The 57,671-nt window shown below is 50.7% G+C and carries 54 protein-coding genes, 1 other RNA gene and 1 pseudogene (1 of these 56 only partly in view); 43 read left to right on the top strand and 13 right to left on the bottom strand.

All coding sequences use genetic code 11. The features are described 5' to 3' along the window. The 8 genes in view from tssK to ACLBVC_RS18185 are tightly spaced (at most 43 nt apart) and all read left to right on the top strand, a layout consistent with a single transcriptional unit that may run on beyond the window. Window positions 1-651, top strand: the end of a protein-coding gene (tssK, locus tag ACLBVC_RS18220) for a type VI secretion system baseplate subunit TssK (RefSeq protein ID WP_410150782.1). Its footprint begins 693 nt before the window's first position; only the last 651 of its 1,344 coding nucleotides appear in the window; its start codon lies off the left edge, out of view; it ends in the stop codon at window positions 649-651. Window positions 652-655: 4 nt separating this feature from the next. Further along, a complete protein-coding gene (gene icmH / locus ACLBVC_RS18215) occupies window positions 656-1,420 on the top strand; it encodes a type IVB secretion system protein IcmH/DotU (RefSeq protein WP_410150781.1) in 765 nt (254 codons plus the stop codon). 16 nt (window positions 1,421-1,436) lie between these two features. After that, complete coding sequence (gene tssH, locus ACLBVC_RS18210; RefSeq protein WP_410150780.1) at window positions 1,437-4,082, top strand: type VI secretion system ATPase TssH; 2,646 nt, start codon at window positions 1,437-1,439, stop codon at window positions 4,080-4,082. Further along, complete coding sequence (gene vasI, locus ACLBVC_RS18205; RefSeq protein WP_410150779.1) at window positions 4,070-4,777, top strand: type VI secretion system-associated protein VasI; 708 nt, start codon at window positions 4,070-4,072, stop codon at window positions 4,775-4,777. Before tssH ends, vasI begins: the two co-directional genes overlap by 13 nt. A 21-nt stretch (window positions 4,778-4,798) precedes the next feature. Continuing rightward, a complete protein-coding gene (gene tssA / locus ACLBVC_RS18200; RefSeq protein WP_458351917.1) occupies window positions 4,799-6,226 on the top strand; it encodes a type VI secretion system protein TssA in 1,428 nt (475 codons plus the stop codon). 20 nt (window positions 6,227-6,246) lie between these two features. Further along, window positions 6,247-9,789 carry a type VI secretion system membrane subunit TssM gene (gene tssM, locus ACLBVC_RS18195; protein WP_410150777.1) on the top strand — a complete coding sequence of 1,181 codons (3,543 nt, stop codon included), beginning with the start codon at window positions 6,247-6,249 and terminating at the stop codon, window positions 9,787-9,789. Between the two features lie 43 nt (window positions 9,790-9,832). Next, window positions 9,833-11,194, top strand: coding sequence for a VasL domain-containing protein (locus ACLBVC_RS18190; RefSeq protein ID WP_410150776.1), 1,362 nt, complete (start codon window positions 9,833-9,835; stop codon window positions 11,192-11,194). A gap of 17 nt (window positions 11,195-11,211) precedes the next feature. Further along, window positions 11,212-11,691: an Hcp family type VI secretion system effector gene (locus tag ACLBVC_RS18185; protein WP_410150775.1), complete on the top strand. Its 480-nt coding sequence runs from the start codon at window positions 11,212-11,214 to the stop codon at window positions 11,689-11,691. 93 nt (window positions 11,692-11,784) lie between these two features. On the opposite strand, the gene ACLBVC_RS18180 is transcribed toward ACLBVC_RS18185, so the two are convergent. Both ACLBVC_RS18180 and ACLBVC_RS18175 read right to left on the bottom strand, forming a co-directional pair. Further along, window positions 11,785-12,258: a DUF1240 domain-containing protein gene (locus ACLBVC_RS18180; RefSeq protein WP_410150774.1), complete on the bottom strand. Its 474-nt coding sequence runs from the start codon at window positions 12,256-12,258 to the stop codon at window positions 11,785-11,787. A 9-nt stretch (window positions 12,259-12,267) separates the two neighbouring features. Beyond that, window positions 12,268-13,182, bottom strand: coding sequence for a hypothetical protein (locus ACLBVC_RS18175; protein WP_410150773.1), 915 nt, complete (start codon window positions 13,180-13,182; stop codon window positions 12,268-12,270). A gap of 361 nt (window positions 13,183-13,543) precedes the next feature. Between ACLBVC_RS18175 and ACLBVC_RS18170 the strand changes: the two genes are divergently transcribed. From ACLBVC_RS18170 to ACLBVC_RS18145, 6 genes and pseudogenes are all read left to right on the top strand, one after another. Continuing rightward, complete coding sequence (locus ACLBVC_RS18170; RefSeq protein WP_410150772.1) at window positions 13,544-13,972, top strand: VasL domain-containing protein; 429 nt, start codon at window positions 13,544-13,546, stop codon at window positions 13,970-13,972. Between the two features lie 17 nt (window positions 13,973-13,989). After that, a pseudogene (locus ACLBVC_RS18165) lies at window positions 13,990-14,468 on the top strand (Hcp family type VI secretion system effector). Window positions 14,469-14,678: 210 nt separating this feature from the next. Further along, complete coding sequence (locus tag ACLBVC_RS18160) at window positions 14,679-15,413, top strand: hypothetical protein (RefSeq protein WP_410150771.1); 735 nt, start codon at window positions 14,679-14,681, stop codon at window positions 15,411-15,413. Then, window positions 15,377-15,625 (top strand): hypothetical protein, encoded by a 249-nt coding sequence (locus ACLBVC_RS18155; RefSeq protein WP_410150770.1) that lies wholly within the window; start codon window positions 15,377-15,379, stop codon window positions 15,623-15,625. Before ACLBVC_RS18160 ends, ACLBVC_RS18155 begins: the two co-directional genes overlap by 37 nt. Further along, window positions 15,622-16,254 carry a hypothetical protein gene (locus ACLBVC_RS18150; RefSeq protein WP_410150769.1) on the top strand — a complete coding sequence of 211 codons (633 nt, stop codon included), beginning with the start codon at window positions 15,622-15,624 and terminating at the stop codon, window positions 16,252-16,254. The genes ACLBVC_RS18155 and ACLBVC_RS18150 overlap by 4 nt, the downstream gene beginning before the upstream one ends. A 103-nt stretch (window positions 16,255-16,357) precedes the next feature. Beyond that, a complete protein-coding gene (locus ACLBVC_RS18145) occupies window positions 16,358-16,714 on the top strand; it encodes a hypothetical protein (RefSeq protein ID WP_410150768.1) in 357 nt (118 codons plus the stop codon). Window positions 16,715-16,779: 65 nt separating this feature from the next. On the opposite strand, the gene rraB is transcribed toward ACLBVC_RS18145, so the two are convergent. Next, entirely contained in the window at window positions 16,780-17,205 is a 426-nt protein-coding gene (gene rraB / locus ACLBVC_RS18140) for a ribonuclease E inhibitor RraB (RefSeq protein WP_104924309.1), read from the bottom strand. 168 nt (window positions 17,206-17,373) lie between these two features. On the opposite strand from rraB, the gene argF (ACLBVC_RS18135) reads away from it, so the two are divergent. Next, window positions 17,374-18,381 carry an ornithine carbamoyltransferase gene (argF, locus tag ACLBVC_RS18135; RefSeq protein WP_410150767.1) on the top strand — a complete coding sequence of 336 codons (1,008 nt, stop codon included), beginning with the start codon at window positions 17,374-17,376 and terminating at the stop codon, window positions 18,379-18,381. 163 nt (window positions 18,382-18,544) lie between these two features. Continuing rightward, the gene (locus ACLBVC_RS18130) at window positions 18,545-20,317 is read left to right on the top strand and encodes an alpha-amylase family glycosyl hydrolase (protein ID WP_410150766.1); all 1,773 of its coding nucleotides are present in this window, start codon (window positions 18,545-18,547) and stop codon (window positions 20,315-20,317) included. A gap of 12 nt (window positions 20,318-20,329) precedes the next feature. Here ACLBVC_RS18130 and ACLBVC_RS18125 read toward each other — a convergent pair whose 3' ends face one another. Further along, window positions 20,330-20,800, bottom strand: coding sequence for a YhcH/YjgK/YiaL family protein (locus tag ACLBVC_RS18125; protein WP_410150765.1), 471 nt, complete (start codon window positions 20,798-20,800; stop codon window positions 20,330-20,332). A 692-nt stretch (window positions 20,801-21,492) separates the two neighbouring features. Between ACLBVC_RS18125 and arcA the strand changes: the two genes are divergently transcribed. From arcA to ACLBVC_RS18065, 12 genes are all read left to right on the top strand, one after another. Further along, window positions 21,493-22,713: an arginine deiminase gene (gene arcA, locus ACLBVC_RS18120; RefSeq protein WP_410150764.1), complete on the top strand. Its 1,221-nt coding sequence runs from the start codon at window positions 21,493-21,495 to the stop codon at window positions 22,711-22,713. 23 nt (window positions 22,714-22,736) lie between these two features. Next, a complete protein-coding gene (gene arcC, locus ACLBVC_RS18115) occupies window positions 22,737-23,648 on the top strand; it encodes a carbamate kinase (RefSeq protein WP_410150763.1) in 912 nt (303 codons plus the stop codon). 24 nt (window positions 23,649-23,672) lie between these two features. Further along, window positions 23,673-24,680 (top strand): ornithine carbamoyltransferase, encoded by a 1,008-nt coding sequence (gene argF / locus ACLBVC_RS18110; RefSeq protein WP_410150762.1) that lies wholly within the window; start codon window positions 23,673-23,675, stop codon window positions 24,678-24,680. Between the two features lie 54 nt (window positions 24,681-24,734). Beyond that, window positions 24,735-26,138 carry a YfcC family protein gene (locus tag ACLBVC_RS18105; RefSeq protein WP_410150761.1) on the top strand — a complete coding sequence of 468 codons (1,404 nt, stop codon included), beginning with the start codon at window positions 24,735-24,737 and terminating at the stop codon, window positions 26,136-26,138. Window positions 26,139-26,200: 62 nt separating this feature from the next. After that, a complete protein-coding gene (locus ACLBVC_RS18100; RefSeq protein WP_410150760.1) occupies window positions 26,201-26,707 on the top strand; it encodes an arginine repressor in 507 nt (168 codons plus the stop codon). A 276-nt stretch (window positions 26,708-26,983) separates the two neighbouring features. Further along, a complete protein-coding gene (pyrB, locus tag ACLBVC_RS18095; protein WP_410150759.1) occupies window positions 26,984-27,925 on the top strand; it encodes an aspartate carbamoyltransferase in 942 nt (313 codons plus the stop codon). A 13-nt stretch (window positions 27,926-27,938) separates the two neighbouring features. Continuing rightward, window positions 27,939-28,403, top strand: coding sequence for an aspartate carbamoyltransferase regulatory subunit (gene pyrI, locus ACLBVC_RS18090; protein ID WP_101075010.1), 465 nt, complete (start codon window positions 27,939-27,941; stop codon window positions 28,401-28,403). Between the two features lie 53 nt (window positions 28,404-28,456). Beyond that, the gene (gene ridA, locus ACLBVC_RS18085) at window positions 28,457-28,843 is read left to right on the top strand and encodes a 2-iminobutanoate/2-iminopropanoate deaminase (protein ID WP_101075009.1); all 387 of its coding nucleotides are present in this window, start codon (window positions 28,457-28,459) and stop codon (window positions 28,841-28,843) included. 300 nt (window positions 28,844-29,143) lie between these two features. Next, window positions 29,144-30,604 (top strand): circularly permuted type 2 ATP-grasp protein, encoded by a 1,461-nt coding sequence (locus ACLBVC_RS18080; protein WP_410150758.1) that lies wholly within the window; start codon window positions 29,144-29,146, stop codon window positions 30,602-30,604. Then, window positions 30,598-31,539 (top strand): alpha-E domain-containing protein, encoded by a 942-nt coding sequence (locus ACLBVC_RS18075; protein ID WP_410150757.1) that lies wholly within the window; start codon window positions 30,598-30,600, stop codon window positions 31,537-31,539. The genes ACLBVC_RS18080 and ACLBVC_RS18075 overlap by 7 nt, the downstream gene beginning before the upstream one ends. Further along, window positions 31,539-32,333, top strand: coding sequence for a transglutaminase family protein (locus ACLBVC_RS18070; RefSeq protein ID WP_410150756.1), 795 nt, complete (start codon window positions 31,539-31,541; stop codon window positions 32,331-32,333). The genes ACLBVC_RS18075 and ACLBVC_RS18070 overlap by 1 nt, the downstream gene beginning before the upstream one ends. A gap of 30 nt (window positions 32,334-32,363) precedes the next feature. After that, window positions 32,364-33,095, top strand: coding sequence for a peptidase (locus ACLBVC_RS18065; protein ID WP_410150755.1), 732 nt, complete (start codon window positions 32,364-32,366; stop codon window positions 33,093-33,095). Between the two features lie 24 nt (window positions 33,096-33,119). Here ACLBVC_RS18065 and ACLBVC_RS18060 read toward each other — a convergent pair whose 3' ends face one another. From ACLBVC_RS18060 to uxaC, 4 genes are all read right to left on the bottom strand, one after another. After that, window positions 33,120-33,683, bottom strand: coding sequence for a YgjV family protein (locus ACLBVC_RS18060; RefSeq protein ID WP_410150754.1), 564 nt, complete (start codon window positions 33,681-33,683; stop codon window positions 33,120-33,122). A gap of 91 nt (window positions 33,684-33,774) precedes the next feature. Further along, complete coding sequence (locus ACLBVC_RS18055; protein ID WP_410150753.1) at window positions 33,775-35,265, bottom strand: UxaA family hydrolase; 1,491 nt, start codon at window positions 35,263-35,265, stop codon at window positions 33,775-33,777. A 10-nt stretch (window positions 35,266-35,275) separates the two neighbouring features. After that, on the bottom strand, window positions 35,276-36,727 hold the full coding sequence (locus tag ACLBVC_RS18050) for a tagaturonate reductase (RefSeq protein ID WP_410150752.1): 1,452 nt from the start codon (window positions 36,725-36,727) through the stop codon (window positions 35,276-35,278). Window positions 36,728-36,866: 139 nt separating this feature from the next. Further along, window positions 36,867-38,279 carry a glucuronate isomerase gene (gene uxaC, locus ACLBVC_RS18045; RefSeq protein WP_410150751.1) on the bottom strand — a complete coding sequence of 471 codons (1,413 nt, stop codon included), beginning with the start codon at window positions 38,277-38,279 and terminating at the stop codon, window positions 36,867-36,869. Window positions 38,280-39,235: 956 nt separating this feature from the next. On the opposite strand from uxaC, the gene ACLBVC_RS18040 reads away from it, so the two are divergent. From ACLBVC_RS18040 to ACLBVC_RS17995, 10 genes are all read left to right on the top strand, one after another. Then, window positions 39,236-40,528 carry an MFS transporter gene (locus tag ACLBVC_RS18040; RefSeq protein ID WP_410150750.1) on the top strand — a complete coding sequence of 431 codons (1,293 nt, stop codon included), beginning with the start codon at window positions 39,236-39,238 and terminating at the stop codon, window positions 40,526-40,528. A 190-nt stretch (window positions 40,529-40,718) separates the two neighbouring features. Continuing rightward, complete coding sequence (gene exuR, locus ACLBVC_RS18035) at window positions 40,719-41,495, top strand: transcriptional regulator ExuR (protein WP_152327304.1); 777 nt, start codon at window positions 40,719-40,721, stop codon at window positions 41,493-41,495. A 380-nt stretch (window positions 41,496-41,875) separates the two neighbouring features. Further along, window positions 41,876-42,556 carry a DedA family protein gene (locus tag ACLBVC_RS18030; RefSeq protein ID WP_195815567.1) on the top strand — a complete coding sequence of 227 codons (681 nt, stop codon included), beginning with the start codon at window positions 41,876-41,878 and terminating at the stop codon, window positions 42,554-42,556. Further along, the gene (gene mzrA / locus ACLBVC_RS18025) at window positions 42,556-42,939 is read left to right on the top strand and encodes an EnvZ/OmpR regulon moderator MzrA (RefSeq protein WP_410150749.1); all 384 of its coding nucleotides are present in this window, start codon (window positions 42,556-42,558) and stop codon (window positions 42,937-42,939) included. Before ACLBVC_RS18030 ends, mzrA begins: the two co-directional genes overlap by 1 nt. 129 nt (window positions 42,940-43,068) lie before the next feature. Then, window positions 43,069-43,446 (top strand): DUF1090 domain-containing protein, encoded by a 378-nt coding sequence (locus ACLBVC_RS18020; RefSeq protein ID WP_410150748.1) that lies wholly within the window; start codon window positions 43,069-43,071, stop codon window positions 43,444-43,446. Window positions 43,447-43,582: 136 nt separating this feature from the next. Beyond that, window positions 43,583-43,885 (top strand): DUF883 family protein, encoded by a 303-nt coding sequence (locus ACLBVC_RS18015; protein WP_152327308.1) that lies wholly within the window; start codon window positions 43,583-43,585, stop codon window positions 43,883-43,885. Between the two features lie 2 nt (window positions 43,886-43,887). Further along, the gene (locus tag ACLBVC_RS18010; RefSeq protein ID WP_410150747.1) at window positions 43,888-44,295 is read left to right on the top strand and encodes a phage holin family protein; all 408 of its coding nucleotides are present in this window, start codon (window positions 43,888-43,890) and stop codon (window positions 44,293-44,295) included. Then, complete coding sequence (locus ACLBVC_RS18005) at window positions 44,292-44,576, top strand: YqjK-like family protein (protein WP_410150746.1); 285 nt, start codon at window positions 44,292-44,294, stop codon at window positions 44,574-44,576. The genes ACLBVC_RS18010 and ACLBVC_RS18005 overlap by 4 nt, the downstream gene beginning before the upstream one ends. 242 nt (window positions 44,577-44,818) lie before the next feature. Continuing rightward, complete coding sequence (locus ACLBVC_RS18000) at window positions 44,819-45,211, top strand: DoxX family protein (RefSeq protein ID WP_101074992.1); 393 nt, start codon at window positions 44,819-44,821, stop codon at window positions 45,209-45,211. A gap of 136 nt (window positions 45,212-45,347) precedes the next feature. Further along, window positions 45,348-46,334 (top strand): glutathione S-transferase family protein, encoded by a 987-nt coding sequence (locus ACLBVC_RS17995; RefSeq protein ID WP_410150745.1) that lies wholly within the window; start codon window positions 45,348-45,350, stop codon window positions 46,332-46,334. A gap of 58 nt (window positions 46,335-46,392) precedes the next feature. Here ACLBVC_RS17995 and ACLBVC_RS17990 read toward each other — a convergent pair whose 3' ends face one another. After that, window positions 46,393-47,298, bottom strand: coding sequence for a LysR family transcriptional regulator (locus tag ACLBVC_RS17990; RefSeq protein WP_195825202.1), 906 nt, complete (start codon window positions 47,296-47,298; stop codon window positions 46,393-46,395). Between the two features lie 110 nt (window positions 47,299-47,408). On the opposite strand from ACLBVC_RS17990, the gene ACLBVC_RS17985 reads away from it, so the two are divergent. Continuing rightward, window positions 47,409-48,113: a pirin family protein gene (locus ACLBVC_RS17985; RefSeq protein WP_410150744.1), complete on the top strand. Its 705-nt coding sequence runs from the start codon at window positions 47,409-47,411 to the stop codon at window positions 48,111-48,113. A 76-nt stretch (window positions 48,114-48,189) separates the two neighbouring features. Here the strand turns inward: ACLBVC_RS17985 and rnpB are convergent. Further along, window positions 48,190-48,568: RNase P RNA component class A (rnpB, locus tag ACLBVC_RS17980), an RNA gene on the bottom strand. Between the two features lie 25 nt (window positions 48,569-48,593). Beyond that, complete coding sequence (rsmI, locus tag ACLBVC_RS17975; RefSeq protein WP_410150743.1) at window positions 48,594-49,463, bottom strand: 16S rRNA (cytidine(1402)-2'-O)-methyltransferase; 870 nt, start codon at window positions 49,461-49,463, stop codon at window positions 48,594-48,596. A gap of 61 nt (window positions 49,464-49,524) precedes the next feature. Here rsmI and ACLBVC_RS17970 point away from each other — a divergent pair, with 61 nt between their 5' ends. The 4 genes from ACLBVC_RS17970 to dolP all read left to right on the top strand — a co-directional run bounded on the left by ACLBVC_RS17970 (window position 49,525) and on the right by dolP (window position 53,186). Further along, complete coding sequence (locus ACLBVC_RS17970; protein WP_410150742.1) at window positions 49,525-51,546, top strand: penicillin-binding protein activator; 2,022 nt, start codon at window positions 49,525-49,527, stop codon at window positions 51,544-51,546. Window positions 51,547-51,611: 65 nt separating this feature from the next. Further along, window positions 51,612-51,980: a YraN family protein gene (locus ACLBVC_RS17965; RefSeq protein ID WP_410150741.1), complete on the top strand. Its 369-nt coding sequence runs from the start codon at window positions 51,612-51,614 to the stop codon at window positions 51,978-51,980. A gap of 30 nt (window positions 51,981-52,010) precedes the next feature. Continuing rightward, window positions 52,011-52,601, top strand: coding sequence for a DnaA initiator-associating protein DiaA (gene diaA, locus ACLBVC_RS17960; protein ID WP_013577230.1), 591 nt, complete (start codon window positions 52,011-52,013; stop codon window positions 52,599-52,601). A 9-nt stretch (window positions 52,602-52,610) separates the two neighbouring features. Then, window positions 52,611-53,186 (top strand): division/outer membrane stress-associated lipid-binding lipoprotein, encoded by a 576-nt coding sequence (dolP, locus tag ACLBVC_RS17955; RefSeq protein ID WP_410150740.1) that lies wholly within the window; start codon window positions 52,611-52,613, stop codon window positions 53,184-53,186. 65 nt (window positions 53,187-53,251) lie between these two features. On the opposite strand, the gene mtgA is transcribed toward dolP, so the two are convergent. Both mtgA and arcB read right to left on the bottom strand, forming a co-directional pair. Beyond that, window positions 53,252-53,974 (bottom strand): monofunctional biosynthetic peptidoglycan transglycosylase, encoded by a 723-nt coding sequence (mtgA, locus tag ACLBVC_RS17950; RefSeq protein ID WP_410150739.1) that lies wholly within the window; start codon window positions 53,972-53,974, stop codon window positions 53,252-53,254. An 895-nt stretch (window positions 53,975-54,869) separates the two neighbouring features. Further along, the gene (arcB, locus tag ACLBVC_RS17945) at window positions 54,870-57,209 is read right to left on the bottom strand and encodes an aerobic respiration two-component sensor histidine kinase ArcB (protein WP_410150738.1); all 2,340 of its coding nucleotides are present in this window, start codon (window positions 57,207-57,209) and stop codon (window positions 54,870-54,872) included. Window positions 57,210-57,671 lie beyond the last annotated feature (462 nt).

Here is a 57,671-nt window from a genome sequence, read left to right as displayed (position 1 = left end):
GGGATCGCGGATGTCGCTGAATTTATGATGCTGCAAATGTTCAACAGAAATCAGACGAAATTTACTCACAGGGCAGCATTGTCGACACTGCACCCGGAAGCGTTTTATTTGGATCTGATCTCACTGTATGGCGAGTTGGTGACATTTACTGAAGATACCCGTTTGCCCGATAAGCTTGAATCCTACCGCCACGATAACCTGACCGCGACGTTCGACCAGATAATGCCGCGCCTGCGAAAAGCGCTGGGAACCGTTCTTGCACCAAGAGCGATGAACCTGCCATTTAGCTACATGGATGGCATCTATGTGGCTCTTGTGAATGACGCCACGTTACTTCAATCGGCTAACTTTGTCCTGGCGGTCAAATCTCAGTTGCCGCATGAGATATTGCAACGCCAGTTTATTCAGCAATCGAAGATCAGCTCAGTCGAAAAAATACGCAATGTGGTCAGCGTACAGGTTCCTGGCGTACCGTTAGTCATGCTGTCAACGGCTCCCCGGCAGATCCCTTACCACGCCAATTACGTCTATTTCTCTCTGGATAAAAACAGTCCTGCATGGACAGAAATAATGAAACAAAGCGGTATCGCGCTGCACGTATCGGGATCTTTCCCTGAACTGGATCTTCAGCTTTGGGCAATAAGAGGATAACGCAATGAGCGAGATGCCATCTGTTACAGCCATTCCCCCGGATGATGCCAGTGAAGAAGGCCAGCGCCAGTATCGCCTGACATTACGTGGCAACAGCCTGAACACTATGATTGACGCCGCCACCCCGTTGCTCGGGATGGTGCTTCGCCTGAAAACGATGAGTAGCCGTGGGTTGCCTGAGCATCTCTTTGGTCAGGTTGTCACTGACATTCGTGCCATCGAGCAACTTTTGCAAAATTACAGCTACGAGCCGGGCACGATTATCTCTTTCCGTTACGTGCTGTGTACTTTTATTGATGAAACAGCGCTGGGCCAGGGCTGGTCGGCACAGAATGACTGGATAAAACAGTCGCTGCTGGTGCATTTCCACAATGAAACCTGGGGCGGGGAAAAAGTTTTTATTCTGCTGGAAAGGCTGATGGGGGAACCCAAACGTTATCAGGATCTTCTGGAGTTTTTATATCTGTGCTTTTCACTCGGCTTTCGCGGGCGTTACAAAGTCAGCGCTCAAAATAACGATGAATTCGAGCAAATTTTTCATCGCCTTCATCACATCCTGCATCAGCTGAGGGGAGAAAGCGCTTTTCCCCTGCTTCATCAAAACAAGAAAGGGGCAAACAGCGCTTACCGCCTGATTCAGCGGCTGAGTATTAAACACCTTCTGGCGGGTGGCATCGCAATTTTGGCTGTGACCTACCTGTTCTATTTGCTTCGTTTGAACACACAGACTCAGGATATTTTGCTTCAACTGAACAACCTACTGAGATAGGAAAAAGGAGTTTTCTATGATCCAGATAGACTTACCCGTATTAGTCAACCGGCTGAATATTATATCAAAACAGTCATTAGAAATGGCCGCTGCTGAATGTGTGACGCAGCAGGCAATGGAAATTACCGTTGCACAAGTACTGTCACAAATGCTGATGACGCCACGCAGCGATGTACGCGCCATCATCGAACAAACCGACATCGATATCGATGAGTTACATGATGCGCTCAGACTGGCCGGGGAAGATCGGAGTCACGCAACCGACAGTTATCCCAGTTTTTCGCCACTGCTGGTCGAATGGCTGAAAGATGCCTGGCTTCTGGCTTCTGCAGAAATGCAGCTTTCGCAATTACGTGGAGGGGTTCTCCTCCTCGCTTTGCTTCATACCCCGCTCCGTTATGTTCCCGCGGGTGCTGCGCAATTACTGACGCGCATCAATCGCGATTTATTGAAATTAGAATTTGCCAGCTGGACGAAAAACTCTGCGGAATCAGTCATTTTAAATGACGAGATGCAAAGCCGGAGTCTGGTCTCGGGCGAAGAGAGCCTGCTGGCCCGCTATTCCAGTAATGTCACCGATGACGCGCGCAATGGAAAACTCGATCCCGTTCTGTGCCGGGATAATGAAATTAATCTGATGATCGATATTTTATGCCGCCGGCGAAAAAACAATCCGATTGTGGTCGGTGAGGCAGGCGTCGGAAAAAGTGCACTCATTGAAGGATTAGCCCTGCGTATTATTGCCGGGCAAGTTCCTGAAAAGCTGAAAAATTCGGAACTGGTAACGCTTGATTTAGGAGCGCTCCAGGCTGGCGCATCTGTAAAAGGAGAATTCGAAAAACGCTTCAAAGGCATCATGACCGAAATCAGTCAATCCGCGACGCCCGTGATCTTATTCATCGACGAAGCCCATACACTAATCGGCGCAGGCAATCAGCAAGGGGGGCTGGACATTTCCAACCTGCTAAAACCAGCCCTCGCCCGTGGAGAACTGAAAACTATCGCCGCGACGACCTGGAGCGAATACAAAAAATACTTCGAAAAAGACGCCGCACTTTCACGACGTTTCCAGCCCGTAAAAGTCACCGAACCGACCGCCGCTGAGGCCACGATTATTCTGCGCGGGCTGGCATCCGTCTATGAGGAATCACATGGTGTGCTGATTGATGACGAAGCCTTACAGGCAGCGGCAACACTCAGCGAACGCTATCTGTCAGGCCGTCAGCTTCCAGATAAAGCCATTGATGTACTAGACACTGCATGTGCGCGGGTCGCGATTCATCTTTCTTCCCCGCCGAGGCAGATTTCTGCCCTCACGACGTCCACACATCAATATGAAGCTGAAATTCGTCAGCTTGAACGCGAACAACGTATAGGTTTACATCAAAACAACACGCGCCTGAATGAGTTGCATCAGCTTTACGAAGAAACCCAGATTCAGCTGAATGAACTGAATATCGGCTGGCAGCATCAGCGCGATTTGGTGCATCAGATAATCTCACTGCGCCATGAATTATTGAGCCTGACGGATGCTGAATCGGATAACGAAGAAGCGCTGAAAAAACATGAAAAGCTGACGGTATTGATGGCAGAACTGGAGGGTCTGCACCAAACCCGAACGCTGGTCTCACCGCATGTCGATAAAGGGCAGATCGCCTCAGTTATTGCAGAATGGACAGGCGTACCGCTTAACCGTTTATCGCAAAGCGAAATGGCTCTGATCACCGATCTGCCAGTTTGGCTGGGTGAAAAAATCAAAGGTCAGTCACTGGCGATTGCGCATTTACATAAACATCTGCTAACCGCCAGGGCTGATTTGCGCCGCCCCGGCCGCCCGTTAGGCGCGTTTTTACTGGCAGGCCCCAGCGGGGTCGGCAAAACTGAAACCGTGCTGCAACTGGCTGAATTACTGTTCGGCGGTCGCCAGTACCTCACCACCATCAACATGTCCGAATTCCAGGAAAAGCACACCGTTTCGCGCCTGATTGGCTCGCCTCCGGGCTATGTCGGCTACGGTGAAGGGGGTGTTCTGACGGAAGCTATCCGCCAAAAACCTTACTCGGTCGTCCTTCTTGATGAAGTAGAAAAAGCGCATCCCGATGTATTGAATCTTTTCTATCAGGCATTTGATAAAGGCGAGATGGCCGACGGTGAAGGCCGTGTGATTGATTGTAAAAACGTGGTGTTCTTCCTTACCTCAAACCTGGGTTATCAGGTGATTGTTGAACATGCTGGTAATCCGGAGCAACTGCAAGATGAGCTGTATCCGATGCTGGCTGATTTCTTCAAACCCGCCCTGCTGGCACGTATGGAAACCATCCCGTTCCTGCCGTTATCCCGCGAAACATTAATCACGATTATTGCGGCAAAACTGGGAAGGCTGGAAACGCTGCTCAATCAGCGATTTGGCGCAGAAGTTATCATCGATACCGAAGTCAGCGACGAAATCATGCAGCGGGTTACCCGCGCTGAAAACGGTGCCCGCATGCTGGAATCCGTAATCGACGGCGAAGTATTGCCGCCTCTGTCTCTGTTGCTGCTTCAGAAACTCGCCGCCGGTTCAGCCATCAGTCGCGTTGATATTGGCGTCACTGAACACCGCTTCACTGCGAATATTCAGGAAAACCTTACTGAGAATGCAGGCGAGTTATGCGTGGAGTAACGCTGGCCTTCCTGTTGCTGCCTTTCGGTTCAGGGCAGGCATTTTCTGACACGTTAAAGCCAGAACTCAGCCCAGCAGAATCAACGCTAAAAGCGATGTCTTCCTGCCGGGCTGAACCCGCATCCCTTGAGCGCCTGGATTGTTATGACCGGTTATTAACACCGCTTTATCCAGATTTCTCCGGGGCAGTGGTCAAGGCCAAAGTACAAGGAGAAGCCTGGCATCGTGCATTTTCTCAGGAAGCACAGCGTGACGATCACTCGACTCAATTTCTGACGAGGATGACCGACGGTGATCGCCCTTCGGTGGTGATCACCACACCTGCGCTGGGGAGTCTGCCGCCACGCCCCGTGCTGATGTTCAGCTGTATCGACAATATCACCCGCATGCAGATCGCATTACCTAAACCGCTCATTATCCAGCCAGACATAAAGATGACCACGGAAAAAACTCACCTTGATGCCCGCTGGTTTTTGCGTGAAAACGATTCGCTTCTGGAGTCCAGTCGCGGGTTGCCGGGAATTGATGAGATTAAACAGCTGTTTGGTGCCAAAACGCTGACGGTAACATTTAACACCTCTGACCATGACGCGACAGCCAGCAAAAATGCCGCGATTTCATCACTGACTTTCACGATCAGCGATCTGGAAAAGACGCTCGAACCAATGAGGGTAGCCTGCCACTGGGCGAACTAGTTATACCGATTTCTAAAGGGAATTTTCATGGACACACAGGCATCAGGTGCATGGTTCGGACAGGTTCTGGCTTCATTACCGGAAGAAAAGATTCGCTCTGCGATGAGCGAAACCCATCCAGACTGGGAATACATAGACAGTGAAATGGTCAAGCTGGGTTCACTGACGCATGGTCAGCTCGATATTGCAGAAATTCAGCAGAAAGCATTGAAATTACTGATGACTGAAAGCAAAGATTTCCGGCTGATGGTTCATCTTTTGCGCACATTGCAACATGGCGGAAAAGCGACAGAACTGCTTTTAGCTCTCCAACTCCTGGCAAGATATACCGAGCAATTTTGGTTGCATGCCTGGCCACAGAAAGCTGCTCATAAAAACCGTTTCGCACAACAAGTTCTTAAACGGTTTGAGACGGCAGCCATCAGCTTTGCCAGCGACGCCGATCGGACACAGCGTGATGCCATGCTGAGCGAATTTGCACATCTTGCACAACTCTGGAAGCAACAAGATAGCCTGTTACTTTCACAATCGGCAGATGAACTCGTCACTCTTTATCAGCGCCGGATTCAAGAACACGCCGCTGAAGCCACTGTCCGGCAGGAACGCCCTGCACCGGAAATGAGTGGCACCGGAGGCATCGAACAGACACAAAATCAACATCCTGTAGCGACGGTTAGCATCGAAACGCATGATGATAAATCCTGGCGGCAGACGCTGCTGAAAGTCGCCGATGTGCTTTGCGAACGTCATCCGCAAAGTACGACAGGTTACCGTCTGCGCCGTCACGCACTTTGGCAAAACATCACCACCGCACCTCAGGCAGAAAGCGGTGGTCGAACCTCACTGGCGGCATTCCCCGCCGATATGATGGCGGATTATCAGGCCCGGCTTCCTGCTGCCACTCCCGAGTTCTGGGAACAGGTCGAAAAAAGCCTGTTACTGGCGCCTTACTGGTTTGACGGGCATTGCCTCTCATCCCGTATCGCCTGTCAGTTGGGCTATGTGGAAACGGCTGCGGCGATCCGTGACGAACTGAATACTTTTATCGGCCGGATCCCTGCGTTGAGAAATTTGCAGTTCACCGATCACACCCCTTTCTTGTGCGAACAGACCCATAGCTGGCTTGAGGAAGATCACACCTCGAAAGCCATTTCGGGCGTATCTGCAACGCATGATGATGAAACCAATAATATCTGGCAGTGTTTTTCTGAGCAGGGGCTGACACCCGCCTTACAGCGGCTCGAACAGCTTCAGCAACAATCCTCCGGGCCACGCCAGCTTTTTTACCAGCAATTTCTCGGCGTCCAGCTTCTTGAAAAAGCCGGTCTGCAGGCATCCGCTCAACAGCAATACATCACTCTTCATCATGCTGCGCGACAGATTACATTGCCCGATTGGGAACCTGCGTTGCTCGAACAATTAAAAGTAAAAATCACGACGGAACAGTGAAGTAAAAAGGGAGTTTTAACGTGTTCAAAATATCAAAACCGGGTTTTCTCCGGGCATTAAAACCCACACTCAGGCCAGCAATGCCACGATTGAAGATCTCTGCGATGATCTTACTGATCATCGGCTGGGTGCTCTCATTAGTTTGGATCTGGTGGAAAGGCCCATCATGGACTCTCGGGGAACAACACCCTCTTGCACCACAGGCCAATCGCTGGCTGGCAACATCCGTTTGGGTGCTGATTGCGCTTGCCTGGCTGACATGGCGGATTGTGAAACGCCTCCAGCATCTCGAAGCCCTACAGCGGCAACAACGCCAGCATGAAAAAGATCCGCTGAGCCTGGAAATTCATCAGCAGCAACGTCATTTAGATCGCTGGTTATTGCGTTTGCAGCGCCATCTGGCAAAACGCAATTACCTCTATCAGCTTCCGTGGTACATGGTTATCGGCGTTTCAGGTAGCGGTAAAACGACGTTACTCCATGAAGGATATCCGTCAGACACCCTTTATATTCCTGAAAAAGTGCGTGGAGAAAATAATGCAACATGGCAGATTTCCCCGCGCGTTGGTGAGCATGCCATTACTTTTGATATTAATGGCAAGCTGATAGAACAACCTGCCAGCGGTCTGGATGAAGCCAATGTCTACAACAGGCTCTGGTCACACTGGTTGTTCTGGTTAAGCCAGAACCGCCCTCGCCAGCCTCTTAACGGTATTATCCTTTCTCTGGATTTGCCCGCATTACTGACGGCCAGCAAACACCAGCGCGAACATCAGATAACGATCTTGCGTCAGCGACTGCAGGATATCCGCCAGAATTTGCATTGCGAATTACCGGTTTATTTAGTCCTGACAAAACTGGATTTACTGTATGGTTTCGCTCCGCTGTTTCAACCACTGGACAAGCAACAGCGCGATTCCATTCTTGGGGTCACCTTCACCGACGGCTCCCATGAAAACGATCACTGGCGCGAAGAGTTACAGGTTTTCTGGCAAGAATGGATGCAACTTTTTAACCAGGCGCTTCCGGATTTATTACTCAGCCACGTGGAAAGCAGTCAGCGCAGTATGTTGTTCAGCTTCAATCGCCAGATGCAGGGAATCAATGAATATCTTGAATCTCTGATTGGCAGCCTGCTGGCGGGCGATAATATGTCCGTCATGTTGCGGGGGGTTTATCTCACATCCTCACTTCAGCGCGGGCAGGTTGACGATATATTTATTCAGTCTGCGGGTGCCCAATATCGCCTGGGTCAGACTGCACTTTCCTCCTGGCCAATTGTAGAAACTCAGCCTTACTTCACCCGCAATTTATTTCCGCAGGTATTACTGTCTGAACCCAATCTGGCCAGCGAAAACAGTGTCTGGCTCAACAAGAATCGCCGCAGACGGGCTCTGTTTACGGCCATCGGGGGTGCTGCCATCGTGGCTTGTATCACCGGCTGGCATCATTACTACAATTCCAACTATCACGCAGGCGTTACGGTACTGGCGCAGGCAAAATCGTTTATGGAAATCCCGCCGCCACAGGGCATTGATGAACTCGGTAATCTCCAGCTTCCGCTGCTTAACCCGATGCGTGATGCCACGCTGGCTTACGGTGATTATCGCGAACATAACGCGCTCACCAATATGGCGCTTTATCAGGGCGTGAAAATCGGACCTTACGTCGAGAGAACCTATCTCCAGCTCCTTGAGCAACGCTTCCTACCGGCGCTGCTGAATGGACTGATAAAAGACCTGAACGCCGCACCGCCCGGAAGTGAAAAAAAACTCGCCGTCTTGCGGGTGATCAGAATGCTGGAAGACAAAAGTGGCCGTGATAATAAAGTCGTCGAACAGTACATGTCGCAGCGCTGGAGCGAACATTTCCACGGCCAGCGCGGACTTCAGACACAGTTAATGTCCCATCTCGATTACGCACTTGACCACACTGACTGGCATGCACAACGGACCAACGGAGATAACGACGCCATAACCCGTTTTGTTCCTTACGATAAGCCGATCGCCGCCGCGCAGCGGGAACTCAGCAAACTCTCTATTTACCAGCGCGTCTATCAAAGCCTGAGATCCAAAGCGCAGGGGGTGCTCCCGGCAGATCTCAACCTGCGGGATCAGATCGGGCCGAGCTTCGATAAAGTCTTCGTGGCCAATAAAGAAGAAGATCTGGCGATCCCACAATTCCTCACCCGCTACGGACTGCAAAGCTATTTTGTGAAACAGCGCGACAGCCTGGTGGAACTCACCGCACTGGACAGCTGGGTGCTCAATATCACCAAGGATGTGACGTTCAGCGAAACGGATCGTGAAGAGATCCAGCGACACATCACCGAACAATACGTCAGTGATTACACCGCAACCTGGCAGGCGGGAATGAACAATCTGGATATCCGTGAGTACGAGGATATGCAGGCTGTCACTGATGCGCTGGAGCAAATCATCAGCGGTGATCAGCCGTTCTATCGTGCGCTGCAAACGCTGCGGGACAATACGCAGCTTCCTCCGCCGCCCGCCAATCTTCCGGACAAAGCGCGTGACGAAATGATGTCCTCGCTCGATTTCCAGCTACTGACGCGTTTGGGTCGTGAATTTGCCCCGGAAAACGGCGTACTCACTCAGACAAAAGACAAGGAAAGTACGCTGCAAACGGTCTATCAACAACTGACCGAACTTCACCGTTATCTGCTGGCAATCCAGAACTCACCGGTGCCCGGTAAATCTGCGCTTAAAGCCGTGCAGATGCGGCTTGATCAAAATAACAGCGATCCTATTTTCGCCACCCGCCAGATGGCGAAAACCCTGCCCGCACCGCTCAACCGCTGGGTCGGGAAGCTGGCGGATCAGGCCTGGCACGTCGTGATGATCGAAGCCGTACATTACATGGAAGTCGAATGGAACGACAAAGTCGTCAAAACGTTCAATGAGCAGCTGGCTGACCGGTATCCGTTTAATCCGGACGCCACGCAGGACGCATCACTCGACGCTTTCAATCGCTTCTTCAAACCCGACGGCATCCTCGACAGTTTCTACCAGCAGAACCTGAAGCTGTTTATCGAAAACAAACTCACCTGGGGTGAAGACGGCGACGTGCTGATCCGCCCGGACGTGCAGCAGCAGCTGGCAACCGCGCAAAAAATTCGCGAAACCTTCTTTACGCAGCAAAGCGCGCTCGGTACGCAATACGCGATCGAAACCACCGAACTTTCCTCTAATAAGCGCCGCAGCGTACTGAACATGGACGGGCAACTGCTCGATTACAGCCATGGCCGCAACTACACCGCGCACCTGGTCTGGCCCAACACCATGCGTGACGGTACCGAAAGCAAGCTCACGCTGGTCGGTAACGACAGTGGTTCACCACGCAGCATCAGCTTCAAAGGACCGTGGGCACAGTTCCGCCTGATTGATACCGGGAGCCTGACCAACGTGGACGACGGTTCATTTGACATTCGTTTCAGCGTCGACGGCGGTTACATGATTTACCGCGTGCACTTCGATACACAGGACAACCCGTTTACCGGCGGTCTTTTCAGCGAATTCTATCTGCCTGACACGTTGTATTAAAGGAATAACCCCGGCAGCCGTGCCGGGGTATTAAGGAAAAACCATGAGCGACGAAACACACATCATCAAACTGGGCGACGATCCGCGTTTTTTGCCGGAGTTCAACGCTATCCGAGAAGAGATCAACAAAACTAATCACCCTTCTCAGCCGGAAGTGAACTGGCGGCTGGTTGAATCGCTGGCGCTGACGTTGTTTAAAAGTAACGGGGTCGATCTACACACCGCCACGTATTACACGCTGGCGCGCACCAAAATTAATGGTCTGGCCGGATTTTGCGAAGGCTGCGAACTGCTCGCCGGGCTGATCACCGCCGAATGGGCGAACTTCTGGCCGCAGAACCATCAGGCACGCACTGACATGCTCGAATGGTTCAACACCCGCATCGGCAATATCCTGCGAAAAGATCCGTCTCTGGCACTCGGCGATACCCCGTTACTGTATCGCACCGAACGCACCTTGCAGCTCATCTGCGACAAACTTCAGCAGGTAGAACTCAGGCGCATTCCCCGGGTGGAAAACCTGCTTTATTTTATGCAAAACATCCGTAAACGCGCCGAAGCAGAACAGCTGGCCCACAGTGCACAGGCTCTGCAATATGCCTCGCCGACATTGGTTTATATGCCAGAACCGACCTCGCATTCTGACCCCGTCTATTCCCCGCTGCCTGGCCTGGAGCCGGCGGATCAGGCGCCAAAGGTCAAAGTGTATTTCACCGATTCAGAAAATAAAAAGCGCACGCCGCGAATGCCGGTCGCCTGCGGTTTTCTGGCGGGTCTCGCCTGCGCAGCAATAGTCTTCGGAGGATTTTGGTGGCAGCAGGTCACACCCATGCAGCAGCAAATTGCATGGGTTAACGACACCCCGCAGGGCGGCGCAGCGCTCTGGCTGACTTCACCCGAACTGAAAGAGTATCCACAGCGCCTGAACCGTTTACTGGATACGTCACCGCTGCAAGCGCTGGAAACCGGTGAGCACCTGACGAAAACTGCCGCCTCCGTCTGGCCAGAAAACGAGTTGCAACAGCAGGCGACCGCACGCTGGCATAACACCCTCAAACTGCGCGCCGGCAACAGCCCGCAACTGCGGGGTTATCGCCAGGTTCAGCAGGATTTACATGAATTCGCAGCCCTGCTGCTGCAACGGGAAAAAAGCAAAGAAGGCATCACTCTCTCTTATCTCAAAACCGTCGCCTATCAGGCCGAAACGTTATTGAATAGGGAAACACCGGTTGAAGCTTTATTAACCCAGCTCGAAGAGGCTAAAAAGCAGAATCAAAATACGCAGGCGTTAGAGAAACAAATAAATGAAAGAATTGACGCTTTCTCCAGCCGCTATCTGTTAATCAGGAATGTCGGTTTCCCGGATAATAACTCACTAAAAAATCCCCCTAACACTCATGACTAAACTAAAGGAATAACACCATGGCAAATCTTATTTACTTAACCCTCAACGGCCAAACCCAGGGATTGATTTCAGCAGGATGTTCATCGCTGGATTCAATAGGAAATAAAGCACAGATCGCGCATCTGGATCAGATAATGGTTTATGAGTTATCGCATATGATTGGCAGACAACAAAACGTTAATCATCAGCCGCTTGTAATCACAAAACCAGTAGATAAGTCATCACCTTTGTTGGGTAAGGCTATTTCCGAGAATGAGATACTCGTTTGTGACTTCAATATCTATCGGACGAATAAATTCGGAATTAATGAACAGTATTATAAAATGAAGCTTACAGGTGCAAGAATTAGCGATATCCACCTGATATTTCCTCATACAATAATCAATAACAACAGCCAACCGCAGGAAAGGATCTCGCTCTCATATGAAACCATTACATGGGAACACACCTCAGCCGGAACAAGCGCCTACAGTTTGTGGAAGGATAGAGTGATGTAATCGAAAAAATAAGAATGGTATTAAGTGGCTGGAATTTCCCAGCCACTTCAAGGGTTTTTAATTGATTATCTAACATCCAGGAATTAAACATGGCTATTGTTTTACATCGTCCTTATATCCATAACCTTTCTTCCAAGGGATAACCCCAGTCAAACCATAACATTTAGTTTTATCCTTTACGTAGTAAACACCTGAAAATATACTACTGGAGGCGCATGGATGATATGAAGAAAATGCAAGAGCCACGTTAATTACTGGCCCAATAAAAAATGATGGAACAAAAATAACTGCCGTAGCAATTGTAATACTCCTAAGCCCTCTTACTATTACTGGGTAAGCATGTCTATCATGAGTAAAAAAACAACTGATAAATAACAGCTCCATATATGTTAAAATTGGAATTATAGACAACAGAGGAAATGATCTCCAGTCGAAGAATATAACATCAGCCCCAAAAAACAACTCTAACACTCGCTTTCCACATATTTCAAAAATAAAAAACAACAAAAATGGAAGCGCTATTACAGTGACAATCAAATATAAGTAATTCTTTGTTTTTTCCGACATTTATAAAACCTATCTATATGAGTTTATAAACGAACTTCCATTTTTTAAATTCCACTCCTCAATCTTATTTCTTTCTTTAAACCCTTCCATTAAAATCAACTTAAGATTATCTGAAATATGATAATTTTCATCTAAGTAACTTAATCCAAAACTTATAACCAAGCCAACAACTATAGTTACACCAATTCCAACAGAGACAGGGGCAATCAAAGCAAGACCAGCAGCAGCGATTAATCTCGGTCCCAAATAAAATATTATTTTTTCCAAAAAAATAGATACAATGACTTTAGCTACATCCATCGTAATGTCACCAATAAAATCAATGGCGTTGTATTCATTTTTGAAAGCCACTTCAACACCGCGATATCCTAATGAAAACCAAATACAATATCTCACACCTCCCATAATCCATGCGTTGCGCCCTAACTTACCTATAGTAAGCTCCAACACTTGCGGATGATTAAAGCTATATCTGGTACCGTTCAAAATACTCCTAACACCTGAATAACCAGTGATTTTAAGATATTCAACGCCATCGATTATGAAAGGGACAGCCTTAATCCCGATTCCTTTAAAATTAAAAACTAACTTATCCAGTTCATTGACATATGATGTTAACTTGCTTACGCTTTTCATGCCATCAAACACATCTTTTAAATTACCCGCATAAGTCGCAACCGGGTCAATCTCGATAAGGAACTCATTTAGAATCGCATCTGCTTCATCAAGTGTTAGCAGCATCACATGTTTCGTATTTTTTTCAAATTCCTCGCCTAACTTCAAAGTATCAATTATGTACTCATGTTTTGGAATGAGTTGGTTAATCGGCACATTTCCACGCAGATAATCACCAAGATACCCAACTCCAGTTGAAGACTGTCTCAGTTCATCAGGTAACGTACCTACGCCAAGTTCGTTTTTCATTTAATGACATCCCTATTTTCCAACGACGAGACATCTATAATACTCTCAAACTATTTCCAATTTTTGATCTGCATTAGAATTATGAGAATGTAAAAATAAATTTCAGTTAGATATTTAATAGCTAATAACGCATTAATCAAATTAATGAATAGATCAAAATGCTATGTTAGAAAAATAACTATAAAAAGATAATAGGTCACATTAAATGTTAATGGCATAACAACAGGCAAACCAAAATTCCTCGCTTAGATCAGTTTTCATATCAGAACCAATTTTTTCTACATTTCCCGGCATGGATCCGCAAATCAGATACCGTGGGTTAAAGTTTATTTCGCTGGTCCAGAAAAAACACATTCTGCAAATGTCGTTAGCCTGCGGGAGTCTATGGTGGTGCCGTAGCAACAAATCGTTATCTACGGCACGCTGGCATAACACCCTCAAACTGCGCGCCGGCAACAGCCCGCAACTGCGGGGTTATCGCCAGGTTCAGCAGGATTTACATGAATTCGCAGCCCTGCTGCTGCAAAGGGAAAAAAGCAAAGAGGGCATCACGCTCTCTTATCTCAAAACCGTCGCCTATCAGGCTGAAACGTTGCTCAATCAGGAAACGCCGGTTGAAGCATTATTAACTCAGCTCGAAGAGGCTAAAAAGCAGAATCAAAATACGCAAACGTTAGAGAAACAAATAAATGAAAGAATTGACGCGTTATCCAGCCGCTATCTGTTCATCAGGAATGTCGGTTTCCCGGATAATAACTCACTAAACAATCCCCCTAACACTCATGACTAAACTAAAGGAATAACATCATGGCAAACCTTATTTACTTAACCCTCAATGGCCAAACCCAGGGATTGATTTCAGCAGGATGTTCATCACTGGATTCAATAGGAAATAAAGCCCAGATCGCGCATCTGGATCAGATAATGGTTTATGAGTTATCGCATATGATTGGTAGAGAACAGAACACTAGTCATCAGCCTGTAATCATCCAAAAACCTATAGATAAATCATCACCACTTCTGGGAAAGGCTATTTCCGAGAATGAATTATTAACCTGTATCTTTGATTTTTATCGCACAAATAGATTCGGTGTTAGTGAATTATATTACAAGATTAAGTTAACTGAAGCGTCTATCAAAAATATACGCTTACACAGTCCGAATTGTTGAGAGAAAGTGGTGGACAGCCTGTTGAAATCATTGGAATAATCTATAAATCAATAACATGGGAACATAGTCCTGGGGGGACTAGCGCTTATAGTTTCTGGGAAGACATAGTTTTTTAATAATTTCATATGATCATTAACATTTAGAATATCACATGGGAAATATTTGAGAACTACATACATACCAGTCATGAATAATTAGCCATTAATTATTCATGACTTATATTTTTACTTGAAAATTACAATCAAAAAACATAATCAATAAATGCTTGACCATCAGTGATTAACTACATACTTTCTTTACCGTTCTGCTAAGATGGAACTAACAAGATGCAAACACCAAAATACCTCATAAAAACTCGTGGTGATTTTAAGTATGCAAGCCTTTTACATACTATTTCTGATGTTGACTTTGACTTTGAAGCACTGGGCCAGGCGCTGGACTGTCAGCGCGATTACTATGGCGTCGGTATTTTATACTCTGAAGAAAAAAGAGAGTTTATAGTACGACAACCTACCAATGCAGCATCGGTAAAATATGTAATAGTGACTAAAGTTCCACATATCAATAAAGAAGTGGCCGCAGCAAGTCTTAAAAAGACTGTATCCTCTCCATCGTTAAGTAAAGAAATTACATCCGCAGCTTTATCCTGTGGGGGATTGTTATTAACTATCGGAGCAGCTGTAATAGGTACAGGGGCCATTCCTTTTACCGCAGGTGCAAGTTCGCCAATGGTTGCCCTCGCCTTTGCAGGCGCGATCGCGACAACAGCACAATGCATCAACGGCATCGTAAGAGTGGTAGATATTACTAAAAATGAAAGCGAAATAACCACCTGGCTCGACTCTCAGCAATGGTATCTGACAACATCCTGCATATTGGATGTCATATCCCTAGCTTCCGCGGGAGGTGCGCTGAAAGATGTACTAATTACCTACCGAACGATGAGAGCCACGTCTTCGCTAAAGGTAAGTCAATGGTTGAGATCTCTTCCGAGGCGGATCGTGCCAGAATTACTGAACACATCATGCGAACACAAAATCCAGGAATATCTAACAAAGTAATTAAATCTTTTATTGCTATCGGTAAATACCCTAAACGTTTTCCTACAGAAGGGCTTCAGAAGACGCTGCAAGTTCAGTTATTAAATAGTTTAAACAGTATGGTTGCTTTTTCTGGTAGTGCGATTGGCGGTATTTTAAACACCCCTAGAAGCATTTTGGACTCAGGTGAATATGTTGTGGGCATGTTGCAATCTATAGAGGTTTTTGAATGAAGCATATTATAGGGTCATCTTTTTATAATCTATTACAGTATGGCAATGAAATTGATTCGTATATTAAAAAAAATGATATGACATCAATTGAATACAGAGTGGAAACTAATCTAACCAAATATATATCAGTTTTGTATTTTCAAAAAAACTTTATGACACTTTCCGTCGCTTTGTTTTTGATGATGATTTCATGGCTGTTTATTCTCTTTACATCTCTACAAGGAATAAATACAAAAGAATCACCAGGACTTTACTATGGCCTATACATGGCATTTGCCATGATTTATGGATTCATATATATAATCTCAGTTTTCCTACTGGCAAGAGGGATAGCCGTTGGGCTAAAAATGATTTACTACACTTTTAACTTTCTTGTAATTATAGCTGGTTTTTTTTCATTATTTTATCTATACGATTTTTTATATTCTGAAACAACCACGACCTCCGATATTGTTTTCTTCATTTTAATAACAACACCTCTCTATCCAGCACGATTAATTTTAAATTCAAAATTAATTAAAAAAGCATTAGTATGGACTATCAATGAACGAGCAAGGAAAGCTTACTTAAAACTGGTTATTAATAATTATCAAAGCCCTAGAAAAAAAAGAAAGCTCAGGGTTGGATAAATGTTTCCTTATGAAATAATCTATAAAAATCACTTTGATTTTTATAGATGTTAACATTATATCATTTCAATATAAAAATATAAGTTCATTAATGGAAAATAAAATGGATTTTAAAATCTCGATTATGATTCTTACCACTACTGTTATTACCTCATTTTATTCACAGGCAGATGAAATGCAGGATCCTTCCATTTCACTGGTCAAAAAAAATGTTGAGCACGAGAATTTGGTCTCTGATATTCATTGTGTAGATTACTCCCTGACGAAAAATATTGAACAAGGAGTAGATTTGGTAAATATATTAAAAAAACATGGCGGAAAATGTGGGGGAGATCCACAAGCTCAGCATCATATATTTAGTGTTTATGTTGATCAAAAAACTCATGAAATGGCGAGTGACAAAGATGATATGTCTGGGGATGGTAATCTTACCCCCCTATCACCAACCATTGAGAAATAATTACCAATAAAAAAGGCCACCGTCTCCGGCAGCCTTTTATCTTTTACTCGAATTTTACGATTCGATTAATGACGTTTCCCGTCATCATCTTCATCGACGAAATCTTCGTCTTCGCCTTCCTCACCTTCTTCGTCGTCATCGCCTTCGAAGTAAGTGCCCCAGCCGTCGTAGTTGACGCCGTTGGCTTCGGCCAGATTCATCAGCTGTTCAACCTGAGCGTCGATCAGTTCCGCTTTCAGCGCGATTTCGCTGATGACGTCGCAACACATCAGTACAGAACCGTCTTCGACTTCTAACTCTTCAGGGTCAGTGACTTCGTAACCCAGCTTAAAAGCTTCAACGGCCGCTTTCTCCAGAACTTCGAACTTCTCTGAAGATAAATGATGTTCAATGGTGTAAAGCGCGTCAGGATCGCTGCCATCGTCCAGCAGCTCTTCGATGATTAAGCGAGTCTCTTCACGTTGTTCGTCCAGCAATTCACGGTTTGCCATATCTCAGTCCTCAATCAATGTGACGTTTGACCGCTATTTTCACACACCACAGGGCGCGCCTCCACTATAAACGACAAAGTTTTTGCTTCGGGGTTGTAATTGCATATTCATACAGTTAAATTGAATTTAAATTCAATCCGAAATGCTAACGCGCTATGGAGCGACATCATGAGTTTGTTGAGTAAACGTCATTTTCTCAGGTTACTGGATTTTACCCCGTCAGAGATTTCGTCCCTGCTGAAACTCTCCGCAGAATTAAAAGCCGCTAAGAAAAACGGCACCGAGAAGACCAGCCTGCAAGGCAAAAATATCGCGCTCATCTTCGAAAAAGACTCAACACGCACCCGATGCTCTTTCGAAGTTGCCGCATACGATCAGGGGGCGAAAGTCACCTATCTCGGCCCAAGCGGCAGCCAGATTGGCCATAAAGAATCCATGAAAGATACCGCCCGTGTGCTTGGCCGGATGTATGACGGTATTCAGTATCGTGGTTACGGTCAGGATAAAGTGGAAATACTGGCGCAATATGCCGGTGTCCCGGTCTGGAACGGTCTGACCAACGAATTCCATCCAACGCAGTTGCTGGCGGATTTACTCACAATGCAGGAGCATCTGCCGGGAAAATCGCTGAAAGGCATGCGTCTGGCCTATCTGGGCGATACCCGTAATAACATGGGGAACTCGCTACTGGAAGCGGCGGCTCTGTGCGGGCTTGATTTGCGCCTGGTTGCACCTTCCGCCTGCTGGCCGGAAGCCGAACTGGTCGCCACCTGTGAACATCTGGCAAAAGAAAATGGCGGCAGCATAACGTTGACAGAAGATATCGCAGCTGGCGTGAAGGATGCCGATTTCCTGTATACCGACGTTTGGGTATCGATGGGCGAGCCGAAAGAAGCCTGGAAAGAACGTATTAATCTGCTGCGCGCGTATCAGGTTAACAGCGCGATGCTGGCGCTGACCGGCAATCCGAAAGTTAAATTCCTGCACTGTCTGCCCGCATTTCATGATGACCAGACCACTCTCGGCAAGCAAATGGCGGAAGAATATGGCCTGCACGGCGGCATGGAAGTCACCGACGAAGTGTTCGAATCAAGCCACAGCGTGGTCTTCGATCAGGCTGAAAACCGCCTGCACACCATCAAAGCCGTGATGGTCGCCACCCTCGGCAACGTCTGATTTTATCCGGCATCATTTTGCGACAACGTAAAGTGATGCCGTTTTATTCCCCCGGAATCCTCTGCTATATCGCCCTTTCGCTGCCCGCGCCCCATATTTTCAACTAACCTTTTCAGAGCGCTGTTATTTTTCATACAAAAGAATGCTGCAAGAAGGAACCGCTATGAGCTCAGTTAATCTTGAGTATGTCCTGCGGCTGGAAAGTCTTTTAAGCCGGATTTACCCCAGAGAACACATTGCTGATCTGCTGAAAAAGATCCTGCATCTTGCTGAAAAATGGAATTACGGCAAACACCGCACGACAAGTTGGGTCGATGGCACCAATATTTATCTGATCACCTACGGCGACAACATTCGTCACGGAGACCAACCGCCGCTGGCGACCTTAAACCATTTCGCCAATACCTATCTGCGCGAGATCGTCAGCGACATCCACATTCTGCCGATGTATCCTTACAGCTCGGACGACGGTTTTAGCGTTATTGATTACCGCCGGATCGACGAACATCTCGGCGGCTGGTCCGACATTCATCACCTTTCGGGTCATTTCAACCTGATGTTCGACTGCGTGATAAACCACATCTCACGCTCCAGCGAATGGATGAAGGGCTATCTGCATGACGATCCGTATTACAAAGATTACTTTATTGCCTCGAATCCCGAGCTGGATTACAGCCGCGTAGTACGTCCGCGTGCCTCGCCGCTGCTGACGCCATTTATCAAAGCCGACGGCACCGAGCTGTATCTGTGGACCACGTTCAGTGAAGATCAGGTGGATATCAATTTCAAAAACCCGCAGGTTCTGCTGGAGAGCATCGACGTACTGTTGCAATACGCGGCCAGCGGCGGGCAATCCATTCGCCTCGACGCCATCGGGTATATCTGGAAGGAAGTGGGCACGCGCTGCATTCATATGCCGCAGGCACACAACATTATTAAAGTCTGGCGAACGATCCTCGACGAAGTGATCCCCGGCACGCGGCTCATTACAGAAACCAACGTGCCGCATCACGAAAACATCAGTTATTTCGGTGAAGGTGATGAAGCGCATATGGTGTATCAGTTTCCGCTGCCGCCTCTGACGCTTCATGCATTTTTACGTCAGGACACCACGACGCTGACCCAATGGGCGCAAAGCCTGAACGCAGAAGCGCGTTACCCGGACACCACCTATTTCAACTTTCTGGCGAGTCACGACGGTATTGGTCTGCGGCCGACGGAAACCTTTCTCAGCGATGATGAGCGTAAATACATGGCGCAGGAAACGCTGCGCAAAGAAGGCCGCGTCTCGTATAAAGACAATGGGGACGGTACACATTCACCCTATGAACTGAATATTAATTACCTGAGCGCGCTGACCGAACCGGAAGATGATGTTGACCTGAAAGCCCGTAAGTTCCTGGCGGCGCAGGCATTGTTGCTGTCGTTTATCGGCGTGCCAGCCATTTACATCCACAGCCTGCTCGGCAGCGAGAACGATCTCGACGGTATGCACCAGTCCGGGATCAACCGCCGAATCAACCGTAAAAAGCTGGAACTGGGCACGCTGGAGGCTGAACTTGAGAAGAAAGACAGCCTGCGCTCCCGCGTGTTTTACGGCTTAGAGGAACTGATTAAACACCGCCGCGCGCATCCGGCGTTTTCGCCGCAGGCTGGCCAGCGCGTGTTTGATCTGGGCAAATCGTTATTCGCCATGGAACGTTATGATCCTAAGAGCGAAGATCGGATCACCTGCGTGTTTAACATCAGCGATCATTCTCAAATGCTGAAACTGGCGGTGGAAGGTAAAGATCTGATTGGCGGAGAAGTATTTAACGGCCAGATTCGGCTCCAGCCGTGGCAGGTAGTGTGGATCAAACACAAACTCAAAGCGCCAGAACGTCTGGGCAGGCTGCGTCGCTGGCGGATGAAATTGTTTAAACGAAAAAAGCGTTAAACAGGCAATGCGTCAAACAGACAGCGTATTGACGTCCATTTTGACGACCGCTTTGCGCACGTTGGCCGGTTCGCCGACGGCGCACAGCGGTTTATGCACTTCGCCCGGATAAAACACCACAAAATCACCGGACTGCATAACCATGGTTTTTTCCTGCTCGCCGGCAGCCAGAAACGCGATATCTTTGTCCTCCAGCCAGTCGGTATCAATGTTGCCCGCCGGAAGATTGCTGAACGTCATTCCTTCCGTTCCGTTGAGGATAATCTGGATGTCCAGATAACGGGCATGGAACTCCGCGCGGCGCTCTGCCTGAGGCGCCGTTGAATCGTTAGAGATCAGAACAAAAGCGTCGTTTCCGCGAATATCGTGTTTACCCAGCGGTGTTTCCCCCGAGATATTTTTCTTCACATACTCAATGGCTTCGCGCAGTTCCGCGGGAAGGTAAGGCACTAAATGCAGTTGATGGATGTTTCCGGTGATCATAATAACCTCGAGAGAGTGATTCATTAGTGAAACGTTGTTTCATAAATACTAATCCTCTTTATGTCCGGGTGGCTACCTTTCAGATCAAGATTTTCCTTCTCCGTCAAAATATTCTCTCTCCGGTTTTATGCGAACCTCAGAAAAATGGTTATGCACACTGATTGCATAGAACGCATCGCACACAGCTAATGGCTGCGTCCAGATAACTGGTCTGAAACGCTATTTTCAAAAACTCTTCTGCGGGTCACAAAACGATAAACAGGATAAATTGCTTAAAAACACCATAATTATTTATGTTATTCCCCTCTATTAGGATTTTTATTCAAACAAATCCCATTCCTATGCGAAAATAAATTTAAATCCATTAATTTCAATGCATTACAACTGAACAGATATTACACCAACCAGTCATTTCACTTACTGGGAAAATAATTAATCCGCTCAGGCGTTATTTATTCATAACTGATTACTGACTAATAAAACAAACAATGACTGTCATCAATTAATTATCACTTCATGGCATTCATTTATTTTGATGCGACCAAAATCACATCTTAAATGCTTCAGCAGAATATTATTCATTTCGTTCCAGACGAGACGAACCTCCGGTTGAATAAAATTAATTATTCACCAGTAATTCTTTTTGTCTGAAATATTCATCAGGTTACTTTTTTTCACAAAAAGGAATAAATATGAAAAGGCATTATGTTGGTTCTGAAATAGGTCAGCTACGCAGCGTGATGCTGCATCGACCTAATTTAAGCTTGCAGCGCTTAACTCCTTCGAATTGCCAGGAACTCTTATTTGATGACGTGCTTTCCGTTGAGAGAGCCGGTAAAGAACATGATTTTTTTAGCCAGACCTTGCGCCAGCAAGGGGTGGAAGTTCTGCTTCTGACCGACTTACTGACCGAGACGCTGGATAACCATGAGGCCAAAGACTGGCTGCTGAATATGCAGATCTCCGACTATCGCCTGGGGCCACAGTTCGCCGCAGAAATACGTGGCTGGTTGGCCGACCAGCCACACCGGCAAACGGCGCGTTTTATGAGCGGCGGATTAACGTATAACGAAATCCCCTCAACGATTCATAATATGGTCGTTGATACTCACGCGGCGAATGACTTCATTATTAAGCCACTGCCGAATCACTTATTCACCCGCGACACTTCCTGCTGGATATATAACGGCGTTTCCGTCAACCCGATGGCCAAGGCGGCGAGAAAACGTGAAACCAATAATCTGCGCGCCATATATCGCTGGCATCCGTTATTCAGCGATAACGAATTTATTACTTATTTTGGTGATGATGATTTCAATTATGACCACGCCACGCTGGAAGGCGGCGATGTACTGGTCATAGGTCGCGGCGCAGTATTAATCGGGATGTCAGAAAGAACCACGCCACAAGGCGTTGAGTTCCTCGCCCGCTCGCTATTTAAACATCAGCAGGCGACCAAAGTTATCGCGCTGGAATTACCGAAACACCGCGCCTGCATGCATCTCGACACCGTCATGACTCACATCGATATTGACACTTTCTCGGTTTATCCCGAAGTCGTGCGCGACACCACACAGTGCTGGACGCTGACTGATGACGGTCGCGGAGGCCTGCGCCGTCAGGAGGAGCCGCATTTCCTGAAAGCCATCGAAAAAGCACTGGGGCTGGATGAAGTGAAGCTGATCACCACCGGTGGTGACAGTTTTGAAGCCGAACGCGAACAGTGGAATGACGCCAACAACGTATTGACCGTACGTCCAGGCGTCGTGATTGGCTATGAGCGCAATACGTGGACCAACGAAAAATACGACAAAGCCGGGATCACCGTGTTGCCCATTCCCGGAGACGAACTGGGGCGTGGCCGCGGCGGCGCTCGCTGCATGAGTTGCCCGCTTGAACGCGACGGCATCTGAATACAAACACCGGGAAAAATACCATGACAAAACCCACACTGGTCGTCGCACTGGGCGGCAACGCATTGCTGCGTCGCGGCGAACCTTTGGAAGCCAGTATTCAGCGGAATAATATCCAGCAGGCGGCAGAAACCCTCAGTGCGCTGTGCCAGCAATGGCGTGTTGTGCTGGTTCATGGCAACGGACCGCAGGTCGGATTACTGGCGCTGCAAAACAGTGCTTATACCGCTGTTTCACCGTATCCGCTGGATATATTGGTCGCCCAGACGCAGGGAATGATCGGTTATCTCCTGCAACAGGCATTGAAAAATTGCCTGCCGGAAATCCGCGTTTGCACGCTGCTCACACAGGTGGAAATCAGCCCGCTTGATCCGGCTTTTAATCATCCAACGAAATATATTGGCCCGGTTTACACCCGCGAACAATCTGCTGCGCTGGCCGCAGAGAAAGGCTGGGCGATGAAAGCCGACGGGCAGCATTTCCGCCGCGTCGTAGCCTCTCCGCAACCGCTGAGCATTATCGAAACCGACGCGATCAACACCCTGCTCAAAGACGGGCATCTGGTGATTTGCAACGGCGGGGGCGGTGTTCCCGTTTGCAAAACCGCTGACCGGCTGGAAGGCGCAGAGGCGGTCATTGATAAAGATCTCTCCGCCGCCCTGCTCGCCCGGCAATTGCACGCCGATGCGCTCCTGATCCTCACCGATGCTGATGCGGTTTACCTCGACTGGGGAAAGCCGACACAACGCCCGCTTCACCAAACCACCACGCGCGATCTGGCCGGAATGACCTTCGATGCCGGGTCAATGGGTCCGAAAATCACCGCAGCCTGCCAGTTTGTCGATGCCTGCCACGGGCTGGCCGGAATCGGCGCACTGACCGATGGCGAAGCGATCCTCGCTGGCCTGAAAGGCACTTGTATTCGTGCGTCGTAATGACTTCATAAAAGGAATAACTCCATGCATAACACCTTAAAAAATCGTCATTTTCTTAAGCTTCTGGATTTGACCCCTGAAGAAATCCAGCAACTGATTAATCTCGCTTTTACCCTGAAAACGTACAAAAACAGTGGCCGGGAACAGCAACAGTTACTCGGCAAGAATATCGCGCTGATTTTCGAAAAAACGTCCACGCGAACCCGTTGCGCGTTTGAAGTAGCGGCCTTCGATCAGGGAGCAAAAGTGACGTATCTCGGCCCGAGCGGTAGCCAGATCGGTCATAAAGAGTCGATGAAAGACACCGCCCGCGTGCTGGGCCGGATGTACGATGGCATTGAATACCGGGGTTTTGCGCAAAGGATTGTTGAAGAGTTGGCCGAGTTTTCCGGCGTCCCGGTCTGGAACGGGCTGACGGATGAATTCCATCCCACACAGATTCTCGCAGACCTGATGACCATGCTCGAACACGCGCCGGGAAAACAACTCGACGAATTAAGCTTTGCCTATCTCGGCGATGCGCGAAACAACATGGGCAATTCGCTGATGGTCGGTGCCGCCAAAATGGGCATGGACATTCGCCTGGTTGCACCGAAATCCTTCTGGCCAGAAGCCGCGCTGGTCAGCCAGTGCCGGAAAATCGCCGAAACCACCGGTGCCCGCATTTTGCTGACTGAACACGTCGATGAAGGCGTGAAAGGCGTGGATTTCCTCTATACCGATGTCTGGGTTTCGATGGGCGAAGCCAAATCTGCCTGGGCGGAACGCATCAGCCTGATGACGCCGTATCAGGTCAACGCCGCAGTCATCAAGGCCACCGGCAATCCTGATGTGAAATTCATGCACTGTCTGCCGGCGTTTCACAACGAAGAAACCACCCTCGGAAAAGAGCTGGAAATCGCCTATGGCATGAAAGGGCTGGAAGTGACGGATGACGTTTTCGAGTCGGCACATTCCATTGTGTTCGATGAGGCCGAGAACCGTATGCACACCATAAAAGCGGTCATGGTGGCCACTCTGGGCGATGCCTGAATTTTTTGCGTGAAGGCCGCCTGAGGTCTTCACGCCTTTTTAAGGATTATGTTGATGCGTACATTCAAATTTCCTTCCGCCTACACCATTCTTTTTATTCTTATCGCTGTCGTCGCGGGCCTGAGCTGGATTATCCCCGCCGGTGAATACAACATGGCGATGAACGCCGGGCTGGGGAAAGAAGTCCCGGTCTCCGGCACTTATCATGCCGTTGCCGGTAATCCTCAGGGGATTATCGATATCTTTCTGGCCCCCATTGATGGCTTGTACAACCACGTCACCGGGCAGGCGGGCGCTATCGACGTCGCGTTGTTTATCCTGATCATCGGCGGTTTTCTTGGCGTGGTGACCAAAACCGGTGCTATTGATGCCGGGATTGAACGGGTGACTTATCGCCTGCGCGGTAAAGAAGAGTGGATGATCCCGATCCTGATGGCGCTGTTTGCCGCCGGGGGCACCATTTATGGCATGGCCGAAGAATCCCTGCCGTTTTACACCCTGCTGGTGCCGGTCATGATGGCCGCCCGTTTCGACCCGCTGGTGGCCGCGGCAACGGTTCTGCTCGGTGCAGGTATCGGAACGCTCGGTTCCACCATTAATCCTTTTGCCACCGTGATCGCCGCTAATGCTGCCGGTATTCCTTTTACCAGCGGCATCGGCCTGCGCGTGGTCATTCTGGTGGTTGGCTGGTTAATTTGCGTGGTCTGGGTGATGCGTTACGCCCGTGAAGTTCGCCGGGATCCGTCGCTTTCGATCGTCGCCGACCAGTGGGACTCAAACCGGGCGCACTTTCTTGGCAATCGCCGTGAAGAACAACTGCCGTTTACCGGCGTGAGAAAAACCGTTCTGGCGATCTTCGCGCTGGCCTTTGTGGTGATGATTTACGGCGTTTCGGTCAAAGGCTGGTGGATGGGCGAAATTTCGGGTGTCTTTCTTGCCGCTGCCATCCTTGTCGGGTTAATCGCCCGGATGAGCGAAACCGAACTGACCACCACCTTCATTGACGGCGCACGCGATCTGCTCGGCGTGGCGCTGATCATCGGGATTGCCCGCGGCATCGTGGTCGTGATGGATAACGGCATGATCACGCACACCATTTTGCACAGCGCCGAAAACATCGTTTCCGGTTTATCCAATGTGGTGTTCATCAACGTGATGTTTTTGCTCGAAGTCGTGCTGTCGTTCCTGGTGCCTTCATCATCGGGTCTGGCCGTGATGACCATGCCCATCATGGCACCGCTGGCCGATTTTGCGCACATCGGTCGTGAACTGGTGGTCACCGCTTATCAGTCGGCTTCCGGCCTGGTGAATCTGGTGACGCCCACTTCGGCGGTCGTCATGGGCGGTCTGGCCATTGCGCGCGTGCCGTATGTCCGCTGGCTGAAATGGGTTGCGCCTTTGCTCGGGATTTTGCTGGTGTTACTTATGCTGGCGCTGAGTCTGGGTTCTTTATTTTAACCCTTTGTTGAAGATGATTTTTTTGCCATGTTGACGTCCTTTATTTATCAGGGAATATGACCATGAAAAGAACGTTGTCTGCACTTGAAAAAGAACACGAGCAATTGATCTTGTGTCACCGGCTGATCGCCAGCAAAAGTTTTGCCTCGCAGGAAGCGTTGCGCCGGGAGTTTCAGCGTGCAGGATATCGGAATATTAGCCAGTCCACAGTCTCGCGGCTGCTGAAAACGCTGGGCGTGGTGAAAATCCAGAATGCCAAAGGCAAAAAAATGTACGCGCTTAATGAGCAATTTCAGCCGGTTCCCGATGCCCTTCGCCCAGTCACGGAAATGGTCACCAGCGTGGATTACAACCCGCAGTTCGTCATTGTGCATGTGTTGTCCGGCTACGGGCGAGCGGTCGGAAAAATCATTGATCATCAGGGACTGCACGAAGTACTTGGCGTTATCGCCTCCAGCACGGCAGTCTTTGTCGCGCCACGGGAAACCCGCGAGATCGTGCAGGTTTGTCAGTTAATCCGGCAGGTGCTGATGGTCGCAGGAAACCTGAACAGCAACCGTTTGCCTTAGGCTATTTTTCCGCTTGATGTCGCCGGTGACGCGCGTATAATGCGCCACAATTTGCCGGGAGAACCTATGAACAATTGCCACGTTTTGTGCTCAGATGATCGACCAAACACCGTGCTATCAGGCAGCCCGCTGCCGTTGTTCTTCCGTTGCAGTATTGATCAGCTGGAAGCGATCAACTTAAAGCCCCTCGTTGAAGGGGCTTTTTTTTGTCCAGAATTTAAGAACATCGGTTTTTGAGCGCATTTCTTTTAAGAACAAAGAAACAGGAGAATGACTATGGCTAACCCGCTATATCAAAAAGACATCATTTCTATCAACGATCTCAGCCGCGAGGAGCTGGAGCTGGTGCTCGACACCGCAGCCAGCCTGAAAGCGGATCCGCAACCGGAATTGTTGAAACACAAAGTGATCGCCAGTTGTTTCTTCGAAGCCTCAACCCGTACGCGCCTGTCGTTTGAGACGTCTATGCATCGTCTCGGGGCTTCCGTCGTCGGTTTTTCTGACAGCAGCAATACGTCGCTCGGCAAAAAAGGCGAAACGCTGGCCGATACCATTTCGGTGATTAGCACTTACGTGGATGCCATCGTGATGCGCCATCCGCAGGAAGGCGCGGCGCGTCTGGCGACGGAATTCTCCGGCGGCATTCCTGTTCTCAACGCCGGTGACGGCGCGAACCAGCACCCGACGCAAACCTTGCTGGATTTATTCACCATTCAGGAAACGCAGGGACGTCTTGATAACATCAAAATTGCGATGGTCGGCGACCTGAAATATGGCCGTACCGTTCACTCTCTGGCGCAGGCGCTGGCGAAATTTAACGGCAACCGCTTCTACTTTATCGCCCCCGACGCACTCGCCATGCCGGGCTATATCCTGGCGCTGCTGGAAGAGAAAGGCATCGAATACAGCCTGCACAGCAGCATCGATGAAGTCGTGCCGGAAATCGACATTCTGTACATGACCCGCGTACAGAAAGAGCGTCTGGACCCGTCTGAATACGCCAACGTCAAAGCGCAGTTTGTCCTGCGCGCGGCGGATCTGAACGGCGCTCAGTCACACCTGAAAGTCCTGCACCCGCTGCCACGCATCGACGAAATCACGCCAGATGTCGATAAAACGCCATACGCCTGGTATTTCCAGCAGGCCGGTAACGGGATTTTTGCGCGTCAGGCTTTGCTGGCGCTGGTGTTGAACGCAGAGACTGCACAGTCAGCTTGAGGAGAAAACGATCATGACTCACGACAATAAACTTCAGGTTGAAGCCATTAAATGCGGTACGGTAATCGACCATATTCCGGCGCAGGTCGGCTTTAAACTGCTGTCACTGTTTAAATTTACGCAGACAGAACAACGCGTTACCGTCGGCCTGAATTTGCCTTCCGGCGAACTTGGCCGCAAAGACATTATCAAAATCGAAAATACCTTCCTGACCGACGAGCAGGTTAATCAGCTGGCGGTGTATGCTCCGCGCGCCACGGTGAACCGCATTGATAATTATGAAGTCGTGAAGAAGCTGATGCCGACTTTGCCGGACCGCATTATCGGGGTTTTACGCTGCCCGAACGGCAACTGCATCAGCCGTTTTGAACCGGTGGATTCCAGCTTTGCGGTGAAACAGCGTGCAGATGGCGTTCATCTGAAATGCAAATATTGTGAGAAAGAGTTCGAACATCAGGTTGTGCTCAACAACGACTGAGCAGGTATACTGGCGACCAGATTTTTACCCATAACCCAAAATCAGGAGACATTATGTCCCGCGAAATCAGTACTGAAAACGCACCAGCCGCAATCGGTCCTTATGTTCAGGGCGTGGATCTGGGCAGCATGATCATCACTTCAGGCCAGATCCCTGTTGATCCTAAAACCGGTGCCGTGGCCGACGACATCGCCGCTCAGGCGCGTCAGTCTCTCGAAAACGTCCAGGCGATCGTTGAAGCCGCTGGCCTGAAAGTGTCAGACATCGTGAAAACCACCGTTTTCGTGAAAGATCTGAACGACTTCGCCACCGTTAACGCCACGTACGAAGCTTTCTTCACCGAGCACAAAGCGCCTTTCCCGGCCCGTTCATGCGTTGAAGTTGCCCGCCTGCCAAAAGACGTGAAAATCGAAATCGAAGCCATCGCCGTCCGCCGTTAATCGCGCCAGCCGGACTTCGTACAGACCAGCCTCCGGGCTGGTTTTTTTTCGCCTGTCCGTTCCGGTTTCTTATGTTTTTCTGCCGCCGGTGGCGGTTGCTTCATCAGCGACCATACTTACGGTAGCCCGATCATTTTTGCCCTCTTTTCACCCAATCCAAAATACCACCGCACCGAAATGGGGCAGTCCGGGCTATTTTCCCCTGATTTTCAGCAGGTTTTGCACGCTGGCACACTTTATGCCTGATCTTCATTGTTATTGAACGATTCAATTGCGGCCTGTCCAGTTTGTGAGGTGATGATGATCAAGATTGACCTTTCCGATTCACCCTTTTTTGATGAGATGTTAATGGCTGACGGGACGCACCGCAGCCATTATCAGGCCTACTGGCAATGGTTGCAGCAAGCCGATCAACAGGCGGTTCAGCGCAAAAAAGAGGAAGCGGCGCTGTTATTCCACCGGGTGGGGATTACCTTTAATGTTTACGGCGAAGATGATGGCGCGGAGCGGCTGATCCCGTTCGACAGCGTTCCGCGGATCATCCCGGCCAGCGAATGGCAAATGCTCGATCGCGGTATTCGTCAGCGCGTTCAGGCGCTGAATGCTTTTCTGCACGATATCTATCACGATCAAAAAATACTGAAAGCGGGGATCGTTCCTGCCGAACAGGTTCTGGCAAACGATCAGTATCAGCCTTGTATGCAGGGCATCGATCTTCACCGGGATACGTACGCGCATATCGCCGGTACCGATATGGTGCGGGGCGGCGACGGCGAATATTACGTGCTTGAAGATAACCTGCGCACACCGTCCGGCGTTTCTTACATGATGGAAAACCGCAAAATGATGATGCGGTTATACCCTGAACTTTTTGCAGAACAGCGCATTGCGCCGGTTTCCCGCTACCCTTCCCATCTGCTGCAAACCCTGCGGGAAAGCACCACGGTGAATGATCCGACGGTGGTAGTTCTGACGCCCGGCCGCTTTAACAGTGCGTATTTCGAACACAGTTTCCTCGCGCAGCAAATGGGCGTGGAACTGGTAGAAAGCGTCGATTTATTCGTGAAAGACGGCGCGGTGTTTATGCGCACAACTGCGGGCCCGTGCAAAATCGATGTGATCTACCGCCGTATCGACGACGCATTCCTCGATCCGCTGGCGTTCCGCGCGGATTCAATGCTCGGCGTGCCCGGCCTGCTGTCGGTTTATCGCGCCGGTGGTGTTGTGCTGGCGAATGCAATTGGCACCGGCGTCGCCGATGACAAATCCATCTATCCGTATGTACCGGAGATGATCCGCTACTATCTGGCCGAAGACCCGATACTGAACAACGTGCCGACCTGGCAATGTCGTAAGGAATCTGATCTGTCGTTTGTGCTGGCGAATCTGGAAAAAATGGTGGTGAAAGAGGTCCACGGCGCAGGCGGTTACGGTATGTTGATCGGCCCGACCGCCAGCAAGGCTGAAATCGAACGCTTCCGCCAGCTGCTGAAAACGCGGCCCGAAAACTACATCGCACAGGAAACGCTGGCGCTCTCAACCTGCCCGACGTTTGTGGAAAACGGTCTTGCTCCGCGGCATATCGATTTACGGCCTTTTGCGCTGACCGGCGCTGAAATCCGTCTGGTACCGGGCGGCTTAACCCGCGTGGCGCTGGCGGAAGGCTCGCTGGTGGTGAACTCATCTCAGGGCGGTGGCACCAAAGATACCTGGGTACTGGAAGAAGAGTCGGAAGTTCCGACGGAGGGTGACGCATGCTAAGCAGAACAGCCAGCGAACTGTACTGGATGGCACGTTATCTGGAACGCGCCGAGAATATCGCACGCCTGCTGGACGTGACCAACAAACTTTCACTGATGTCGATTCGTGATGTTCACGCCCGCGATGAGAATAACGATTTGCTGGTTCCGCTGACAATGACCGGCACCCGCACATTATTCAACGAACACTATCCGCAGGAAACGATGGGCAATCTGCTCAACTTCTTCGCGCTGGACAGTTTCAACCACAGCAGCATTTTCAGCTGTTTGCAAATGGCCTGGAATAATGCCCATGCGGTGCGCGGCAGTCTGTCTTCCGAAGTGTGGGAAAGCATTAACGCCACCTGGATTGAGATGAAACTGATCCGCCGCCAGGGTGTCGGCTCTGCGGGCGCGGATTCCTTCTTCGACTGGGTGAAGGAGCGCTCACATCTGTTCCGTGGCGCGATGTTTGGCACCTTGCTGCGCAGCGACGCGCTGAATTTTATCCGCCTTGGAACTATGCTCGAACGCGCTGACAGCACCGCCAGGTTACTGGACGCCAAGAATCAATTGCTCAATGCCGATGAAGATCCGGTGCGCGAGTACTACCGGATGGATACGCTATTACGCGCCGTCAGTGCCCGCGAAGCATTCCATACGCTCTACAAGCAGCAGCTTAGCCAGAAACGCATTGCCGAACTGCTGATACTGCGCCGCGAACTGCCACGATCCCTGTTGTCCTGCGTAGAAATCATGGCCGAACAGCTGGAGGAAATCGGCGGGTCAGCGGGAAATTTGCCGCGTCGCCGCGTTCATACCCTGCATGCTCAGCTCCGCTTCACCGAAATGGACGAGATAGTCGAAATGGGCCTCAGCCCCTGGTTAATGCAGTTTCTTGACCAGACCAACGCCATCGCTGAGAGCATTCATCAAACCTATCTGGAGGCACAATAATGAAACTCAATGTCAGTCATCAGACACATTACACCTATGCGCAACAGGTCAAACACAGTACGCAATATCTGCGCCTGACGCCGCAGGATTCCAGCCATCAGAAAATCCTTTCATGGGATCTGACGCTGCCGGAATATGCCACCCGCACACTCGACGCTTACGGCAACGTGTTACATGTGCTGACGCTGGATCAGCCGCATCAGGCAATCACTATCGAAGCCAACGGCGTGGTCGAAATTGAAGACAACACAGAAGACGATAATTGCGGGCATTTATCGCCGCTGGTGTTTTTGCGCACCAGCCCGCTGACACAGGCTGACGGTGCGATACGTGATTTCGCCAACCGCTATTATCGTGCGCAGGATCAGCATGAAAGTCTGTGTAATCTGATGGGCGAATTACTGCTGAAAATGCCTTACAGCCCCGGCACCACCACGGTGAAAGACAGCGCATCGCAGGCGTTTTCCGCACAACAGGGCGTGTGTCAGGATCATACTCACGTTTTCCTTGCCTGCTGCCGCAGTCTTGGGATCCCGGCACGTTACGTCAGCGGGTATCTGTACTCAGAAGATTCGACGCACGTTGCGATGCACGCCTGGGCGGAAGCGTGGCTGGATGACCGCTGGCAGAGCTTTGATGTCACCAACAATACCTGCAAACCAAATCAGCATTTGAAACTGGCTATCGGCATAGATTATCTTGATGCGTGCCCGGTCCGCGGTATCCGGTTAGGTGGAGGAAGCGAGGACATGCGCACTGTCGCGGCCGTTGCCATGCTTGACGTTCCGCAATAATCCTAGCCATTTGAATAGGAAGATTTTTCTATGACTTACTGTGTGGCCATGCGCTTGTCCTCTGGCCTGGTGTTTGTTTCAGACTCGCGCACCAACGCCGGAGTGGACCATATTTCCACCTTCCGCAAACTGCACGTTTTTCATCAAAGCGATGAACGCGTGCTGATGATCCAGAGCGCCGGTAATCTGGCAACCACACAGAGCATTATCAGCCTGCTGCACCGGCGCTGTCTGGACGATGAGCGGGAAAACCTGCTCAACGTAAAATCCATGTATGACGCCGCGAGCCTGCTGGGTGAAACGGTTCGCGAAGTCATCGCCCGCGACAGCGGTGCGAACCAAGGTGGGAACACGGATTTCAGCTGCAACTTGCTGCTGGGTGGCCAGATAAAAGGCGAAGGTTTGCGGTTATTCCATGTTTATCCGCAGGGGAATTTCATCGAGGCCACGCACGATACGCCGTATTTCCAGATTGGCGAAAGCAAGTACGGAAAACCGATTATTGATCGCGTGCTGAACTTCGAAACGCCGCTGGATCAGGCAATGCAATGCGCGCTGATTTCGATGGATTCCACGCTGCGCAGTAATCTTTCCGTCGGTCTTCCGCTGGATGTGATGACCTATCCGACAGACAGTTACAGCACCGCACAGCAACACCGGATCACCGAAAGCCATCCGTATTTCGACATGATCCGCAAAGGCTGGGGCGAAGGCCTGTTGAGCATTTTTGCGCAGCTGCCACCGCTGAAACTGGAAGAGTAAATACTTTTCAGGCGGAGTGAATCTTCACTCCGCTGCTTTATTCTCTTCCATCTTCTTCACGATCTTTTTCTCAACCTCAAACGGATCGATACCGCGCAGCTGTAAACGGCGGAAGCGGATGATGTTAAAACCGTTCATGATGAGGAAGCTGCCTTCGATAAGCGACCCGCCTATCGAACCGAGCCAGATGTTGTGGAATACCCAGCAGCAGGTCGAGCACCACATGATGCAGCGCGTGGTCAGCCCGCTGGTGCGAAACAGCGCCCAGGTGCTGACGACCGTTGCGCCGACTGGCAATAATTCCACCCAGTGATGCGCGCGGCTCAGGCCGAGAACCAGCGTCAGGACGATGAAAATCACCATGATCCATTGATTGCGCGTGCGCAGGGAAATCAGGGTTCGCAGGGAGTTCAGCAAGGCGCTCATGCCTGCCGGTGCGGCTCCCATCATCAGGAAATGCACGCCGATAATGGCGCTGTAGGCGGAAAGCTGCTGTTTAAAGCGACGGTCGCTTCGGTTGAAAAACATCGTGATCCCGACCACAAAAGCCAGAACACCGACTGACTGGGCAAACCAGTAATACGTCATTTTTCGGAGATCTCATTCGTAGGATGCGTAGAAAAGCAAACGGCGCCTCATAATTGAAACGCCGTTTCATTCTATCGAGTATCCGCAAGCGTTACAATGTGACACCGCTTTTAAAGATCGCCAGTTCACGGAAATCATTGATTTCGTTTTTGGCTTTACGGCCATTCGCGATCGCAACGATCAGATCCACAAACTCACCGAGCAGCTGTTCCATGCTGACATCGTGGATCAGACGTCCTGCATCGAAGTCTATCCAGTGCGGTTTTTTCGTCGCCAGTTCACTGTTAGTCGCCAGTTTTACCGTCGGCACAAAACCGCCGTAAGGCGTGCCGCGACCGGTACTGAACAGCACCATATGACAACCGGCACCGGCCAGCGCGCTGGTTGCCACGGCGTCGTTACCCGGCGCACTCAGCAGATTCAGGCCCGGCGTCGTCAGACGTTCACCGTATTTCAGCACATCCATGACCGGGCTTTGCCCTGCTTTCTGCGTGCAGCCCAGCGATTTCTCTTCCAGCGTGGTGATACCGCCCGCTTTGTTACCCGGAGACGGGTTCTCGTAAATCGGCTGATTATGCTCGATGAAGTATTGTTTGAAATCGTTGACCATGTGAACGGTCTTTTCAAACGTCAATTCATCGCGGCAGCGGCTCATCAGAATGCGTTCCGCACCGAACATTTCCGGTACTTCGGTCAGCACAGACGTGCCGCCGTTGGCGATCACGTAATCGGAGAAACGCCCGAGCAGCGGGTTCGCAGTGATGCCAGACAGGCCGTCAGAACCGCCACATTCCAGACCAAATTTCAGCTCACTGAGTTTGCCGGTTTCACGTTTGTCGTCACGCATAACTGCATACAGTTCACGCAGACGTTCCAGACCGGCTTCCACTTCGTCGTCAAATTTTTGCAGCGTCATAAAACGCACGCGATCTTCGTCAACTTCACCCAGCGTTTCGCGGAAAACGTCCACCTGATTGTTTTCACAACCCAGACCAATCACCAGCACAGCGCCCGCGTTCGGATGGCGCACCATATTTTGCAGCATAGTGCGGGTGTTCACGTGGTCATCGCCCAGTTGCGAACAGCCAAACGGATGGGTGAACAGGAAGACGCCGTCGGTACCTTCAGCGTCATTGGTTTCTTTTAGAAAACGTGACTGGATCTGGCGGGCAATGCCGTTCACGCAGCCCACTGTTGGGATCAACCAAATTTCATTACGGATCCCGACCTGACCGTTTTTACGACGGTAGATCTGCACTTCGCGATCGGCCATTTGATCCGGCAGCGTCGCGAAATCCGGCTGATACTGGTACTGATCCAGATCGCTGAGATTGGTTTTGCCGTTTTGTGAGTGTATATGCACACCCGGCTCAATCGCCGTCAGCGCGTGCCCAATCGGCAGACCGTATTTAACAATGTTTTCCCCGGCCGCGATCGGGCGTAGGGCAAACTTGTGACCACGGACGACTGGCTGAGCCAGAACCACGGTATAGCCGCCCGCATCGACCTGCTCGCCGGCATCAATATCGCGAAGGGCAACGGCGACGTTATCGGCAGTATGAATTTGAATGATACTTTGCATAGTTGCTCTCTTAGCTGTAAGCCGCCAGCGCATCGCGCATGCCACGGTCTTCAATCGCCTGCAGTTGTTCGGTGATTTTTGCCGTCAGGCCAGGCACGGTGTTCAGATCCCGTCCCCAGTGTTCTTCATCGGCGAGCACGGTTTCCACCAGCCCGACCAGCGGCAGGTTACCGCTGCGCACGCTTGCCCACAGTTCGGAGAAACGACTCAGCCAATGTGCATCGTCCTGCAACGGATAGATTTCGCCGTGACGTTCGCCACGGTAAAACGCCAGTAATGCGGCCAGTGCGAAAGTCAGGCGCGGAGGCAGAATGCCATTCTTTTCCTGGCTCGCCAGCAGCTGCGGCAGAATACGGGTGCGGTATTTGGTCATGCCGTTCAGCGCAATAGACAACAGTTGATGCTGAATGAACGGGTTGCGAAAACGGCTGAGAACGGCCTGAGCAAATGACGTCAGTTCATCCTGCGGAAGATCCAGAACCGGTGAAATCTCTTCGGCAATCGCCAGCTCTACAAAGCGGCTGATTTGCGCGTCATTCATCGATTCGCCGACAGTGTTCAGCCCGGACAGAAATGCCACCGGCACCAGCGCCGTGTGCGCACCGTTGAGGATCGCCACTTTGCGTTCTTTATACGGTTTGATGTCGTCAACCAGACGAATGTTTAGCGGCAATTTGTCCAGACGCAGTTCCTGCGCCAGGCTTTTGGGCCCCTGGATCACGAACAGATAGAAGTGTTCGGCGCTGTCGAAAAAACTGTCCTGATAACCGAGTTCTTCCTGCAAACTGTCGATTTCGCTGCGCGGATAACCTGTCACAATGCGGTCAACCAGCGTCGAGCAGAAGGTGTTGCTGTTTTCCAGCCACTGTGTGAACGACGCCGGTAATGCCCATTGCTGTGCATAACGCAGCACCAGTTCCTGCAGGGCTTCGCCGTTGTAATCAATCAGTTCACACGGCAGTAAAACCCAGCCTTTATCAGCGGCACCGGAGAAGTGAGTGAAGCGTTCGAATAGCAGACGCGTCAGTTTGGCCGGGAAGCTGGCCGGAGGCGCGTCGTTCAGGCTGTCGCTTTCGACATAGCTGATACCCGCTTCGGTGGTGTTCGAAAACACAAAGCGGATATTCGGGTCGCGTGCCAGTGCCAGATATTCGTCAAACTGATGGTAAATATTGATTTCGCGGTTTACGGAACGAATGATGCGCGTGTCGCGCACGGTTTCACCCTGCTCATTCAGGCCGCTGATGATCGTGGTGTACAGACCATCCTGCGTACTCAGTGAAGGTGGGAAATCAGTGTCAATCGGGCGAACGACCACGATACCGGCATCCAAATCGGTATGTTCATTCAGCAAATCTATTTGCCAGTCGACAAACGCCCGCAAAAAGTTGCCTTCACCGAACTGGATAATTTTGTCTGGATGTTGACGGCCTGGGAAGTCACGGCGATTTAACCTTTGCATCTCACATTCACCTTAATTTGGTTAGACGCCGGTCTTTGAGGACATCAGTTTGTCCCGTGGCCGTCGTTCTTTATTGGGATAATAGTTTGTTATTTATGTGTTTTATCTGGAGCGCAGGAATCTGCGCTCCGTCGTGCTTTTAGTTCAGTTCAATCTGGAAATACTGTTTGGCGTTATCGAAACAGATATTTCTCACCATGCTGCCCAGCAGTTCGATGTCTCCTGGCGCTTCACCCGCTTCTACCCAGTGGCCGATCATCTGGCACAGGATGCGACGGAAATATTCGTGGCGTGTATAAGACAGGAAACTGCGACTGTCGGTCAGCATCCCCACGAAGCGGCTCAGCAAGCCCAAATTGGCGAGCTGCGTCATCTGACGTTGCATGCCATCTTTCTGATCGTTAAACCACCAGCCTGAGCCGAACTGCATTTTGCCCGGCATCCCTTCGCCCTGGAAGTTACCGACCATAGTGCCGATTACTTCGTTATCACGCGGGTTCAGGCAGTACAGAATGGTTTTCGGCAGGCCACCGGCCAGACCTTGCGCGCCGAGCAGTTTGGACAGCGGTTCTGCCAGCGGCTGGTCATTGATGGAGTCGAAACCAACGTCCGCGCCGATCAGCTGGAACATGCGGGTATTGTTATTGCGCAGCGCACCAATGTGGTACTGCTGCACCCATTCACGACGCTGATATTCAGAAGCCAGATACAGCAACACACCGGTTTTGAACTGGGCAATTTCTTCTGTGGTTGGCGTTTCACCGTTCAGGCGGCGGGCCAAAATGCCGTCCAGCGTGGCGTCATCCGCTTCGCCGTACACCACAACGTCCAGCGCGTGGTCAGAAACTTTACAGCCGTGTGCCGCGAAGTGATCCATACGTTTTTTCAGTGCATCACGCAGATCGCTGAAACGGGTGATGGAAACATCAGCCGCAGCTTCCAGTTTCTTCACGTAGTCAGCAAACGTGGCGGCTTCAATGTTGAAGGCTTTGTCCGGACGCCAGCTTGGCAGCACTTTGATATCAAAGTGGGTGTCCTGTGCGACGGCTTTATGATGTTCCAGAGAATCGATCGGGTCATCGGTTGTACCAACCATTTTCACGTTCATCTGTTTCATGATGCCGCGGGCAGAGAAGTTGTCCTGCGCCAGCAATTCATTACCACGTTCCCAGATTTCGCCTGCGGTGGCCGGGGAAAGCAATTTGCCGGTAATGCCAAATGGACGACGCAGCTCAAGGTGCGTCCAGTGGTAAAGCGGATTACCAATGGTGTGAGGAACCGTAGCGGCCCACGCGTCAAATTTCTCGCGGTCAGTGGCGTCGCCAGTACACATACGTTCAGGAACACCGTTGGTGCGCATCGCACGCCATTTGTAGTGATCGCCTTTCAGCCAAATGTCATACAAGTTTTTAAATTTGTAGTCCTGAGCAATCAGCTCAGGCGGCAAATGGCAGTGGTAGTCGAAAATTGGCTCATCTTTCGCGTAGTCGTGATACAGGCGACGTGCGAATTCAGTGTCGAGAAGGAAGTCTTCTGTTAAAAACTGCGCCATCTTAGGTTCCTCATCATGAAATCTGTAGAGTTGTCTCTCAATGGTGCGAAGTTATCACACCAATTCAGGTTGTCGTCCAGCTCTTTTTAGGGGTATGTGCCGGTAAAAGCAGGCAATTCGGGGCCCATTAAATTCACTAACTCTCTGTAAAATAATAACGTTAAAGCCTTGCTCCACGGGTGCTTATTATCCTCACAATCAGAGTGTCATTTTGTGATATCACTCAAACTTTAAATCTGTATGACAAGTTATTTCGTACCAAATGTAACAAAACCCATTTTAGCGCATCTCACACTTTGGCCTCTTTTCGGCCATCTTCCGCCCTGCGCCTGTCGACATCCGGACATTCCTGATGTTTTATTGTGCAAATAAAGCCATTTTTTCGACGACGGAACACCTGTCGTTAACTGTACAGGCTAAATGTGATCACCTCGTGAAGTTGTTACACCAATTTCGTTTCAGCAATCAGCCTCTGGATGTTAACCCATCACAAAAAAGTGTGAACGGGATCAACTAAAAATCACTTTTATCAGTAAATTCAAGTAAATAAACGTGAAGTTAAAAAAGTTAAGTAACCACACAATTTAAATGTGGTTTTGTGATGTCATTCAAATTTTAAATCTGTATGACAAGTTATCTTTGCTTCGCCCGGACAAGAGCGTCAGAGATTACCTGCCACGTCCTTTCGCTGTTGCCCGGGCAAACACTTCCCAGGCGCAGTCAGCCTCATGGCGAAGCAACAATTCTGGTGTTCAGGACGCTCATCGGATCTTACGCACAGATAACAATAAACCAGTGCGTAAAACATCGGGCCGCTCCCAGTGAAATCATCTGGCGGCGATATCCCCGGAAAACACTTTAGGGAAGCCAGAAGCCCATGCTCAGGCAGCGTGGTGCGAAATACGCCATGACAGCGTGCGTTGTCATTGCCGGATTATTTACTGGGAGAGAGTTAAATGGGTAAGATTAAAGGGTTACGCTGGTACATGATCGCACTGGTGACATGCGGCACTGTATTAGGCTATTTAACACGTAACGCCATTGCCGCCGCAGCACCGACGCTGATGACTCAGCTCAACATTACTACTCAGCAATATTCTTATATTATCGCCGCTTATTCCGCCTGCTATACCCTGATGCAGCCGGTTGCCGGTTATGTTCTTGACGTCATGGGCACAAAAGTCGGTTACGCCATGTTCGCCGTGATGTGGGCCATCTTCTGTATGGCGACCGCACTGGCCAGCAGCTGGGGTGGCCTGGCGATCGCCCGTGGTGCTGTCGGTATGGCTGAAGCCGCGATGATCCCTGCCGGCCTGAAAGCCAGCAGCGAATGGTTCCCGGCCAAAGAGCGTTCTATCGCCGTGGGCTACTTTAACGTCGGTTCTTCTATCGGCGGGATGATTGCACCACCGCTGGTTGTCTGGTGCATCGTGATGCACAGCTGGCAGCTGGCCTTCATCATTACTGGCGCACTGAGCCTGATCTGGGCAATGAGCTGGCTGGTGTTCTACAAACATCCTAAAGATCAAAAGAAACTCAGCACCGAAGAACGTGATTACATTCTGGAAGGTCAGGAAGCACAGCATCAGACGAACAACGGCAAAAAAATGTCTGCCTGGGAAATTCTGCGTAACCGTCAGTTCTGGGGCATCGCACTGCCACGCTTCCTGGCTGAACCCGCCTGGGGCACATTCAACGCCTGGATCCCGCTGTTCATGTTCAAGGTGTATGGTTTTAACCTGAAAGAAATCGCGATGTTTGCGTGGATGCCGATGCTGTTCGCTGACCTTGGTTGTATCCTGGGTGGCTATCTGCCTCCGCTGTTCCAGAAATACTTCAAAGTTAACCTGATCGTCTCCCGTAAAATGGTGGTGACGATGGGTGCTGTCCTGATGATCGGCCCAGGCATGATTGGCCTGTTCACCAGCCCTTACGCCGCTATCGCATTACTGTGCATCGGCGGTTTTGCTCACCAGTCACTGTCTGGCGCGCTGATTACACTGTCCTCTGACGTGTTTGGCCGTAACGAAGTGGCGACTGCCAACGGTCTGACTGGGATGGCCGCGTGGATGGCAAGTACCATGTTTGCTCTGGTGGTGGGTGCGTTGGCCGATACCATCGGTTTCAGCCCGCTGTTTGCCGCTCTTGCCGTCTTCGACCTGCTCGGCGCCATTATTATCTGGACCGTGCTGCAGAACCGTTCCGCAGTAGAAGCGGCCCCGGCTCCGCTGAAAACCGCGAAAGCCTGATCCGCCAATCACAAGCCCGGTAAAATTCTTTGCCGGGTTTGTCTCTTTCTGACATTTCTCCAGTGCCTTTGTGGCCGATGCACGGTGCATCAACCTTTCGTAAATCGTATACTGGTAGTTGTATAATAGGTTTGCAGGTCTGTCCGACACTCGCATCTTGCAGGTTTCACTACTTTTAAAGAGCACTCATATGGAATCCACAGACACCAGACGCCTTTACCAACAACTGGCTGCCACGCTCAAGGAACGAATCGAAACGGGTGTGTATCCGGTTGGCGAGAAGTTACCTGCTGAACGTCTCATTTCAGATGAGATGGATGTCAGCCGCACCGTAGTGCGCGAAGCGATTATCATGCTGGAAGTTGAAGGTTATGTGGAAGTCCGTAAAGGCTCGGGCATTCATGTGATGTCAAATCAGCAACGCCACCTTGTGGTGCCTGATAATGGCATCGAGTTTGGCACTGCCGGTCCGTTCGAGCTGCTGCAGGCGCGTCAGTTGATTGAAAGCAATATCGCGGAGTTTGCCGCGACGCAGGTCACTAAACAGGACATCATGCGCCTGATGGAAATTCAGGAGCACGCGCGCCAGGAAGATCGTTTCCGTGATTCTGAATGGGATTTGAAATTCCATGTGCAGGTAGCGCAGGCCACGCAGAATAATGCGCTTTCAACTATCGTAGAAAAAATGTGGAGCCAGCGGTTGCATAACCCTTACTGGCGTAAACTGCATGAGCACATCGATGAGAAATCGATTGAAAGCTGGTGCGAAGATCACGACCTGATCCTCAAAGCACTGATTCGCCGCGATCCGCATGCGTCGAAACTTGCCATGTGGCAGCATCTGGAAAATACCAAACAAATGCTTTTCCGCGCCACCAGCGATGATTTCGAATTTAACGTAGACCGTTATCTTTATTCAGAAAACCCGGTTGTACATCTGGATCCACCGCTGCTTAATACTAAATAAATTCCCCTTAAGGCCGGAAATTTCACCCAACCGGCCTTTTCTCCACTTCTGCGTGATTTCGCATTATCCTGTCAGACACTGTCGAGTAGTGTCAGCCAATGTAAAACCCCTTTCCATTACGTGCGCCGGACTTAAATGATCGGTCTCAACGCGCTATATTTACCTGTCTGAGTTATTGTTATTTTGTTACAGTTAGACCCGTTTTTTTACGCGTTTACGAGGCATGAAACAGCACTTTAAACGTGTAGATCCCCGATGAACTCAAACCAGATAGCCCGCCAGGGAAATGGCGACCTTATCAGCTTACAGGCCGCGTCGAGACATATTCTCCGCTGATGTGAATGCTGACCCACTGAAAATGATGGAGTTTTACACGACAGATGGAAATTATCAGCTCGCTCATCGATGCCCTCTGGCAACAAGATTATGTCACCCTCGCCAACCCATCTCTGGTTTGGGCGCTGTACCTGATTTTATTCATGATCATCTTTCTGGAAAACGGATTACTGCCTGCGGCATTTTTACCCGGCGACAGCCTTCTGATCCTCGTGGGCGTACTGATTGCCAAAGGTGCTATGAATTTCCCACTGACGATTTTCCTGCTGACGACCGCCGCCAGCCTTGGCTGCTGGCTCAGTTACGCGCAGGGAAAATGGCTGGGGAATAACCGGATAGTCCAAAGCTGGCTGGCCCATTTACCGGTGCAATATCACGAGCGTGCGCACGCCTTGTTCCATAAGCATGGGCTTTCCGCGCTGCTGGTTGGCCGCTTTCTGGCCTTTGTCCGCACTCTGCTGCCAACAATTGCCGGTTTATCGGGCCTGAGCAACAGCCGTTTTCAGTTTTTCAACTGGGTGAGCGGTCTGCTATGGATCCTGATCCTGACCTCGTTAGGGTATTTCCTCGGCAAAACGCCGCTGTTCCTGAAATACGAAGATCTGGTAATGAATTGCCTGATGCTGCTGCCGGTGCTTTTGCTGATTGGCGGGCTGGTCGGTTCCATCGTCGTTTTGTGGCGTAAAAAGCACGCTGACCGGCAGAACAAAGGCAAAAGCGCATAATGAATCGCCTGCTGAGAAAGCACTCATTTATCTGCCCGGCGCTGTTTATTCTGCTGGCCGCCGCGGCCATGATCGGGCTGGCGATATCGCGTCTTCCGGCACCGGCAAACGCGCTGCAAATTCGCCCGGCACGTTCTGGCGTGGCCCTGCCCGATGGTTTTTATGTCTACCAGAGTCTGACCGAGCGCGGCATTCACATCAAAAGTATTACCCCGCTGGAAGATGGTTTAGTGGTTCAGCTCGATTCCGCTGCACAGCGCAAAATGGCGGAAGCGGCTTTGCAAACCATTTTGCCCGCAGGCTTTGTGATTCAGTATTGCGAACCGCCTCATACCAAAGCCTGGCTAACCAAACTGGATCGTGATCGTTTAAAGTTTGGGTAACTGACAGCGGATTTGTCTCATATCACTACCCATTTGTCGGTGATATGCTTTCAAAGCTAGTTATTCAAAAAATCTATACTCACGGAAATAAGTGCCACAATCACTTAACCATCAAAAGGAAGCCCGACGATGAAAATCACTTTATCTGCACTCGTTTTAGCCCCTGCATTATTATTCTCTAACGCCAGCTTTGCTGCTCCTCAGCCAGAAAGCTGCGTGACGAAACAGCACGAAATTCAGAAACAGATCGACGAAGCCCGCCTTCACAAAAACGAGAACCGCGTCGACGGTTTGGAAAAAGCACTGCGCGAGAATAAAGCGCACTGTACCGATGCAGGGCTTAAAGCTGAGAACCAGAAACGTGTCGAAGAAAAACGTGAGAAAGTCCGCGAACGTGAGCAGGAGCTGAAAGAAGCACAGGCGAATGGAAATCATGAAAAAATCGCCAAAAAGCAGCAAAAACTGGAAGAAGCACAGTCTGAACTTAAACAGGCTCAGGGTCTGTAATCCCCTTTCTTAAAGCGCCCTGTGGGCGCTTTAATGCGGGATCTTGCTTTTTAAAACAGACAATTCGCATTTGCGATCACCTGAATATCCGCTATGTTAAAAGTTCGAATCAGTTAACGTATGGAGTGACTTACACATGGCTAGTAATACATCAGAACAACTGCGCGCTGAATTAAAGTCATTGGCAGATACGCTGGAAGAAGTTCTTCAGACCTCTACCGATAAGCCGAAAGCTGAACTCGATAAGTTACGCGGCAAAGCAGAATCCCTGCTGAAAGATACCCGCGAGCGTCTGAGCGATACCGGCGATAAGATTGCCACTCAGACCAAAGAAATCGCTGGTAAAGCCGATGATTACGTACATGAAAAACCGTGGACAGGCGTCGGTATTGGTGCCGCTGTCGGTGTTGTGATTGGCGTTCTGTTAGCCCGTCGCTAATTATGTCAGAACCGATAAAACAGGCACCACAAGGACCGGGGAAAGGGCTTTTTGACATCGTTTCACGCATCGCCACCGTGGTGGTGGGCATGGTTGAAACGCGAGTCAGGCTGGTTGTTGTTGAGCTGGAAGAGGAAAAGGCCAATATTTTCCAATTGCTGCTCATGGCTGGCATTACCCTGATTTTCACCGCCTTTGGTCTTATGAGTTTGCTGGTTCTCCTTTTCTGGGCGATTGACCCGGCGTATCGCCTGATTGCAATCGGCACGGCGACCGGTGTTCTGCTGTTCCTTGCGGTGGTTCTGGGTGCGATGACGCTGGCAAAAGCCAAACGTTCAACGCTTTTGAGCCTCACCCGCAAGCAGCTGGATATTGACCGGGCGTTGCTGGAAAAGGATGACAATCCATGAGTATCCCGAACCGCGCTATCGAAAAAGTCAGGCTTTTGCGCCAGATTGAGCGCCAGCGCGCCGAGCTGTCTGAGGCGGGTTCTGACTGGCTGGATGCCACAGCGAAAATTGATCGCGGCTGGGTGAAAATCGTGGATATGCGTAAGTATCTGGTCGTGGGTTCCAGCCTGATTGCCGTTTACGGCATCCGCCATCCCAGCAGCGTTGTACGCTGGTCAAGGCGGGCATTTGGCATCTGGGGCACCGTACGACTGTTCCGCAAGACTTTCGTCAGCAAATAAACTTAGCGACATTCACATCAAAGGGTCGGGTGATTATTCATCCGACCCTTTTCTTTTTGAATAACAATCCTTCCGCAGTTCAATTTATTTGAATCATTCCAACAGTTTTACTTGCTAACAAAGCGTAATCGTTCGACTTATTATCTCGTCATCAACTGATGCGGTAACGGCGAGAAACATTTTCTGACCGGACCGGTAACACTTTAAGCTCAATTTGAGCACACTACGCTTTGGAGAAGAAAATGACTAAGTTACAAGACACAGCTTTACTGGTAGCCCGTATCCTGATGCCAATTCTGTTCATCGTTGCCGGTTGGGGAAAAATTAATGGTTACACCGCAACTGCGGGCTACATGACTTCCATGGGCGTTCCAAGCTTCTTCCTGCCACTGACTATCTTGTTGGAATTTGGCGGCGGTCTGGCCATCCTGTTCGGCTTCTTCACCCGTACTACTGCGCTGATCACAGCCATCTTCACCATCCTGACGGCGCTGATCTTCCACACTGATTTTGCACAGGGCGTGAACCAGATGATGTTCATGAAAAACCTGTCCATTGCTGGCGGTTTCTTCGTCCTGTTCGCTTCAGGCCCAGGCGCATTCAGCATCGACCGTCTGATTAAGAAAAACTGGTAATCACTGCTCCGGCACCAGGGCGCTGTAACCAGGCTATAATTAAATAAGACAATAAAAAGCACCTGCAGGGCGATGTGATTAATCACCTCGCCCTTTTTTTTTATTCTGAAAGATCACTGACAGTAAGGAAAATATCATGGGACAACTGGTCGACGGCAAATGGCAGGACACCTGGTATGACACCAAATCTACCGGCGGTCATTTCAAACGTTCTGCAGCGCAGTTCCGCAACTGGATCACACCCGATGGCGCACCGGGCGAGCACGGTGTCGGCGGTTTTACCGCTGAGCGCGACCGCTATCATCTTTATGTTTCACTGGCCTGTCCGTGGGCACACCGGACACTGCTGATGCGAGCCCTGAAAGGGCTCGAAGACATTATCCCTGTTTCCGTCGTACACCCGCTGATGCTGGAACACGGCTGGACGTTCGGAACCGATTTCCCGGCCGCTACCGGCGATGATTTGTATCACCTGAGTTATGCGTATGAAATCTATCTGCGTGCGCAGAATGATTACACAGGCCGCGTGACCGTGCCGATCCTGTGGGACAAAAAGCAGCAGACGATCGTCAGCAACGAATCTTCAGACATCATCCGCATGTTCAACAGCGCTTTTGATGCCACCGGCGCGAAAGCGGGCGATTATTACCCGCAAAACCTGCGCACTGAGATCGACACGATTAATGAGTGGGTCTATCCGCAGATTAATAACGGCGTGTATAAAGCGGGTTTTGCGACCTCTCAGGACGCGTACGACGAAGCAGTGGATGGCGTGTTTGCTGCGCTGGAACGCGCTGAGGAATTACTGGGTAAGCATCGTTACCTGACCGGCAATCAGCTCACCGAAGCCGATCTTCGTCTGTGGACCACGCTGGTTCGCTTTGATCCGGTCTACGTCACGCATTTCAAATGCGACCGTCACCGCATCAGCGATTATCCGAATCTGTACGGTTTCCTGCGCGATATTTATCAGATGCCGGGAATTCGTGAAACTGTGAATTTTGCGCATATTCGCAATCACTATTACCGCAGCCACGCCACGATTAACCCTTACGGAATTATCTCTACCGGACCGGCGCAGGATTTAGATTCACCGCACGGCCGCGATACCCGTTTCAGCTAATCACGCTGGCATTCTTCCCTTTCTGACAGGGGAAGAATGCCCGTCACATTGATTCACTTCACTTCGCTTCACGCGTCGCCAGCAACCGTGGAATTTCACGCAGGAACCAGGCTTTTGCCTCGCCCATGCTGTCGCGACGCCACGCCATAATGATGTCGGTTTCACGGTTATATTCCGCACTGACCACCCGCAAACGCCCTTCGGCAATATCCTGTTCAACCATCGGATAAGGCATCGTCGCGACGCCCAGTCCGGCCAGCAGCGCTTTGCGTTTTTCTTCAATGGTACTGACCGTCAGACGTTGCTGCTTATCGAGCAACTGCACAGTGAGCACCGGGCGTTCACGCGCGGTATCTGCCACGGCAATCCCGCGGTATTTCACACGGCTGACTTCAGAAAGCGGCTCGGCTTCCAGATGAATCGGATGATCCGGCGCCGCCACGTAAACGCTGACAAGCTTGTACAGTTTGCGGCTGTTAATTTCTGTCGAGGAACGGAAATGCATATCGGGCGCGATGACAATATCCGCACGCCCCTGCTCAAGACGCTCCCACGCCCCCGCCAGCACTTCGGTAATCAGCGAAACCTGCGTGTTGGCTTTCAGCGCCAGCTTTTCAATCAGCGGGAATAATTGCGCGGCCGGGGATAAGGCTTCGCAAACGATCGTGATGTGGGTTTCCCAGCCACGTGCCAGCGCTTCGGCATCGACGGTCAGTTTGTCGGCGGCTTCGAGCAGCACACGGCCACGCTCAAGCAGCATCCGGCCCACATTGGTGAATTTTGTCCGATGACCTGAACGGTCAAACAACACCACGTCCAGCTCTTCTTCCAGTTTTTGCATGGTATAGCTCAACGCAGACGGGACGCGGCCCAGCTCATCAGCGGCGGCGGCAAAACTTCCTCTGCGGTCAATCGCATCCATGACCCGTAATGCTTCCAGTGTGAGTGCGCGATCCTTAGCCATTCTTTTCTCTGTCAGGAAATTTGAATATAGCGACCAGATTAACTGGCTAACAATCACACGTCCAGACGCTTACCATTTATACATCGAAATTTTTAAGAGAGGCGACCGCCATGATCACCAGCAGAACGGCAAAAGAGTGCGGCACCGCTGACTTTGGTTGGCTGCAGGCACGTTACACTTTCTCCTTTGGACATTACTTTGATCCGAAGCTGATGGGCTATGCGTCACTGCGCGTTCTGAATCAGGAAGTGCTAGCGCCAGGTGCCAGTTTCCAGCCACGGACTTATCCGCGCGTTGATGTTCTGAATCTGGTTTTACAGGGCTCGGCGGAATACCGCGACAGCGAAGGTAATAGCGTGCGGGTCGAAGCCGGTGAAGCGGCGCTGCTTTCCACGCAGGCCAACGTCAGTTACAGCGAGCTGAATACCCGTGCGAACCAGCCACTGACACGCATGCAGTTATGGCTGGATGCCTGCCCCGAGCATGAAAATCCGTTAACCCAGAAAATGACGCTACCACAGGCGAAACATTTCCTGCTGGCGTCGCCGGATGGCAAAAACGGCAGCCTGCAATTGCGGCAAAATGTCTGGATACATCATCTGGATTTAAAACCGGGCGAGCAGATTTCCCTGCCGATCCAAGGTCAGCGGGCGTATCTGCAATCGATTCACGGACAAGTCGATGCGCGGGGTGAGGTCAGTCGCGAATCACAAAAACTGGCCTGCGGCGACGGGGCATTTATTCATCAGGAAAACAGCCTGACTGTTTCCGCCAGCACGCCGTTACGCGCTTTGCTGATCGACATGCCGGTTTAACATTCGCGGTTAACGGATTTTACGGATAACAGAAAGGCGAAAGCCCGCGCAGTAACCTGCGCGGGCTTTCTTTTGACGAGGGAGTTGACCGTTAAGCCGGGTTCTGTCGTGGACAGTCATTCGTCTAGGCCAGCAATCGCTCACTGGCTCAAGCAGCCTACCCGGGTTCAGTACGGGCCGTACCATGTGAACCCCTATTTGGCCTTGCTCCGGGTGGAGTTTACCTTGCCACGAACTGTTGCCAGCCGCGCGGTGCGCTCTTACCGCACCCTTTCACCCTTACCTGATCCCACTTGCGCGGGCCATCGGCGGTTTGCTCTCTGTTGCACTTGTCGTAAGCTCGCGCTTCCCAGGCGTTACCTGGCACCCTGCCCTATGGAGCCCGGACTTTCCTCCCCTCCACCTGTCTCCCCCGAAAGGGACGGCAGTGAAGCGGCGACTGTCTGGTCAACTCCGCGGCGGATAATAGGGTATTACGCCCTATTTGTCACCCTCTTGCTCATCAAGCGCGTATTTATACAACGCATTCTTCTTCACGCCGTGGATTTCTGCGGCCAGCGCGGCGGCCTTTTTCAACGGTAACTCTTTTTGCAGCAGTGCCAGCGTGCGCAGAGCGTCAGCGGGCAACGCTTCCACATCGACTTTATGGCCTTCCACAATCAGCACCATTTCGCCGCGACGACGGGTTTCCACTTCCTTCACCCACGCCAGCAGTTCACCGACCGGCGCACCATGAATGTTTTCCCAGGTCTTGGTCAGTTCACGCGCCAGCACCACATAACGCTGCGGCCCCCAGACTTCGACCATATCCTGCAAACTGTCGATCAGACGATGCGTGGATTCATAGAAGATCAGCGTGCGCGGTTCTTCGATCAACGCCAGCAAAGTGTCTTTGCGCGATTTCGTTTTAGCAGGCAGAAAGCCTTCGTAACAGAAACGGTCGGAGGGCAAACCGGCGGCGCACAGTGCCGTAATGGCAGCACATGCCCCCGGCAAAGGCACGACACGGATGCCCGCTTCACGACAGCGGCGCACGAGGTGGTAACCGGGATCGTTAATCAGCGGTGTACCGGCATCTGAAACCAGCGCGATGGTCTGGCCTTCCTGCAATTTCGCCAGCAAATGCTCGGCTTTTTGCTGTTCATTGTGGTCATGCAGCGGGTACATTTTGGCGCTGATCGCGAAGTGTTGCAGCAGCAATCCGGTATGACGGGTGTCTTCCGCGGCAATCAAATCTACACTGTTGAGAACGGCCAGCGCGCGTTGGGTAATATCCCCTAAATTGCCAATTGGCGTCGGTACGATATACAGCGTTGAGGCAGAAATATCTGCTTGATCGTCTTGATTCATTGTTTCATCCGGATTGCCGATTTAATATTGAGCATCTTGAAAAAACATCACTGGAAACTGAATGCCTTCCTCAATGACTTTTCGTACCCGTTCGGGACGTTTACTCCCTGCCATCATCGTGGCTATGCTTCTCGCCAGCTGTTCCGGTCAGGCGCCGCAAGCACCGACTGAAAGTGTCCAGGGTGCAGCGTCCGGCAGCTCTGATTATTATCTGCAGCAGGCACAACAAAGCGGTGATGATAACAAGGCTGACTGGCAATTGCTTGCAGTCCGTGCCCTGATACGTGAAGGCAAAGTGCCTCAGGCCGCCGAACAACTCGCCAAAGTGCCGCAAAATCTGACGGCTGCACAAACGGTTGAACAGCAGCTAACCAGTGCAGAAGTTCAGGTTGCCCAGAAGAATTACCCGGCAGCAGCAACCAGTCTGAGCCAGATAGACCCGGCCAAACTGAACAATGATCAGAAAGCCCGTTACTATCAGGCGCAAATCGATGCCAGCCAGGGCCGTACCAGCCTGGGGCTGATCCGTGCTTACATCGCGCAGGAACCGCTGTTGCAAGGTCAGCTTCATCAGACCAATATCGACGAAACCTGGACCGCACTGACGCAGATGTCCGCGCAGGATGTTAACAGCATCGTGATTAATGCGGATGAAAATACTCTGCAAGGCTGGCTGGATTTACTGAGTGTCTGGCAGAGCAACAAGCAGGATCCAGATCTGCTGAAAGCCGGTATCAAAGACTGGCAGCGCCGCTATCCGGTCAATCCGGCGGCCAAAACCCTGCCGACACAGCTCAATAACGTGCTGACTTTCCAGCCTGCGTCTACTGGTAAAATCGCACTGTTCCTGCCAATGAGCGGGCCTGCACAGGTTTATGGCAATGCTATCCAGCAGGGTTTCAATGCAGCGATGAACGGCCAGGTCAGCCAGGCCACGCCACAACCGGCAACACCAGCCGATCCTAACGCGCAAGCGCAGACCACACCGGCAGATCCTAATGCCGCGGTCAGCACCTCCGCCCCGGATGCCGCCACGCAGCCACAAACCTCACCCGCACAGCCCGCGACCGTTTCTGCACCCGTTATCAGCAGTAATGCGCAGGTGAAAGTGTACGATACCAACGGTCAGCCTCTGGCGGCGTTACTGACGCAGGCACAGCAGGATGGCGCGACACTAGTGGTCGGGCCGTTGCTGAAAGATCAGGTGAATGAGCTGGGTAATACCCAGACGCCTCTGAATGTTTTAGCGCTCAATCAGCCAGAAACTGAGAAAAACAGTGCGAATATCTGTTACTTTGCGCTCTCGCCGGAAGACGAAGCGCAGGATGCAGCCCGCCACATGTGGGCAGAACAGAAACGTTCGCCACTGTTGCTGGTCCCACGCGGTGCCTTCGGTGACCGTATTGCGCAGGCATTTGCAAATGAATGGCAGAAACTGGGCGGGCAAACGGTCCTGAAACAAGGGCTGGGCTCTGCCGGTGAATTACGTTCATCTATTGGCAGCGGCATTCGCTTGACCGGTACGCCGGTTACCGCAAGCGACAGCGCAGTTCCGGCACAAGCGCAGGGTGTCACGATTGGCGGTATTACCATTCCGGCTCCACCAACCGATGCGCAGATTACGCAAGGCAGCACCGGCGGTGCGGTGGATTCCGTTTACGTCGTGGCCACTCAGAGCGAGCTGACACTGATTAAACCGATGCTGGATCTGGCCGTCAGTGGCCGTTCTCATCCATCCGTCTACGCAAGTTCACGCAGCTATCAGGCGGGAGCGGGCCCGGACTATCGTCTGGAAATGGAAGGAGTGGAATTTAGCGACATTCCTTTACTGGCGGGTTCCAACCCTGCGCTGATGCAGCAGGCCGCAGCGAAATTCGGCAACGATTACTCGCTGGTTCGTCTGTACGCGATGGGGATTGATGCCTGGAGTCTTGCAAATCACTTCTCACAAATGCGGACGCTGCCTGGCTTCCAGGTCTCCGGCAGTACCGGTGATTTAAGTGCCAATGAAAACTGCGTGATCCATCGCAAACTGCCGTGGCTGCAATACCGTCAGGGTTCGCTGGTTCCGGTTTCTTCATAAGAAACGCGGTTAACTTGCGCAGAGAAAACGGAGTTCTACGCACAAACATGTACAAGGACGTACTGATGATAAATTTTTTGTCAAAAACGCGGTCGTGCGGAGCCGAATACGAAGCTTACGCGCGACGCTATCTCGAAAGAGCCGGGTTAATTTTCGTGGCGGCCAATGTGGCCTGCCGTGCAGGTGAAATTGACCTGATCATGCGTGACCAGCAAACCTGGGTGTTTGTTGAGGTTCGCTACCGGCGCAATGCTAATTTTGGCGGCGCTGCGGCCAGCGTAACGCGTCAAAAACAACAGCGCTTGTTACGCGCGGCATCTTTCTGGCTTGCAAGCCATAACGCAAGCTTTGACACATCACCTTGCCGTTTTGATGTTTTAGCCATCACCGGCAGCCAGTTAGAATGGCTGCCCGATGCGTTCAATGCGGAATAAATATTACGACGACTGACTGGACGAAAACCCGTGCTGGATAGAATCAAAGTCTGCTTTACCGAAAGTATCCAAACCCAGATTGCAGCAGCTGAAGCCTTGCCTGACGCGATTTCTCGTGCCGCGATGACGCTGGTACAATCGCTGCTCAACGGCAACAAAATCCTGTGCTGCGGTAACGGCACCTCTGCGGCAAATGCCCAGCATTTTTCCGCTAGTCTGATTAATCGTTTTGAAACTGAACGTCCCAGCCTTCCTGCAATCTCACTATGTGCGGACAATATTGTTCTGACGGCGATTGCTAATGACCGTCTGCACGAAGAAATCTATGCCAAACAGGTGCGCGCTTTAGGTCAGGCTGGCGATGTTTTGCTGGCGATTTCTACCCGCGGCAACAGCCGTGATATTGTCAAAGCCGTTGAAGCAGCGGTCACCCGCGATATGACGATTGTCGCATTGACGGGTTATGACGGCGGCGAACTGGCGGGTTTACTGGGGCCTCACGATGTTGAGATCCGTATTCCCTCCCATCGCAGCGCCCGCATTCAGGAAATGCATATGCTCACAGTAAACTGCCTCTGTGACCTGATAGATAATACGCTGTTCCCACACCAGGACGATTAAGGAGATCCAATGAAGGCGAGCCCTCTCTTAGCTGTATTGTTAAGCGCCCTTCTGTTGCAAGGCTGTGTTGCTGCTGCGGTTGTTGGTGCAGCCGGTGTCGCAACCAAGACCACGACTGACCCGCGTTCAGTGGGCACTCAGGTTGATGACAGCACGCTGGAAGCCCGTGTTTCCAACGCGATAAGCAAAGATAAACAACTGAAAGATGAAGCCCGTATTGTCGCCACCGCGTATCAGGGCAAAGTTCTGTTAACCGGTCAGGCACCGTCTGCGGATATGGCTTCCCGTGCAAAACAAATTGCGATGGGCGTGGAAGGCGCAACGGAAGTGTATAACGAGATCCGCACCGGTAAACCGGTCAGCATGGGCACCGCCTCTGTGGATACGTGGATCACCACAAAAGTTCGCTCTCAGTTGCTGACCAGCGATTCCGTTAAATCTTCCAACGTCAAAGTGACGACCGAGAATGGCGAAGTGTTCCTGCTCGGCCTGGTCACGCAGGAAGAAGGTAAATCCGCGGCGGGGATTGCTGCCGGTGTCAGTGGCGTGAAACACGTGACGACAGCGTTTACTTACGTTAAATAATTCCGTCGGTTAAAGCAAAAAGGACAGCCCAGGCTGTCCTTTTTTACGCCCTGAAACCGCCTGAATTAATGCAGCTTATGCTCTTGCAGGAAAGATTCCCCACCGAGCTGGCTCATTTGCCTCAGGATCCACTGCTGACGACGCAGCACGTAGGCCGACGGCGCGTTGACTTTAAACAGATGCGGATTCGGCAATACGGCGGCCAGCAATGCGGCCTGAGAAGCCGTCAGGCGGCTGGCGGGTTTGTGGAAGAAATGCTGTGAGGCCTGCTCGACGCCAAATACGCCGTCGCCAAACTCCACAATGTTGAGATATACCGTCAGGATCCGACGTTTTGTCCAGACCGTTTCAATCCCCACGGTCAGCCCCGCTTCCAGCCCTTTTCTCACCCAACTACGGCCATCCCACAGAAAGAGATTTTTCGCCGTCTGCTGGGAAAGCGTCGATGCACCGCGCATTTTTCCGCCATCTTTATCCAGAACAGACTGGATGGCATCCACATCAAAGCCCCAATGCTCAGGGAATTTCTGATCTTCTGCCGCCATTACCGCCAGTGCCATTGGGGCAGAAATTTCGCTCATAGGCACCCAGTCTGAGTGCGCCACGTACCTGAAATCACCGGTGAGCCAGGCAGAAACCTGACGTTCGACCATCACGGCGGAAAAAGGAACGGGCAAAAAAGCAAAAAGCATGATGCCTGCGACCCATAAGCTGAGTAAAAGTATTACGGCACGTTTAAACCACAATACCGGTTTTCCCCAGATACCCTTTCCAGCAAATTTCTTCATTCTGCAGTTTCCACAACACATCTGACCATCTAATCAATCCCGGCAGGCGCCTGATAACTCAGGCTAGCGAAATGCTCTACAATTTTGCTAACAATTGTGTGATAAAGCGTAACTCTTCTCTAAAAAATATCATTCGAAATTCCGTTTTGATCACTGGCATCAATGAGTTCCGTTGCCAGACGCATCACTTTCCGGCTTTTATGCATTCTGCATTTAAAGACAACATGTAAAACACTTGTGAACGAACCCAAGAAATAAAGATTAGCCATTCTTATGAATCAAAACCATCAAACTGAACTATTTTTCACCAATTATCGGCTTTTCACCTTATTCTCTAACCCAAATCATAAAGGGGAAAAAGACAAGAAACTGCCCGCAGACCGGCAACTTAACCAGGTAAAAACCGGATCACCCTAAGTGAAATTTTTTCACTCGAAACAATTTTTAAAAATACGCCGCAATCAAAACTCAGGTTCAGGCCGGTGATCTACATAAATGATTAATAACAGCCACTTGCCAGTTATTCAGCGTATTCTCTTGCAGATACTCAGGTTAAATTACCAGCGAAAAAAGCAGTAAAAACTCGTCTAAGGCTTCACTTCCATAAGCAAAATTGCATGACGCCGGGACAACATCAACAGGCTTCATTTGTATTCTCTCAAAAATCCTGCGATAAAGGCTTGATGTTTTGTATAGACAAAGACTAATCTACATCACAGTTTTTAATGAATGTTGTAACAGTCGTGCTTATATTTGTTATGTTGATTGCTACAGGATGTATTAGACTTTAAGACTGAATTCCAAGACCTGCGAAAACCGAACCCTTATAACTATCGTGGGTCACCTCTTTCCCTGGTGTTGGCGCAGTATTCGCGCACCCCGGCCTCGGCTGGGGTTATTTTTTTTCAGCGTTTGCCGTCCAGTCACGTAACACCTGTATGTCATGACGCCATTCTGCTTTCAGCTCATCAATCCATTCCTGAACGTTATCCCACCACGCAGGCAACGTCGGCGTCTGAATTTGTTGCGCCAGTTGTTGCAGGTGCTTAAGCCCTACGGAACCCGCCGCGCCTTTGATTTTGTGGCCTTCTTCCGCAATCCCTTTCTGATCGCGCGCGGTCATATTGGAATCCAGCACCGCGAGATAGCCCGGCATCATTTTTTCGAACATATCTGCGCTCTGATAAATCAGTTTCGGCCCGACCAGATCGATGTACTGTTCAAGCATGGCGGTATCAAGCAACGTTTCGCTGTTTTTCATTTCGACAGGTTCCTTTTCCGTTACGGAAACTTCAGGCTGGTGATCCCAGAATTGCTGGATCATCGCGGTCAGCGCCGTGACGGACAGCGGCTTACTCAGCACATCGTCCATTCCGGCGTCGAGATACTCTTTTTTATCTTTCAGAACGTTGGCGGTCAGCGCAATCAGCGGCGGCAGATGTTTGCCCGCATAGTCGTTACGCAGTTTCCGGGCGATATCCAGCCCGGTCATGTCCGGCAGCTGGATATCGAGCAGGACGAGGTCAAATTCATCCGGGTCAAACATTTCCAGCGCATCATGCCCGTTCATGGCCACTTCCACGCTGTTTCCGAGTTTCTCCAGCACCGAACGCGCCACAATCACATTCAGCTCGATATCTTCCACCAGCAGCACGTGCAGCGCGGGCAGCGGCATATCCTCTTCTTCATCCACTTCGGCGACAGGCGCATCGAGCGTTGGCGCGCGTACGGTCAGCGTGAAGCAGGAACCCTTACCCGGTTCGCTGCTGACGGTGATATCGCCGCCCATGGTTTGTGCCAGACGTTTTGAAACGGCCAGCCCGATACCGGTTCCTGTCGCCGGTTTGCCGCCGTTCTGATCTTTCACCTGATAATACATGGCGAAAATTTTGTCCTGCTCGTCCTGCGGGATGCCCATGCCGGAATCGCGGACGACGAAACGCAGCATGTCGTTGGCTTCGTAATGGACGCTCAGCACAATTTCACCTTCGCGGGTGAATTTGACGGCGTTACCAATCAGGTTCCACAGGATTTGGCGTAAACGCGTGCCGTCCGTCGTGATACTGCGCGGCAACGGTAAATCCGGATCCATGACGAATTTCAGGCCTTTCGGTTGTGCCAGAAGGCCGGAGAGGTTTTCGAGATCGGACAGGAACTCAGTGAAATCCACGGGCTGATTGTCGAGCTGCACTTTGCGGCGCTCGATTTTGTCCATTTCGATAATGTCGTTGAAGATATTCCCGAGCGTGATCGCGCTGACGTGAATGGTTTTCAAATAGCTGTGCTGTTCTTTGTCGAGTTCGGTGTCCAGCAGAATGCGGCTCAGCCCGACGATACCGTTAAGCGGCGTACGCAGCTCGTGGCTGATCGTTGAAATAAAAGTGGTCTTTTCCCTGCTGGCGTTCTCTAACGCGTCCTGATAACGCTTACGCTCGGTGATATCACGTCCAAAGCCCATCAGACCATGTCGTTTACCAATACGGTCGTAGAAAGGCACTTTGCGCAGTTCGAAACAGGCTTTGCGTCCGTCCGGATAGACCAGCCATTGTTCGTAAGTCAGGGAAACGTTGTGACGGAAGACTTTCTCATCGGTTTCTACCACTTTTTCGGCGATGTCCGGGGTATACACGTCATCAGGTGTCAGGCCGATCAGCTGTTTTTCACTTTTGCCGGTCAGCAATTCCATCGCGCGGTTACAGCCCGAAAATTCTTTATCTTCATTGCGGTAGTAAACCAGGTCCGGGGAAGCATCAAGGAATGAGCGCAACAGCGCCGATTGCTGGCTCAGTTCAATTTGTGCCTGTTCGCGGTGATGCATTTCAAGCTTCAGCTTATCCACCACCGCCAGACGCGCCTCTTCGGCTTTCACGCGGTCGGCGATTTCCTGATTCAGCTGCGTGATATTGTCCTTAAGCTGCTGGTTCAGTTCGAGATCGCGATGGCGCATTTCTTCGAGCTTATCCACCAGACGCGCTAAACGCTGGCGCGATTCCTCAAGCTGTTCAACGACCACCGACAGGAAATACACCGCCCAGGGCGTAATCAGCAAACCAAAGAAGATGGAGCGAACCACGTCGATACTTTCAACTTGCCCGCGCAGGAGCATGGTCACCGCCATCTGGACAATCATCGCCAGCACCACCAGCGCAGACGCCAGCAGCAGTGAGAATCTCACCAGCCCCAGCTTGACCATCAGATCGACATAATACTGCGCTAAAACCCGGATTTGCTTCATAACGGTTCCCTTAAAACGAAGTCGCCTGAATCATACCGCAAAACCTTGCCGTGGTGAGTCTGCGGGCGAGATTGAGCGTAAAGTTTGTGAGATGCACCTTGCGGGGGCTTGTCGTGGTGCAATGCAGGAAATAAGGGCCGAGTTATTGACTAATTTGCGCCATGATATTATTAATATCGGCCGGCTTAATTTCGTCGCAGGCTTTGCCAACTGCCGCCCAGCAAACATTTTTTCCTTATACTCTCCGGTTTCATTCTCTCCCGGCGCACTCTGCGCAGGCATAACTATTCATTATTACTGCAAATAAAATCATTCACGCCAGTATAAATAATTCTTATTACGAAGAGCCGATCAGTACATTATTACTATCAGGTTAAAAACAGTGACAAACCGCATGCCCGCAGTGTTTTCCAGTATAAAATACTGGGAATTACTGACCTGCCAGCACGGTTCGGAGATATG

Source organism: Rahnella selenatireducens (assembly GCF_046449555.1).
Classification (GTDB): Bacteria; Pseudomonadota; Gammaproteobacteria; order Enterobacterales; family Enterobacteriaceae; genus Rahnella; species Rahnella selenatireducens.
The sequence above is the reverse complement of the archived record's forward strand: the minus strand, read 5'-3'. Positions and strand labels throughout refer to the sequence as shown.

Coding starts and splice junctions, on each gene's coding strand:
- argF (WP_410150767.1), top strand. CDS start 17,374: ATGAGTTTGTTGAGTAAACGTCATTTTCTCAGGTTACTGGATTTTACC.
- ACLBVC_RS18005 (WP_410150746.1), top strand. CDS start 44,292: ATGAGTATCCCGAACCGCGCTATCGAAAAAGTCAGGCTTTTGCGCCAG.
- ACLBVC_RS17970 (WP_410150742.1), top strand. CDS start 49,525: ATGCCTTCCTCAATGACTTTTCGTACCCGTTCGGGACGTTTACTCCCT.
- ACLBVC_RS18150 (WP_410150769.1), top strand. CDS start 15,622: ATGAAGCATATTATAGGGTCATCTTTTTATAATCTATTACAGTATGGC.
- ACLBVC_RS18130 (WP_410150766.1), top strand. CDS start 18,545: ATGAGCTCAGTTAATCTTGAGTATGTCCTGCGGCTGGAAAGTCTTTTA.
- pyrI (WP_101075010.1), top strand. CDS start 27,939: ATGACTCACGACAATAAACTTCAGGTTGAAGCCATTAAATGCGGTACG.
- pyrB (WP_410150759.1), top strand. CDS start 26,984: ATGGCTAACCCGCTATATCAAAAAGACATCATTTCTATCAACGATCTC.
- dolP (WP_410150740.1), top strand. CDS start 52,611: ATGAAGGCGAGCCCTCTCTTAGCTGTATTGTTAAGCGCCCTTCTGTTG.
- ACLBVC_RS18185 (WP_410150775.1), top strand. CDS start 11,212: ATGGCAAATCTTATTTACTTAACCCTCAACGGCCAAACCCAGGGATTG.
- ACLBVC_RS18145 (WP_410150768.1), top strand. CDS start 16,358: ATGGATTTTAAAATCTCGATTATGATTCTTACCACTACTGTTATTACC.
- uxaC (WP_410150751.1), bottom strand. CDS start 38,279: ATGGCGCAGTTTTTAACAGAAGACTTCCTTCTCGACACTGAATTCGCA.
- ACLBVC_RS18020 (WP_410150748.1), top strand. CDS start 43,069: ATGAAAATCACTTTATCTGCACTCGTTTTAGCCCCTGCATTATTATTC.
- arcA (WP_410150764.1), top strand. CDS start 21,493: ATGAAAAGGCATTATGTTGGTTCTGAAATAGGTCAGCTACGCAGCGTG.
- arcB (WP_410150738.1), bottom strand. CDS start 57,209: ATGAAGCAAATCCGGGTTTTAGCGCAGTATTATGTCGATCTGATGGTC.
- vasI (WP_410150779.1), top strand. CDS start 4,070: ATGCGTGGAGTAACGCTGGCCTTCCTGTTGCTGCCTTTCGGTTCAGGG.
- ACLBVC_RS18015 (WP_152327308.1), top strand. CDS start 43,583: ATGGCTAGTAATACATCAGAACAACTGCGCGCTGAATTAAAGTCATTG.
- rraB (WP_104924309.1), bottom strand. CDS start 17,205: ATGGCAAACCGTGAATTGCTGGACGAACAACGTGAAGAGACTCGCTTA.
- ACLBVC_RS18000 (WP_101074992.1), top strand. CDS start 44,819: ATGACTAAGTTACAAGACACAGCTTTACTGGTAGCCCGTATCCTGATG.
- ACLBVC_RS18010 (WP_410150747.1), top strand. CDS start 43,888: ATGTCAGAACCGATAAAACAGGCACCACAAGGACCGGGGAAAGGGCTT.
- tssH (WP_410150780.1), top strand. CDS start 1,437: ATGATCCAGATAGACTTACCCGTATTAGTCAACCGGCTGAATATTATA.
- ACLBVC_RS18155 (WP_410150770.1), top strand. CDS start 15,377: ATGCGAACACAAAATCCAGGAATATCTAACAAAGTAATTAAATCTTTT.
- ACLBVC_RS18080 (WP_410150758.1), top strand. CDS start 29,144: ATGATCAAGATTGACCTTTCCGATTCACCCTTTTTTGATGAGATGTTA.
- mzrA (WP_410150749.1), top strand. CDS start 42,556: ATGAATCGCCTGCTGAGAAAGCACTCATTTATCTGCCCGGCGCTGTTT.
- ACLBVC_RS18190 (WP_410150776.1), top strand. CDS start 9,833: ATGAGCGACGAAACACACATCATCAAACTGGGCGACGATCCGCGTTTT.
- ACLBVC_RS18175 (WP_410150773.1), bottom strand. CDS start 13,182: ATGAAAAACGAACTTGGCGTAGGTACGTTACCTGATGAACTGAGACAG.
- ACLBVC_RS18050 (WP_410150752.1), bottom strand. CDS start 36,727: ATGCAAAGGTTAAATCGCCGTGACTTCCCAGGCCGTCAACATCCAGAC.
- ACLBVC_RS18105 (WP_410150761.1), top strand. CDS start 24,735: ATGCGTACATTCAAATTTCCTTCCGCCTACACCATTCTTTTTATTCTT.
- ACLBVC_RS17990 (WP_195825202.1), bottom strand. CDS start 47,298: ATGGCTAAGGATCGCGCACTCACACTGGAAGCATTACGGGTCATGGAT.
- mtgA (WP_410150739.1), bottom strand. CDS start 53,974: ATGAAGAAATTTGCTGGAAAGGGTATCTGGGGAAAACCGGTATTGTGG.
- ACLBVC_RS18170 (WP_410150772.1), top strand. CDS start 13,544: ATGTCGTTAGCCTGCGGGAGTCTATGGTGGTGCCGTAGCAACAAATCG.
- ridA (WP_101075009.1), top strand. CDS start 28,457: ATGTCCCGCGAAATCAGTACTGAAAACGCACCAGCCGCAATCGGTCCT.
- ACLBVC_RS17995 (WP_410150745.1), top strand. CDS start 45,348: ATGGGACAACTGGTCGACGGCAAATGGCAGGACACCTGGTATGACACC.
- rsmI (WP_410150743.1), bottom strand. CDS start 49,463: ATGAATCAAGACGATCAAGCAGATATTTCTGCCTCAACGCTGTATATC.
- ACLBVC_RS18075 (WP_410150757.1), top strand. CDS start 30,598: ATGCTAAGCAGAACAGCCAGCGAACTGTACTGGATGGCACGTTATCTG.
- ACLBVC_RS18125 (WP_410150765.1), bottom strand. CDS start 20,800: ATGATCACCGGAAACATCCATCAACTGCATTTAGTGCCTTACCTTCCC.
- ACLBVC_RS17985 (WP_410150744.1), top strand. CDS start 47,409: ATGATCACCAGCAGAACGGCAAAAGAGTGCGGCACCGCTGACTTTGGT.
- arcC (WP_410150763.1), top strand. CDS start 22,737: ATGACAAAACCCACACTGGTCGTCGCACTGGGCGGCAACGCATTGCTG.
- ACLBVC_RS18065 (WP_410150755.1), top strand. CDS start 32,364: ATGACTTACTGTGTGGCCATGCGCTTGTCCTCTGGCCTGGTGTTTGTT.
- ACLBVC_RS18040 (WP_410150750.1), top strand. CDS start 39,236: ATGGGTAAGATTAAAGGGTTACGCTGGTACATGATCGCACTGGTGACA.
- ACLBVC_RS18160 (WP_410150771.1), top strand. CDS start 14,679: ATGCAAACACCAAAATACCTCATAAAAACTCGTGGTGATTTTAAGTAT.
- argF (WP_410150762.1), top strand. CDS start 23,673: ATGCATAACACCTTAAAAAATCGTCATTTTCTTAAGCTTCTGGATTTG.
- icmH (WP_410150781.1), top strand. CDS start 656: ATGAGCGAGATGCCATCTGTTACAGCCATTCCCCCGGATGATGCCAGT.
- ACLBVC_RS17965 (WP_410150741.1), top strand. CDS start 51,612: ATGATAAATTTTTTGTCAAAAACGCGGTCGTGCGGAGCCGAATACGAA.
- exuR (WP_152327304.1), top strand. CDS start 40,719: ATGGAATCCACAGACACCAGACGCCTTTACCAACAACTGGCTGCCACG.
- ACLBVC_RS18030 (WP_195815567.1), top strand. CDS start 41,876: ATGGAAATTATCAGCTCGCTCATCGATGCCCTCTGGCAACAAGATTAT.
- ACLBVC_RS18100 (WP_410150760.1), top strand. CDS start 26,201: ATGAAAAGAACGTTGTCTGCACTTGAAAAAGAACACGAGCAATTGATC.
- ACLBVC_RS18180 (WP_410150774.1), bottom strand. CDS start 12,258: ATGTCGGAAAAAACAAAGAATTACTTATATTTGATTGTCACTGTAATA.
- ACLBVC_RS18055 (WP_410150753.1), bottom strand. CDS start 35,265: ATGCAAAGTATCATTCAAATTCATACTGCCGATAACGTCGCCGTTGCC.
- ACLBVC_RS18060 (WP_410150754.1), bottom strand. CDS start 33,683: ATGACGTATTACTGGTTTGCCCAGTCAGTCGGTGTTCTGGCTTTTGTG.
- ACLBVC_RS18070 (WP_410150756.1), top strand. CDS start 31,539: ATGAAACTCAATGTCAGTCATCAGACACATTACACCTATGCGCAACAG.